This is a genomic window from Salinicola peritrichatus (assembly GCF_003206715.1).
Classification (GTDB): domain Bacteria; phylum Pseudomonadota; class Gammaproteobacteria; order Pseudomonadales; family Halomonadaceae; genus Salinicola; species Salinicola peritrichatus.
This window is the reverse complement of sequence record NZ_PZJU01000030.1, coordinates 1-51771: the sequence shown is the minus strand read 5'-3', so window position 1 is coordinate 51771 and position 51771 is coordinate 1. Positions and strand designations below refer to the sequence as shown.

48 protein-coding genes are annotated in these 51771 nt (G+C 61.6%); 22 read left to right on the top strand and 26 right to left on the bottom strand.

What is annotated here, in order from left to right; translation table 11 throughout:
* Positions 1-422 precede the first annotated feature (422 nt).
* On the top strand, positions 423-1070 hold the full coding sequence (locus DOM57_RS12550; RefSeq protein WP_110649540.1) for a HEPN domain-containing protein: 648 nt from the start codon (positions 423-425) through the stop codon (positions 1068-1070).
* Between the two features lie 13 nt (positions 1071-1083).
* Here the strand turns inward: DOM57_RS12550 and DOM57_RS12545 are convergent, their stop codons facing one another.
* From DOM57_RS12545 to DOM57_RS12505, 8 genes are all read right to left on the bottom strand, one after another.
* Complete coding sequence (locus DOM57_RS12545) at positions 1084-2232, bottom strand: hypothetical protein (RefSeq protein ID WP_110649539.1); 1149 nt, start codon at positions 2230-2232, stop codon at positions 1084-1086.
* An 18-nt stretch (positions 2233-2250) separates the two neighbouring features.
* A complete protein-coding gene (locus DOM57_RS12540; RefSeq protein WP_110649538.1) occupies positions 2251-2844 on the bottom strand; it encodes a hypothetical protein in 594 nt (197 codons plus the stop codon).
* On the bottom strand, positions 2841-3515 hold the full coding sequence (locus tag DOM57_RS12535; RefSeq protein ID WP_110649537.1) for a hypothetical protein: 675 nt from the start codon (positions 3513-3515) through the stop codon (positions 2841-2843). Before DOM57_RS12535 ends, DOM57_RS12540 begins: the two co-directional genes overlap by 4 nt.
* Before the next feature lie 354 nt (positions 3516-3869).
* On the bottom strand, positions 3870-4379 hold the full coding sequence (locus DOM57_RS12525; RefSeq protein ID WP_110649535.1) for an SMI1/KNR4 family protein: 510 nt from the start codon (positions 4377-4379) through the stop codon (positions 3870-3872).
* Between the two features lies 1 nt (position 4380).
* On the bottom strand, positions 4381-5418 hold the full coding sequence (locus tag DOM57_RS12520) for a helix-turn-helix transcriptional regulator (protein ID WP_110649545.1): 1038 nt from the start codon (positions 5416-5418) through the stop codon (positions 4381-4383).
* Positions 5419-5735: 317 nt separating this feature from the next.
* The gene (locus DOM57_RS12515) at positions 5736-6155 is read right to left on the bottom strand and encodes an OsmC family protein (RefSeq protein ID WP_110649534.1); all 420 of its coding nucleotides are present in this window, start codon (positions 6153-6155) and stop codon (positions 5736-5738) included.
* Positions 6156-6251: 96 nt separating this feature from the next.
* Positions 6252-6917 (bottom strand): N-acetylmuramate alpha-1-phosphate uridylyltransferase MurU, encoded by a 666-nt coding sequence (murU, locus tag DOM57_RS12510; protein WP_110649533.1) that lies wholly within the window; start codon positions 6915-6917, stop codon positions 6252-6254.
* A complete protein-coding gene (locus DOM57_RS12505; protein WP_110649532.1) occupies positions 6914-7945 on the bottom strand; it encodes an aminoglycoside phosphotransferase family protein in 1032 nt (343 codons plus the stop codon). Before DOM57_RS12505 ends, murU begins: the two co-directional genes overlap by 4 nt.
* A gap of 263 nt (positions 7946-8208) precedes the next feature.
* On the opposite strand from DOM57_RS12505, the gene DOM57_RS12500 reads away from it, so the two are divergent.
* The 8 genes from DOM57_RS12500 to DOM57_RS12465 all read left to right on the top strand — a co-directional run bounded on the left by DOM57_RS12500 (position 8209) and on the right by DOM57_RS12465 (position 16462).
* On the top strand, positions 8209-10671 hold the full coding sequence (locus tag DOM57_RS12500) for an LPS-assembly protein LptD (RefSeq protein WP_110649531.1): 2463 nt from the start codon (positions 8209-8211) through the stop codon (positions 10669-10671).
* Between the two features lie 125 nt (positions 10672-10796).
* The gene (locus DOM57_RS12495) at positions 10797-11747 is read left to right on the top strand and encodes a peptidylprolyl isomerase (RefSeq protein ID WP_239496211.1); all 951 of its coding nucleotides are present in this window, start codon (positions 10797-10799) and stop codon (positions 11745-11747) included.
* The gene (gene pdxA, locus DOM57_RS12490; RefSeq protein WP_110649529.1) at positions 11744-12751 is read left to right on the top strand and encodes a 4-hydroxythreonine-4-phosphate dehydrogenase PdxA; all 1008 of its coding nucleotides are present in this window, start codon (positions 11744-11746) and stop codon (positions 12749-12751) included. Before DOM57_RS12495 ends, pdxA begins: the two co-directional genes overlap by 4 nt.
* Before the next feature lie 15 nt (positions 12752-12766).
* On the top strand, positions 12767-13576 hold the full coding sequence (gene rsmA / locus DOM57_RS12485; protein WP_110649528.1) for a 16S rRNA (adenine(1518)-N(6)/adenine(1519)-N(6))-dimethyltransferase RsmA: 810 nt from the start codon (positions 12767-12769) through the stop codon (positions 13574-13576).
* A 30-nt stretch (positions 13577-13606) separates the two neighbouring features.
* Positions 13607-13990 (top strand): Co2+/Mg2+ efflux protein ApaG, encoded by a 384-nt coding sequence (gene apaG, locus DOM57_RS12480; RefSeq protein WP_110649527.1) that lies wholly within the window; start codon positions 13607-13609, stop codon positions 13988-13990.
* Positions 13991-14053: 63 nt separating this feature from the next.
* A complete protein-coding gene (locus DOM57_RS12475) occupies positions 14054-14875 on the top strand; it encodes a symmetrical bis(5'-nucleosyl)-tetraphosphatase (RefSeq protein WP_110649526.1) in 822 nt (273 codons plus the stop codon).
* An 86-nt stretch (positions 14876-14961) separates the two neighbouring features.
* Positions 14962-15288, top strand: coding sequence for a thiosulfate sulfurtransferase GlpE (glpE, locus tag DOM57_RS12470; protein WP_110649525.1), 327 nt, complete (start codon positions 14962-14964; stop codon positions 15286-15288).
* Between the two features lie 13 nt (positions 15289-15301).
* The gene (locus DOM57_RS12465) at positions 15302-16462 is read left to right on the top strand and encodes a tRNA nucleotidyltransferase/poly(A) polymerase-related protein (RefSeq protein WP_110649524.1); all 1161 of its coding nucleotides are present in this window, start codon (positions 15302-15304) and stop codon (positions 16460-16462) included.
* 105 nt (positions 16463-16567) lie between these two features.
* Here the strand turns inward: DOM57_RS12465 and DOM57_RS12460 are convergent, their stop codons facing one another.
* Positions 16568-17914 (bottom strand): GntT/GntP/DsdX family permease, encoded by a 1347-nt coding sequence (locus tag DOM57_RS12460; protein WP_110649523.1) that lies wholly within the window; start codon positions 17912-17914, stop codon positions 16568-16570.
* A gap of 204 nt (positions 17915-18118) precedes the next feature.
* On the opposite strand from DOM57_RS12460, the gene DOM57_RS12455 reads away from it, so the two are divergent.
* The gene (locus tag DOM57_RS12455; protein ID WP_239496210.1) at positions 18119-18664 is read left to right on the top strand and encodes a gluconokinase; all 546 of its coding nucleotides are present in this window, start codon (positions 18119-18121) and stop codon (positions 18662-18664) included.
* On the opposite strand, the gene DOM57_RS12450 is transcribed toward DOM57_RS12455, so the two are convergent.
* The 10 genes from DOM57_RS12450 to ehuR form a co-directional block, all read right to left on the bottom strand.
* The gene (locus DOM57_RS12450) at positions 18659-19666 is read right to left on the bottom strand and encodes a LacI family DNA-binding transcriptional regulator (RefSeq protein WP_110649521.1); all 1008 of its coding nucleotides are present in this window, start codon (positions 19664-19666) and stop codon (positions 18659-18661) included. The genes DOM57_RS12455 and DOM57_RS12450 overlap by 6 nt on opposite strands.
* A gap of 112 nt (positions 19667-19778) precedes the next feature.
* Complete coding sequence (locus tag DOM57_RS12445) at positions 19779-20708, bottom strand: LysO family transporter (RefSeq protein ID WP_110649520.1); 930 nt, start codon at positions 20706-20708, stop codon at positions 19779-19781.
* 120 nt (positions 20709-20828) lie between these two features.
* On the bottom strand, positions 20829-21515 hold the full coding sequence (locus tag DOM57_RS12440; RefSeq protein ID WP_110649519.1) for a hypothetical protein: 687 nt from the start codon (positions 21513-21515) through the stop codon (positions 20829-20831).
* Between the two features lie 80 nt (positions 21516-21595).
* Positions 21596-22714, bottom strand: coding sequence for a PDDEXK family nuclease (locus tag DOM57_RS12435; protein ID WP_110649518.1), 1119 nt, complete (start codon positions 22712-22714; stop codon positions 21596-21598).
* A 148-nt stretch (positions 22715-22862) separates the two neighbouring features.
* The gene (locus tag DOM57_RS12430) at positions 22863-23843 is read right to left on the bottom strand and encodes an Abi family protein (RefSeq protein ID WP_204352959.1); all 981 of its coding nucleotides are present in this window, start codon (positions 23841-23843) and stop codon (positions 22863-22865) included.
* A complete protein-coding gene (locus DOM57_RS12425) occupies positions 23843-25612 on the bottom strand; it encodes a restriction endonuclease subunit S (protein WP_110649517.1) in 1770 nt (589 codons plus the stop codon). The genes DOM57_RS12430 and DOM57_RS12425 overlap by 1 nt, the downstream gene beginning before the upstream one ends.
* Entirely contained in the window at positions 25609-27102 is a 1494-nt protein-coding gene (locus tag DOM57_RS12420; RefSeq protein ID WP_110649516.1) for a type I restriction-modification system subunit M, read from the bottom strand. The genes DOM57_RS12425 and DOM57_RS12420 overlap by 4 nt, the downstream gene beginning before the upstream one ends.
* 131 nt (positions 27103-27233) lie before the next feature.
* Positions 27234-29663, bottom strand: coding sequence for an EcoAI/FtnUII family type I restriction enzme subunit R (gene hsdR / locus DOM57_RS12415; RefSeq protein ID WP_110649515.1), 2430 nt, complete (start codon positions 29661-29663; stop codon positions 27234-27236).
* A gap of 90 nt (positions 29664-29753) precedes the next feature.
* On the bottom strand, positions 29754-30683 hold the full coding sequence (locus tag DOM57_RS12410; protein ID WP_110649514.1) for a 2-hydroxyacid dehydrogenase: 930 nt from the start codon (positions 30681-30683) through the stop codon (positions 29754-29756).
* Positions 30684-30809: 126 nt separating this feature from the next.
* On the bottom strand, positions 30810-32216 hold the full coding sequence (gene ehuR, locus DOM57_RS12405) for a MocR-like ectoine utilization transcription factor EhuR (protein ID WP_110649513.1): 1407 nt from the start codon (positions 32214-32216) through the stop codon (positions 30810-30812).
* A 196-nt stretch (positions 32217-32412) separates the two neighbouring features.
* Between ehuR and doeA the strand changes: the two genes are divergently transcribed.
* The 3 genes from doeA to DOM57_RS12390 all read left to right on the top strand — a co-directional run bounded on the left by doeA (position 32413) and on the right by DOM57_RS12390 (position 35263).
* Complete coding sequence (gene doeA, locus DOM57_RS12400; protein ID WP_110649512.1) at positions 32413-33612, top strand: ectoine hydrolase DoeA; 1200 nt, start codon at positions 32413-32415, stop codon at positions 33610-33612.
* 125 nt (positions 33613-33737) lie between these two features.
* Complete coding sequence (doeB, locus tag DOM57_RS12395; RefSeq protein ID WP_110649511.1) at positions 33738-34790, top strand: N(2)-acetyl-L-2,4-diaminobutanoate deacetylase DoeB; 1053 nt, start codon at positions 33738-33740, stop codon at positions 34788-34790.
* Positions 34787-35263: an Lrp/AsnC family transcriptional regulator gene (locus DOM57_RS12390; protein WP_110649510.1), complete on the top strand. Its 477-nt coding sequence runs from the start codon at positions 34787-34789 to the stop codon at positions 35261-35263. Before doeB ends, DOM57_RS12390 begins: the two co-directional genes overlap by 4 nt.
* A 21-nt stretch (positions 35264-35284) precedes the next feature.
* Here the strand turns inward: DOM57_RS12390 and DOM57_RS12385 are convergent, their stop codons facing one another.
* Positions 35285-37003, bottom strand: coding sequence for a thiamine pyrophosphate-binding protein (locus DOM57_RS12385; protein WP_110649509.1), 1719 nt, complete (start codon positions 37001-37003; stop codon positions 35285-35287).
* A 173-nt stretch (positions 37004-37176) separates the two neighbouring features.
* Positions 37177-38130, bottom strand: a complete 954-nt coding sequence (locus DOM57_RS12380) for an aldo/keto reductase (protein WP_110649508.1) — start codon at positions 38128-38130, stop codon at positions 37177-37179.
* Positions 38131-38399: 269 nt separating this feature from the next.
* On the opposite strand from DOM57_RS12380, the gene DOM57_RS12375 reads away from it, so the two are divergent.
* The 4 genes from DOM57_RS12375 (at position 38400) to DOM57_RS12355 (ending at position 43711) form a co-directional block, all read left to right on the top strand.
* The gene (locus DOM57_RS12375) at positions 38400-39863 is read left to right on the top strand and encodes an NAD-dependent succinate-semialdehyde dehydrogenase (RefSeq protein WP_110649507.1); all 1464 of its coding nucleotides are present in this window, start codon (positions 38400-38402) and stop codon (positions 39861-39863) included.
* A gap of 265 nt (positions 39864-40128) precedes the next feature.
* Positions 40129-41529 carry an aminotransferase gene (locus DOM57_RS12365; RefSeq protein WP_110649505.1) on the top strand — a complete coding sequence of 467 codons (1401 nt, stop codon included), beginning with the start codon at positions 40129-40131 and terminating at the stop codon, positions 41527-41529.
* 219 nt (positions 41530-41748) lie between these two features.
* Positions 41749-42735 carry a hydroxyectoine utilization dehydratase EutB gene (eutB, locus tag DOM57_RS12360; protein ID WP_110649504.1) on the top strand — a complete coding sequence of 329 codons (987 nt, stop codon included), beginning with the start codon at positions 41749-41751 and terminating at the stop codon, positions 42733-42735.
* A gap of 28 nt (positions 42736-42763) precedes the next feature.
* Positions 42764-43711: a cyclodeaminase gene (locus DOM57_RS12355; protein ID WP_110649503.1), complete on the top strand. Its 948-nt coding sequence runs from the start codon at positions 42764-42766 to the stop codon at positions 43709-43711.
* A gap of 34 nt (positions 43712-43745) precedes the next feature.
* On the opposite strand, the gene zwf is transcribed toward DOM57_RS12355, so the two are convergent.
* Positions 43746-45326, bottom strand: a complete 1581-nt coding sequence (gene zwf, locus DOM57_RS12350) for a glucose-6-phosphate dehydrogenase (protein ID WP_110649502.1) — start codon at positions 45324-45326, stop codon at positions 43746-43748.
* Between the two features lie 178 nt (positions 45327-45504).
* Between zwf and DOM57_RS12345 the strand changes: the two genes are divergently transcribed.
* Positions 45505-46920: an amidase gene (locus tag DOM57_RS12345; RefSeq protein ID WP_110649543.1), complete on the top strand. Its 1416-nt coding sequence runs from the start codon at positions 45505-45507 to the stop codon at positions 46918-46920.
* A 3-nt stretch (positions 46921-46923) separates the two neighbouring features.
* Here DOM57_RS12345 and DOM57_RS12340 read toward each other — a convergent pair whose 3' ends face one another.
* Positions 46924-47280: a DUF1428 domain-containing protein gene (locus DOM57_RS12340; RefSeq protein WP_110649501.1), complete on the bottom strand. Its 357-nt coding sequence runs from the start codon at positions 47278-47280 to the stop codon at positions 46924-46926.
* Positions 47281-47317: 37 nt separating this feature from the next.
* Positions 47318-47980 (bottom strand): glutathione S-transferase family protein, encoded by a 663-nt coding sequence (locus tag DOM57_RS12335; protein WP_204352958.1) that lies wholly within the window; start codon positions 47978-47980, stop codon positions 47318-47320.
* 59 nt (positions 47981-48039) lie between these two features.
* On the opposite strand from DOM57_RS12335, the gene DOM57_RS12330 reads away from it, so the two are divergent.
* From DOM57_RS12330 to DOM57_RS12315, 4 genes are all read left to right on the top strand, one after another.
* Complete coding sequence (locus tag DOM57_RS12330) at positions 48040-48504, top strand: MarR family winged helix-turn-helix transcriptional regulator (protein WP_110649499.1); 465 nt, start codon at positions 48040-48042, stop codon at positions 48502-48504.
* A gap of 68 nt (positions 48505-48572) precedes the next feature.
* Positions 48573-48746 carry a hypothetical protein gene (locus DOM57_RS22060; protein WP_204352957.1) on the top strand — a complete coding sequence of 58 codons (174 nt, stop codon included), beginning with the start codon at positions 48573-48575 and terminating at the stop codon, positions 48744-48746.
* Positions 48747-48981: 235 nt separating this feature from the next.
* Complete coding sequence (locus DOM57_RS12320; protein WP_110649498.1) at positions 48982-49782, top strand: MBL fold metallo-hydrolase; 801 nt, start codon at positions 48982-48984, stop codon at positions 49780-49782.
* An 86-nt stretch (positions 49783-49868) separates the two neighbouring features.
* Positions 49869-50765: an AraC family transcriptional regulator gene (locus DOM57_RS12315; RefSeq protein ID WP_204352956.1), complete on the top strand. Its 897-nt coding sequence runs from the start codon at positions 49869-49871 to the stop codon at positions 50763-50765.
* Here the strand turns inward: DOM57_RS12315 and DOM57_RS12310 are convergent.
* On the bottom strand, positions 50722-51345 hold the full coding sequence (locus tag DOM57_RS12310; RefSeq protein ID WP_239496208.1) for a LysE family translocator: 624 nt from the start codon (positions 51343-51345) through the stop codon (positions 50722-50724). The two genes, DOM57_RS12315 and DOM57_RS12310, sit on opposite strands and share 44 nt — an antisense overlap.
* Before the next feature lie 72 nt (positions 51346-51417).
* The coding region (locus DOM57_RS12305; protein ID WP_162619523.1) for an HlyD family secretion protein at positions 51418-51771 on the bottom strand (354 nt) is incomplete at its 5' end.

Here is a 51771-nt window from a genome sequence, read left to right as displayed (position 1 = left end):
CCAATCGCGGCGAGAATATTCCTGAGCATGAGTCTTTCCTCTGGAGGTGGTTTGTCCAGCATGGCCTAATGACGATTGGGAGAAGTCAATCGCTGCATCCTAGCCAAGCATCTCTCCATCAACGTTGCTTGTCTGGAGTTCAATTGATCGTACCCGCACCTAGGGCACTGGTAGAACCAATCATGGCCCGGNNGCTGGAAGGCCGGGTGGTTTTCTCCCACTCGCAGGCGGGGCAAGAGAAGTGGATTGGCTTGGCAGGGATAGGCATGATTTTCCGCTCTGGTTGCCGGTTCGACAGCCACTATGCCAACGCAGGGCGACAAACTGTGTCGCGTGAATCGGGGACATTCCGATCCTCGGAAAAACCGCCTGATCGTCTATTCTTTGATATCGTTGTGTGACTCTTCGTGAAGGAGCGTCACATGCAACACGCGACCCTGAAACAGCGCCACCGCCAGGAACGGGATAGCCAGCCCGTGAATCTCAGCCTGCGATTGCATCGTGCATTGAGCTGGCTCAACCGCGCCGAACAGGCCGAGGATGACGACGGGCGTTTCATTTTCTTGTGGATCGCCTTCAATGCCGCCTATGCCACGGAAATCGATGAGCGCTACCGCCTTTCCGAACAGGCGACTTTCAGGGAGTTCTTGAAAAAACTCTGCGATCTCGACACCAGCCAATGCTTGGGTGATCTGATCTGGCAGACATTTCCAGGAGCCATTCGCGTACTGCTGGATAACCCTTACGTCTTCCAGAGTTTCTGGGATTTCCACAGTGGCAAAATCGACGAAGCCGAATGGCAGAAGCGCTTCACGGAGGGCAAGCAGCGCGCCCACCAAGCACTTGCCAGCGGCAACACGCCTGAACTGCTCGGCGTCGTCTTCAACCGCATCTACACCTTGCGCAACCAACTGATTCATGGCGGCGCCACCTGGAATGGCGCCGTCAACCGGGATCAGCTACGCGATTGCGTCAAACTCATGAGCCTGCTCGTACCGCTGGTGATTACGGTGATGATGGATAACCCGCATGCCCTGTGGGGCGATGCGTGTTATCCGGTGGTGGATTGATAGGCGGGGAATATCAAATAAGTGCCCAATGTATGGCGGCTTGCAGGCCTAGAGAGCCCAGTGCCAAGAGAGCGGTGCCTGCGATAGCGAGGCGTTGCCTGCCGAGGCGCTTATTGTTATTGGTTGTCACGGTAGTCAGTTGCTGCTCAAGGCCAAGGCTGACATTCCCGACTTGCATATTGAGAGCTGTATGCAATGTGGTAGATAACTCTTCCATCTGTTGTTGAAGGCTCCTCTCATGAGTATCCAGCCGTTCCTGTGTCGCCTGGGTGTAGGCTTGGTGCTGCCGCTCCATTTCTATTTTGAATCCACCGCTTTCGGCGGCAAGTTTTGAAATTCGGTCATTCTGAAGAAATGTGCGCTCCTGTAGAGAATCGTTTTGCTGCTGCAATGTCTGCGTGATTTCTGTCTGGAAGGCGTCGTTACTAGCGGAAAATTGTGCTAATTGACTTTGATTATGTTTTGATTGGGTAGAGAAGGCATCAGTGAGAATCTTTTCGTTCTTCTTTTGTTGCTGATGCAACTCGTCGAAACCTGATGATAGACGTACCTGGAACTCCCTACTGGCCTCGATCAGATTTTGCTCAATATCATCGCGAAGTGCTTGATTGGCAGCGTCCATGCGTTCTTCGGCTTCGGTTACGCGCTTCACACATCCAACCAGTTGTAGAGCCTGCTCCTGTGTCAATCCTTTGGCTTCCATGAGCCCTTTGTTGGCTGCGTTGATAGCTTCTTGTTGTTGTCCCAATTGAATTTGTTGGTCAAGAATCTGCTGGTTTTGGCTTTCCAACTTATCCGCTTGTTGCTTCAACATAGCCTGCTGTTGTAGCAAGAGATTCTGTTGATCGCTAAGCACCTTGGAAATAGCAGTGTTGACCACGAGTAGCTGGGATGATTTTTGGGTCAATTTGCCGATAGTAGCACTAAGATCGAGCTGGGCTTCTTGGATTTTGTCGTCTTGTCCATTCCACCAATTGCTAACAAAGTTTCCATCTGACTTTTCCTTGCGAAGCCTTTTCAAACGCTGATTTTTACTTTGCGTATTTTTGCTTTCAGTATTAATGTCGTGAATAAGTTCTTTAACTTTGCTTTCACGAAAGATTCTGTTGGGTATGTTGATACTTGAGAATGCTTGGACGATCTGCTGTTCTTGAGTGCTCATGGAAGCCCTTAAGCCATATTATAGCTTGTTGAGAAAAGCGTCGATTTCTGCTTGGATTTCGTTTATGTAGTCGGTCATATTTTGGCTTTTTTCTACCTGATGTCGAGTTCTGGAGACGGTATTTTTTAGATGGTTAAGGGCCATGGATGATTTCCGGCCAGCGTTCCCTAGGGAGGCGCTAGTCTGGCGGTACGATTCTATAGATTGAGTGTAGCGTTCGACATTGCCGAGTGAAGACTCAGAAAGTGTCGCCAGTTCTGTGGCAAATGCTGCCCGCTGTTTGGCGCTGGAGGACAGTTCGTCCAGTAAGCGTTCCTTGCGTTGATTGCGGTCGAACCAGCAGTCGACCTGGTAGGCAAGAAAAGCCGACAGTAGGCCACTGATGATGCCGATCAAGACAGGAGTCAACAGGTCCGAGAAAGGCTTAAGAAACGGCACGGCGGCCATGAAGGCTGAGACGCTTTCTTCGAGTAGAATCCCAACCGAACTGATAATGACAGTGCCAAGTAGCTTAAGGCCTTCCTGCAGAGCTTGTTCCTTCGTCATATTTTTGGGAGGAAAGAGGAGCATCTTGGTCGCACGGAATAGGCCGAGAAGCCCCTCGCGGATCATGGTAACGAGCCGTTTCGCGGTGGACAGAAGTTATTGATTAGAAATGTGAGCAGATTGCTGACAAACCCACTGACACCACCCTGTATCATCTGTGAAAGGGCTTCCGGCGCCTTATGGGCAACTCGCTCTGCGACACGTTTCAGGCGCTGGCCAATTTCGTCGATCAGGTTCTTTCCGGCTTCGATACCGTGACGGATGAGCGCTTTCACTTCATTGAATAGAGCATTGACCAGCTCGGTTAGCAGTACGCCCATGGCCTGGCGGGCCCCCATGAGTGCAGCCTGCTTTCCGCCTGTGGCAAGCAATTCAGTCGCTTGTTTCTTGAACAGCTCCCGGTTTGCCGTACTGTCGATATGCTTACGGGTGGTTTCGTACTTTTCATCACTTCTTTCAGGGGCGAGGCCGTAATGCTCGGCGTTTGTGCTGCCATCACCTTTGGTACTTTCCCGATTCTGCCACTCTTTTAGATCATGCTCCCCTTTGGAAGCATTGATAGGTTTGTTGGTCAAAGAAAGATTTTTGTCATCATTAATGATATTTCTGATAGCCTCGACATCCACCTCTCCATTCTTGACTTTTCCAACACCTAGTTGAACTTTTTTATTACTGTGAATGGCTTTAATGGAGTCAATATGGTCAAGCTCTGCTGGCTTCAGGCTTCCATCCGGCATGTGAACCTTTCCGTCGCTATCGACTTTGTAGCCGGTGTATTCGTCGATACCTTGCGATTCGCTTGTCCCGCCTATCACTCCAATCGTCGACTACGTATTTATCTCTCACCTTTTTGCTATATTGCGTATGCGCATGCTGGTGGAGGATCCTGTCGTCCTCTGTTGCGATATAATTGTCATCCTCGTGGCTAAAATTGTGCAGCGTAGTGACATTTCCACCGTTTTTGTCCACGTCCTTGAACATGGCGGGTGACAAGCCGAAGGGCCCCATGATTTGAGAAATGACCTGCTGCTGGCAGTCGTCGAACAGTTTCTGAAGTCGCTGTTCCCTGAGAGTGGTAGTGGTTTTATCATTCATGCTTCGTTTCTCTTGATCGTCATTTCAAGCCACTCTGTAAGTCCTGTCGCCAATCGCTGCCGTGACTCGAAGTCGTGCAGGACTTCAATCACCTGTCCACGGGTGCCGGATGTTGATGGATCCATATCCAGGCACAAATGATCGCCTCGTCCATTCGATAGGAAAGGCATCCATCCCGGTCTCCACCAGCCTGCTTTTATTTCCGCACTAGGAGTGGAATGGTTTTCATCGAACTCCCCTGATTGCAGCAATTCATTCCAGGTTTGCCATTCGATGAGAATGTCGGTAGTACCGAGCAGACGTCCCTGCTCAAATAAGCTTGGTCCAGTACCAGGCTGTCCATTATGAATTTTCAGGAACTCCTTGAAGTCTTCTGGCAAAGACAGGCCAAGAGTCTGTTCAAGCTTGTCCAGTTCGGTATCGCTAGCAGGTTGCTTGAGATTGGTTAAGCGGAGGGGATCGTTGGCCGCCAACCAGGCTTCCAGTTTTTTCCATAGATCGTTCATGTCATCGCCTCGCTGAGTGATGATGGGTAGAGGTTGAAGATGAATAATGGCTGCTCAGCCATGCCAGCTTTGTGCGAATCTCCTCCACCCAACCCACCGGCTCATGCACCCGAATATTGCTGTTCAACCCAAACACCCACCACAGGGTTTCCTGATCGTCCGGCACCTTGGCGTGCAGCCGATACCAGTCGCTGTCTGGCAGGGCTTCCAGCCGTTGTTCAATGCTCAATGGGGTTTCTCTTAGCAGCCAAACTATCTGTGGAGAGATATCGGCAACCAAGTCGACTTCCTTTATCGGGGCGAGGGCGTTGAATCCACTGTCCAGAAATTCGTCGATATCGAAGGTGCCGTGCTCCTGCGCCGATGTATCGAGGCATTCAGCCCATTGGATGCGGTGCAGGGCGAATTGGCGCGGGTCGTCGTAGCCTTTGACGGTGCCGATCAGGTAGCTGATGGAGTGGCGGGAGACGAAGCCGTCGGGGTGGATGACCAGTTCCTTGAGCGCTTCCTTGCTGCGGCTGAGGTAGCTGACTTTCAGGCATTTGCGTTCCAGCAGTGCCGTCGATACGGCTTGCCAGACGGCGCTATCCACCTGTGCCGGTAACAGCGCCTTGCCGTTGGGCCTGGTGCGTACCCGGCGCGCCCAGTCGGCCAGGCCGTTCTTTTCAAGAGCATCGAGGTAGTCGCGCGCCCGGCGAAACTGCGGCGCCATCAGGTCGAGCACGCTTTGTGGTAGCAGCGATTTCAGGTGGCTTTCGGCGAGATAGAGCGCCAGCGCGGTGGGCGTCTCCATGTCGCGCAGATCCAGCGGGGCATCCTTGGTGAAGCTCCAGCGGTAAGGAGTAATGCTGTCGTCGCAGAGTAACGAGAACGGGCCGGAGAGCCGGTTGAGGTCGCGCTGCACGGTACGCATGTCGACTGAAAAGCCACGGTTGCGCAACTTTTCCAGCAAGGTGGTCGTGGCGATATAGCCGGGCGCACGCGGAATGTGGCGTAGCAACATCAGCAGACGGGCGACGGTATCTTTAGCTTGTGACACGCACAGACCTTTCGATTCGTAATTGAAAGTCATCTCACGCTAGCAAGAGGGGGCGACAAATCCTGTCGCGCTATGGCGAGAACAGCTCCTTTCGAACTATCGGCCGATGCAATTGTAAATGGAGGGTAACGGAAAAAATTGGGGAGAAATTAGTGGGCTAGAGGGGGCCGGGATGCGTATAACGCAAAATGCCAGCGATGATGTCGCTGGCATTTTTCGCTCAAGGTAGGAGTCTGCTTTTCGCGGCTCGCGGCTCGCGGCTCGCGGCTCGCGGCTCGCGGCTCGCGGCTCGCGGCTCGCGGCTCGCGGCTCGCGGCTTAAGCCACGACAATCTCGTAGGAGTGGGTGATCTCGACGCCGCCCTTGCTGAGCATCAGCGAGGCGCTGCAGTACTTCTCGGCGGAGAGGTCGACGGCGCGTTTGACCTGGGCGTCCTTCAGGTTCTTGCCGGTGACGGTGAAGTGGACGTGGATCTTGGTGAAGACGCTGGGCGTGCCGTCGAAGCGTTCGGCTTCGAGGGTGGCGACGCAGTCGGTGACCTCGGCGCGGGCCTTTTCGAGAATCTGGATCACGTCGAAGGAGGTGCAGCCGCCGAGACCCATCAGCACCATTTCCATCGGCCGCGGGCCGGTGTTGCGGCCGCCGTGGTCGGGGTTGCCGTCGATCACGACGCTGTGGCCGCTGCCGGATTCGGTGACGAACTGGCGGCCGTCGGTCCATTTGACTGTGGCTTTCATGAGCGGGGTTCCTTGCTGGGGATTCGTTACCGAATCACGTGTTGATCGATGCGGGCAGGATAACATTCCCGGTGCTCGCTGGTGATGCTCGCGCCGTCATGACCGGAGCCTGGCTTCCAGTTCGGCCAGACGTTCGGGGGTGCCGACATCGATCCAGTCACCACGATGGTGCCAGCCGCCGACGCGGCCTGCCCGCATGGCCTCGACCAGCAGCGGCGCCAGCTTGATCGGCTCACCATCCGGCAATTCGGCGATCAGTGCGGGGTGGACGACGCCAAGACCGGCATAGATCAGACGCGGCTCGCCTTCGGCGTGCAGCCGGCCGTTGGCATCGAGATGGAAATCGCCACGGCGATGGAAGTCGGTGGTATCGACCATGACCAGCGAAGCCAGATCGCCATCGGCGAGTCGAAGTCGCGTGAGCGGGAAGTCGCTCCAGACATCGCCATTGAGCAGCACGAAGGGCGCATCGCCCAGCAGTGGCAGGGCATGGCGCAGACCGCCGGCGGTTTCCAGCGGGGTCTCCTCGACGCTGAAGGCGAGCGAAACGCCGTAGCGGCTGCCGTCGCCCAGTGCCTCGACGATCTGCCCGGCGCGGTAGCTGACGTTGATCACCACTTCGCGGAAACCGGCCGCCGCCAGGCGTTCGAGATGGTGCACGATCAGCGGCTTGCCGGCGACCGGCAGCAGCGGCTTGGGGCAATGGTCGGTCAGCGGGCGCATGCGGGTGCCGAGCCCGGCGGCGAGGATCATGGCCTTCATCTCTTTCTCCCCGCGGCAGCTTCGGCGCGGTGCTCGGCCAGGCGCGCCTCCATGGCCGGGCGGTAGCGATCGCGCAGCCAGGCATGGAACTCGGCGAGTGCCGGCAGGGCGGAAAGGCCTTCGTCGAGGTGGGCGTAGAAATGCGGCAGCCAATCGAGGTAGCGTGGTTTGCCGTCGCGCAGGCAGAGCCGGCAGAACTGGCCGAGAATCTTGAGCTGGCGCTGGGCGCCGATCGCCTCGACGGCGGCACGGAAGGCGGCGGCGGCGTGTTCGCTAGCCAGTTTTCCGGCGGCGAGCGAGCGCCGGCGGAATCCTTCTATCCAGACGTCCATGTCGTCGCGGGACCAGCGATGATAGCGGCCGCGCAGCAGCGAGATCAGGTCGTAACCGAGCGGTCCGGCCAGGGCGCCCTGGAAGTCGATGATCCACAGCCGGTCGCCGTGGAGCATCAGGTTCATGGCGTCGAAGTCGCGATGAACCGCTACGGTCGGCAGCGTTTCGATGTGCGCGAGCAGATGACGTTTGACCTCGGGCCACGAGGGCGGCGTCTCGATCCCGAGCCAGCGGGTCAGGCCCCAGTCGGGAAAGCGATCCATCTCCTCTTCGAGAAAACCCGGATCGTAGCGTGGCAGCGAAGCGCTCGGCGCGCGCTGCTGAATCTCGTCCAGCAGCGCCAGGGCGCGGGCGGTGCCGTCCCGTGCGCCGGCTTCGGTGACGAAATGGTGATGCAGGCTGTCGTCGCCGAGATCGTCGAGCTCGATGAAGCCGCGCGCGAGGTCAACGGCATGAATCGCCGGGACCGGGAGACCGGCCTGGCGCCACTGATGTCCGATCTCCACGAAGGGGCGGCTGTCTTCCAGCTCGGGCGGCGCATCCATGACGATACGGGTCGAGGCATTGGGAAGGGTGACGCGGCAATAGCCACGGAAACTGGCATCGCCCGCGACGGTCTCGAGCCGGCAGGCGTCGGGCGGCAGGTCGTGCTGGCGTGCGATCCAGGTACGGAGATCGGCAAGGCGCAGAGTCATTCGGGTTTCCGTTGAGACGAGTCGTGGCATCGAGTTGACGGGCCGGGGATGGCGCCGCATGCTGGAACCGCTGTCGATCGGCCGTATCGGTTACCATGCCGGGGCGCGGCTCCACGGAACGGCGATAGTGTGCCGTGTTTGACCGGACTCGCCAAATCGGACCGATCGGATCGAGTCAAGGCGAACGCACAGGGAACGGCCTCACGGCAATGGACGTCGAGGTCTGTATAATACCGACTCCACTCGGCAAGGACACAGAGGACATGGGCAAGCGACTGGTCTGGACTGCCCTCACTGGCCTGATCTCTTCGACGGTTCAGGCGGCTCCCCCCGCACCCTTACCCGCGGATCAACTGGACTGGGCTCCCTGGGGCGATCAGGCGCCGGCCGGTGCACTGTGCGGCGGGCGCTATGTCGAACCGGGCTACCTGTTGCCCGAGGGCCAGACCCCCGAAGAAGTGTTGTCCGACTCGGCATCGGCCGAATACGGCGATAACGGCGAGACCATCCTGGGCGGCGAGGTCGTGCTGCGGCGCGGCGACAGCCAGCTCGAATCGCCACGGGTTCGCGTCAACGCGGCCCGCGATACCGCCTTTGCCGATGGCCCGCTGACGATCCGTTATCCAGGGCTGCTGGTACGCGGCGACGATGGCCAGGTATCGCTCGATAGCGATGCCGCGCGCATCGACAACGCTCACTACGTACTGCATGACCAGCGCGTGCGCGGCGACGCACAGGCAATGCAACGGCTCGCCGATGGCCGTTACCGCATGCGCGAGGCGAGCTTCACCACCTGCGCGCCGGACAGCCGGCTGTGGCGGGTGATCGGCGAGGACGTCCTCATCGATCGTGAACAAGGCTTCGGCACTGCAACCAATGCCCGTCTGGAAATGGGCGATGTACCGGTCTTCTACTGGCCGTGGATACGCTTTCCCATCGACGACCGTCGCCAGAGCGGTTTCCTGTGGCCGACCGTGGGCGTATCGAGCGATGGGCTGGATTACACCCAGCCTTATTACCTCAATCTGGCGCCCAACTACGACGCCACGATCGCTCCGCGAATCATTTCCGACCATGGCTTCATGCTGGGCGGCGAATTCCGTTATCTGTTCGGCAGCGACCAGGGCTCGATCGAGGGTGCCTATCTGCCCAACGACAATGGCAGCGACAGCGAGAATCCCAACGATCCCGACGACGCCTTCGACGGCGAGGATCGCTGGTATATCGACTATCGGCACCAAGGCTATTTCAGCGACCGCCTGGACTATGCGCTGCGCTATGGCGCGGCGAGCGACGGCCGCTACTTCGACGACTTCGGCCGCGATTTCGCCGAACAGGACACCGAGTACCTCGAACGGCTGGCGCGTCTGAGCTACGCCGGCACGACCTGGAATCTGGACGCCCGCGCCCAGGGCTATCAGCGCCTGGACTATCCGCTCGACGAAGACGACCGTCCCTATTACAAGCTGCCGAGCCTGACCGCCAATGCGCGCTGGGATCAGGACAGCGGCTTCTATCAGGAGTGGAACTCCAACGCCACCTACTTCTGGCGTGACCTGCATGGAGTCGATAGCGACGGCGAGTGGATCGACGAGGAGAGCGGCGACACCCGTCAGATCCGCCTGCGCGAGGCGGCCAACGGTTCGCGCGTCAACCTGACGCCGGCGATCGGCTGGCGGGGCCAACCCAGTTGGGGCTTTCTGGAGCCGCGTTTCCAGTTGTGGCAGACCAATTACGATCTCGACTACGGCAACCGCCAAACCGACCGCGACGAAAGCCTGTCGCGCACCGTACCGGTCTATTCGGTCGACTCCGGCCTGATCTTCGAGCGCAACGTGTCGCTGTTCGATCGTGGCTGGAAACAGACCTTCGAGCCGCGCCTCTATTACGCCTACGTGCCCGAGCGCGATCAGTCGGAATTCCCGGACTTCGATACCGACGAGCGGCCGCTCTCCTGGAGCCAGTTATGGTCGCCGTATCGTTTCACCGGCGCCGATCGCGTGGGTGACGTCAACAAGCTCTCCTACGGTGCCTCGACCCGTTTCCTCGAGGACGACAGCGGTCGCGAGCGGCTGGCGCTGTCGGTGGGGCAGAGTGCCTATTTCGACGACCGCCATGTCACGTTGATCGATGATCCCGGCGCGCTGACGGCGGAACAGCGGCGTTATTACGACTATCGCATGCACCGCGATCGCTCCCCGGTCGTCACCCAACTCGACTGGCGCATCAACGATCAGTGGCGCACCCGCTACGAGTGGTTCTACGATGCCGACCGTTCCCGGACCGAGAAGGCTTCCGCCTACGCGCAATACCTGAGTCCGGCGGGGCACGTATTGAACCTTGGCTATCGTTGGCAACTCCAAGGGTTCGATCCGTCCGGCGACGAGGAGGATCAGTTGGGATACAACCGCGAAGACTTCGATGTATCGTTCGCCTACAAGGCGACGCCGGCGCTGGATCTGATCGGCCGTTATCTGTACGACAACACCAACAAGCGCGATCTGGAAACCCTGGCCGGGGTGCAGTTCAACAGTTGCTGTAGCGCGGTGCAGGTGGTGTGGCGCGAGTGGGTCGACGACAACGACACCGCCTATACCACCGACGACGACTACACCGATCGCGGCCTGTTCCTGCGTTTCGTGTTCAAGGGGCTGGGCGGTGTCGGTCAGCAGGCCGATAGTTATTTTGCGAATGCCGTGCCCGGTTACCGAGCCACCGAATTCTGACCGGAAGCCGGGTTGAATCATGCCATTGTCGGGACACGTATCGCGCGTGCCGGCGGTGCGCTTAAAGCAAGACATCAAGTAAGGAAGAGGTAGGCATGCGTCTCAGGCTTTGTCCGAAAAATCGAATGTGGATCCCCCTGGCGCTGGTCGTGCTGCTGTCACCGCTGTCGGCAATGGCGGAAGTGGTGCCGCTGGATCGTATCGTCGCCGTGGTCAACGATGACGCCATCATGCACAGCCAGCTCGAACGCCGCGTGGCACAGGCGCGCAGCCAGCTGCAGGCCAACAATATTCCGATGCCGCCGGAGCAGGCGCTCGAGCGCCAGGTGCTGGATCGCATGATCACCGAGCAGATCGAGCTGCAGATGGCGGAAAACGCCAAGCTGAGCGTCGACGAGACCCAGCTCAACAGCACCATGCGCGGTATCGCCCAGAATAACGGCATGAGCCTGGACGAGTTCGCCAACACCCTGGAGCAGCAGGGCCAGACGTTGGCCGAGGTGCGCGAGCAGGTGCGCCGCGAGCTGCTGATCCGCCAGGTGCAACAGAGCCAGGTGGCGAGCAAGGTCACCGTCTCCGATCGCGAGGTCGACCGCTTCCTCGCGCAGGCCGGCCAGAACAGCGATGTCTCCTATCATCTGGCGCAGATTCTGATTGCCGTGCCGCAGTCACCGACGCCGGATCAGGTCAGCCAGGCCCAGGCCAAGGCACAGGATATCTACCGGCAATTGCAAGATGGCGCCGACTTCCAGCAGCTGGCCGTTGCCGAATCGGACGACGCCCAGGCACTGCAGGGCGGTGATCTCGGCTGGCGTCCGGCGGCGCAGATTCCTTCGATCTTCGCCGAGGTCATTCCCGAACTGTCCCGGGGCGAGGTCAGCGAACCAATCCGCAGCCCCAGCGGTTTCCACCTGGTCAAGCTGATCGATACCCGCGGTGGCTCCGGTGGCCAGATGAGCCGCGAGCAGGCCAGCCAGGCGATCTTCCAGCGCAAGGTCAACGACGAGCTCGAGGCCTGGACGCAGGAGATCCGTGCCAGCGCCTATATCGACAATCGTCTCGACGATAACGGATGACGCGGCCGCTACTGGCGCTGACTACCGGTGAGCCGGCCGGTATCGGTCCCGAACTGGTGCTGGCCGCTGCTCGGCGGTGGGACGGACTCGAAGCCGAGGTAGTCGCCGTCGGCGATCCCGATATGCTTGCCGAACGTGCCAGGGCGCTGGGATGGCCGGTCGAGGTAGTGGCTTGCCGGCCCGATGAACCGTTACCGCCGATACGGGACGATCATCTGCCGGTCTGGCCGGTCCCGCTCGCACGGCGCTCGATTCCCGGACGGCTGGATCCCGCCAATGCCGGCTACGTGCTGGCCACGCTCGATGTCGCCATCGACGCCTGTCGTCGTGGCGCCGCCGATGCCATGGTCACCGCGCCGCTGCACAAGGGCGCGATCATCGAGGGCGGGCATCCGGGCTTTACCGGCCACACCGAGTATCTGCGCGATGCCTGCGGGGTCGACGAGGTGGTGATGATGCTGGCCACCGACCGCACCGCGCGGCCCCTGCGGGTGGCGCTGGCGACCACGCATCTTCCCCTCGCCGAGGTCGCCGGCGCGATTACCACCGACGGGCTGATGCGCGTCACCATCATCCTGGCCGAGGAATTGACCCGATGCTTCGCCATACCCGCGCCGCGCATCGTGGTGTGCGGACTCAACCCGCATGCCGGCGAGGATGGCCACCTTGGCCGGGAAGAGCTGGACGTTATCAATCCTGCGCTGGAACGTCTGCGGGCGATGGGGATCGACGTCATCGGCCCGCTGCCGGCGGATACGCTGTTCACGCCGCGCCATCTCGCTCACGCCGATGCGGTGCTGGCGATGTATCACGACCAGGGCCTGCCGGTGCTCAAGTATGCCGGATTCGGGCAGGCCGCCAATATCACGCTGGGGCTGGGCATGGTACGGACCTCCGTCGATCACGGCACTGCGCTCGACCTTGCCGGCACCGGTCTGGCCGACGCGGGTAGCCTCCGGGTGGCATTGCAGGTGGCCCGCCAGATGACGGCCCGCGTTCACTGAAGGAATTCGCTTTTCATGTCTACACGCTCCTCCGACCGTTCTCCGATGCCGCGTGCCCGGAAGCGTTTTGGCCAGAATTTCCTCCGTGATGGTGGAGTGATCTCGCGCATCGTACATGCCATCGGCCCGCGTGGCGGCGATCGCCTGATCGAAATCGGCCCCGGCCAGGGCGCGTTGACCGGCCCGATCCTCGAAGCGGCCGGTGCGCTGGAAGTGATCGAGCTCGATCGCGACCTGATTCCCGGGCTGCGGGTACAGTTTTACGACTACCCTGATTTCAAGATTCACGAAGGCGACGCGCTCAAGTTCGATTTCCACGAGCTGTCGCAGCAGGATGGCAGACCGTTGCGGGTAGTGGGCAATCTGCCCTACAACATCTCCACGCCGCTGATCTTCCATCTGCTGGCCGCGCGCGGCGCCATCCTGGATATGCACTTCATGCTGCAGAAGGAGGTCGTCGAGCGCCTCGCCGCCGAACCCGGCGGGCCGGACTGGGGGCGACTGTCGGTGATGACCCAGTATCACTGCGCGGTCGAATCGCTGTTCATCGTGCCGCCCGGCGCCTTCGTGCCCCAGCCCAAGGTGGACTCGGCGATCGTGCGATTGACGCCCTATGCCGAGCTGCCGTCGCCCGCTCAGGACGAGGCCCATTTCGCCGACGTGGTGCGGGTGGCATTCGGCCAGCGTCGCAAGACGCTGCGCAACAATCTCAAGGGGGTGATCGACGCCGAGATGCTGGAGTCGCTGGGCATTGACCCCGGCCGACGCCCACAGACGCTTCGCGTCGAGGAGCTGGTCTCGATCAGCAACCATTTGACGGAGTGAGCCAGAGGGTTTTATGAGCGAGAAGGTTGTATGAGTGAAGAAGCTCCGGCCATGACGGTCGCCGTCGAGCCCGACTACCGCACGGACGAGTCGTCTCCGGGCGACAAGCGTTACGTGTTCAGCTACACGGTCACCGTGTACAACCATTCGGACAGCAATATCCAGCTGCTGTCACGCTATTGGAAGATCACTCAGGGGCACGGCAAGGTGCAGGAAGTGCGTGGCAACGGCGTCGTCGGCAAGCAGCCGACCATCGCCGCCGGGCACAGCTTCCGCTACACCAGCCGCGCCGTGCTCGAATGCCCGGTCGGCGTGATGCAGGGCAGCTATACCTGTGTCGACCTATCCACACGGCAGTCGTTCGACGTCGCCATCGCGCCGTTTCGCCTGGCGAGCCCCAATCAGGTTCACTGAACCGGCAGGTTCATGAGCGAGCGATGCCTTCGTGTCATCCGTTCGCCCGACAAGGTAAAGACAATGGCGACATACGCAATCGGCGATCTCCAAGGCTGCTACGCTGAATTCGAGGCGCTGCTGGCACGACTCGATTTTTCGCCGTCCCGCGATCGGCTGTGGTTGGCCGGCGATCTCGTCAACCGTGGCCCCCGGTCGTTGGCCTGTCTGCGCAAGAGCATCGAGCTGGATGGTGCGGTCAGCGTGGTACTGGGCAATCATGACCTGCATCTGCTCGCCGTGGCGCGTGGCCACGGCAAGCTCAAGCGCGCCGATACGCTGGAGGCGATCCTGGCCGCGCCCGACTGCGAGGCGATGATGGAGTGGTTGCGTCGACAACCGCTGCTGATCGCGGATCGACAGCGTAACTGCGTCATGACGCATGCCGGGATATTGCCGCAATGGTCCCTGGATCAGGCCGCGGCACTGGCCGGGGAGGCCGAGGCCGTATTGCGCGGCGACGGCGTGGATGATTTCCTGGCGGTGATGTACGGCAACCGGCCGGCACGCTGGGAGCCGGCGCTCACCGGGGAAGAGCGTATTCGGGCGATCGTCAACGTGTTCACGCGAATGCGCTTCATCGCTGCCGACGGTACCCTCGACTTCGCCGCCAAGGAGGGGCTCGACAGCGCCCCCGACGGCTTCGCGCCCTGGTTCACCTGGCCGCGTGATGACGACGCCACCTTGTTGTTCGGGCATTGGGCGGCGCTGGAAGGGCGCACGCCGGGCGCGCGGGTCCGCGCCGAGGCGCTCGATACCGGCTGTGTCTGGGGCGGCTCGCTGACCGCGCTGAATCTCGACAGCGGCGAGCGCATTGTCGAACCGTCGCGCCAGCCCCGACGCTGAACGCCAATCCCGACACTGAATGCCAGGGAAACGCTGAATGAATGCCTCGCGGGCATTTATGCGGTGTTTCCCCAAGGAGCGAGCCAATGTCTCAATCTTTCCAACACCTCGATCCGGTCACGCTGGCGCAGTGGCTGCGCGAGGGGCGCACGCTGCAACTGATCGACATTCGCGATCCGCTGAGTTTCTCCCAAGGACACATCCCCGGTAGCCGCCATCTCGACAACACCAACGTTGCCGAGCTGGTGGAGAAGACGCCGGGCGATACGCCGCTGGTGGTGGTCTGCTACCACGGTCACTCCAGTCAGCAGGCGGCGGCCTGGCTGGCCGGCCAGGGATTCGACGAGGTCTACAGCCTGGATGGCGGTTTCGTCGACTGGTCGCATCGGCACCCCGACCACGTCGCGCAGTGAGTGGACGCCGCTCATGAACTCGCGATCCGATTTCCGTTTTGATCCCCGGCTCGATGGCCTGCAGGTCTACCTCGTCGGCGGCGCCGTGCGCGACGCTCGGCTGGGGTGGCCCGTCGGCGATCGTGACTGGGTCGTCGTCGGCGCCACGCCCGAGGCGATGCGCCAGCGCGGGTTCAAGCCGGTGGGGCGGGACTTTCCGGTCTTCCTGCATCCCGACACGCACGAGGAGTACGCGCTGGCCCGCACCGAGCGCAAGCAGGGGCACGGCTACACCGGGTTCGAGATTCACGCCAGTCCCGACGTCACCCTCGAGGAGGACCTGGCGCGGCGCGACTTCACGATCAATGCCATGGCCGAGACGCCGGCGGGCGAGCTGATCGACCCGTACGGCGGGGCCGCGGATCTCGAGGCCAGACAGCTCAAGCATGTTTCGTCGGCGTTCATCGAAGATCCCTTGCGGGTGCTGCGTGCGGCCCGCTTCCTGGCCCGCTATCGTCACCTGGGGTTTGCCATCGCTCCCGAAACCCAAAGGCTGATGCGCCAACTGACCGAGGCTGGCGAGATCGGCTATCTGGTTGCCGAGCGTGTCTGGACGGAGACGCAAAAGGCCCTGGGCGAGATCGATCCCGCCGCTTATTTCGAAACGCTGAACGACTGCGGGGCCTTGGCCGTGCTGATGCCACCACTGGCGACGGAGGCGCTGCCGCAAGCGTTGGCGCGCCTCGATGCCCTGCCGGAGATGGATGAGCCGGCGCTGTGGCGCTGGGCGCGGCTGGGCGAGCATCTCGACGACGACGGGCAGGCCGCCCTCAACGGCCGGGTCAAGGCGCCCAACGCCTATCGCGATGCCATGCGTCTGGCGGCGCTGTCGCGCCAGCTGCGCCAGGTTCTTGGCGATGAGCGGCCCGACGTTGACATGGATCGCGCCAGCGCCATCATGGCCTGGCTCGACGCCATCGATGCCTGGCGTCGGCCCGAGCGGGTGGCGCCGTTATTGGCGCTGATCGCGCACGATGACGGCGGCCTGGCCGACGATCTGGCACTGGGTTGGCGGCTGGCCGCGCAGATCTTGCCTCAAGCGTTGCTGGATGAGGGATTTCGCGGCCCGCAGTTGGGACAAGAGCTGGCGCGGCGGCGGGAGGAGACCATCCGCGAGGCGCTGGAAACGCTATAAGGGAAACACTACTAAAAGGTACCGGGCGTGGCACGGATACTTGAACGACGACGCCCGCTGCGTGAGGCCACGCAGCGGGCGTTCTGGTATCGAGCGTGCCTTCGGTCAGACGAACAGCCCGATGATCATCGCCATGACCAGTCCGGTGACGCCGATGATCGTTTCCATCACCGTCCAGCTCTTCAGTGTCTGGGTCTCGGTCAGGCCGAAGTAGCGGTTGACCAGCCAGAAACCGGAGTCGTTGACGTGGCTCAGCACCGTGGCGCCGGAGGCGATGGCGATCACGATCAGTCCCAGTACCGGTCCATCCAGATCGAGTGTCGAAATGACCGGTGCCATCAGGCCGGCGGCGGTGATCATGGCGACGGTCGCCGAGCCCTGGATGATGCGCACCGCGGTCGAGATCAAGAACGCCAGCAGGATCGGCGGCAGGGCGCTGTTGGCCATGATGTCGCCCATGACGTCGCCCACGCCGGAGTCGATCAGCACCTGCTTGAATACACCGCCGGCACCGGTCACCAGAATGATGATGCCGGCCGGTTCCAGCGCCTTGGTAGCGACTTCCATCACCTGCTCGCGGCTCATGCCACGGCGGGTTCCCAGCAGGGTGAAGGCGAGCAGGGTCGCCAGCGTCAGCGCGACGAAGGGGTGGCCGAGGAAGGTCAGCGCGGCCAGTACCGGGCTGTCTTCCGGCAACAGCACGCCGGAGACGGTATTGAGCACGATCAGCGCCAGCGGCAGCAGGATGATCGACAGAATCAGCTTGAAGCTCGGCAGGCCCTGGCTGTCGCGTTTCTCACGCGGCAGTTCCATGTAGTCCGGTATCTGGGCGTCGATGCGCTTGCCGATCCAGCGCCCGAACAGCGGGCCGGCAATGATCATCGCCGGCAGGCCGCAGATGGCGCCGAACAGGATCACGTAGCCGAGATCGGCGCCGATCAGTTTGGCCACGGCGATCGGTCCCGGCGTCGGCGGAATGAACGAATGAGTTACCGCCAGACCCGCCAGCAGCGGAATACCGTAATAGAGCAGCGAGCGCCCGGTGCGCCGGGTCAGGGCGTAGATCAGCGGCACCAGAATGATGAAGGCGACATCCAAAAAGACCGGAATCGCGACCAGGAAACCGGTGATGCCCATGGCCCACTGCGACCGATTCTCGCCGAAACGGTCGAGCAAGGTGCTGGCCAGACGATCGACACCGCCGGAGACCTCGAGCATCTTGCCGAACATCGCGCCGAGGCCGACCACGGTGGCGACGAAGCCGAGCGTACCGCCCATGCCTTTCTCTATCGTGTCGAGCAAGTCGTCGACGCTCATGCCGGTTGCCAGGCCTACCAGGCCGCTGACCACGAGCAGTGCCACGAAGGCATGCAGGCGCAGCTTCATGACCAGATAGAGCAGGACGACGATGCTTCCCAGGGCGGCGAGTATCAATGACGTAGGACTGTCCATAGCGGCGAAATCCTTTGTGAAGGCACGGCACCAAAGAGAGCGATATACGTCTTTGGTGGCGTTGTGCGTCGGGGTAGAGTTGGAGAAAATGGATGTTACCGGTAACAAGGTGGAATCAACAATGCGCCGAAAGGCGTAGAGACATCGTCGAGAAATCGGTCTAGGCCGGTAACTCGAAGGGACATCGAGTCAAAAGGCAATGCTATGAATGCAACAGTAGGACGACGCATCGTCGTGATGGGCGTATCGAGCTGCGGCAAGACCGAGGTCGGGCAACGTCTCGCGGCTGTCCTGGGGGGACGGTTTCTGGATGGCGACGACTATCACTCGCCCGAAAGCGTCGCCAAGATGTCGCATGGAGAACCTCTCGACGACGAGGATCGTGCCGGCTGGCTGGCCCGCCTGGCGGAGTTCATCGCCGAGGCCAGGGAGAAAGGGGAAACGCTGGTGGTCGGCTGCTCCGCGCTCAAGCGGCGCTATCGCGATACCCTGCGTCGCGGTGACGGCACCTTGACGTTCGTCCATCTTTCCGGCAGCCGGGAATTGCTGTTGCAGCGCATCCAGGCGCGTCAGGATCACTTCTTCAAGGGCGAAGACATGCTCGACAGCCAGTTGGCGACGCTGGAGCCACCGGGCGAGGATGAGGCCGTGACAGTGGATATCGCAGGTACGTTGGAGCAGGTCGTGGCCGAAGCCCGGGCGGCGTTGGAGCATCGTTACCGGCGGCTGGACGCCGACGTCCCTTCATAGGCTCCCGCGACATTGCACTTCGAACCCCACGTCTTCGCGATAAGGTGACAGCGGCGCTCCTGCCAGTCTCTCTCTCAACTTGACTGCGATGAGATCTCCGATACGCCGGCGTGGCGTGACGACGGTCGCCAGCGGCGGCGTCGTTGCCTCGGTGATGTCCAATCCATTGAACCCCGCCAGCGCCATGCGTTCCGGTACCTCCAGGCGCTGGCGCTGACATTCGAACAGCGCTCCCGCGGCGAGGTCGTCGTTGCCGCAGAAGATCCCCTCCAGGTCTGGCCAGCGTTCCAGCATCGACGCCAGCATCTCGCCACCGAGCCGGTACGAAGAAGGATGTGGTGTGGTCAGGCAGCGTTCGGTCGACAGTCCTGCCTGTTTCATTCTGGTTTCCCACCCCGCCATGCGCAGTTGGGCACGATAATCCATGCGCGCCCCCAGGAAGCCGAGGCGACGATAGCCCCGGTCGAGGAATGCCTGGGTCATGGCGACGCCCGCCGCGTGCTGGTCGAGGCCGACGTTGATGTCCAGCGGCGTGTCGGTCAGCTCCAGCGTCTCGACGACGGGGACGCGCGCCCGTTCGAGCAGGCGCAGGGCATGTTCGGTATGGCGCGTGCCCGGCAGGATCAGGGCGTCGACACCGTAGCTCAGATAGGTGTCGATCAGCCTTTCCTCTTCCAGCATCGAGTAGCCGGTATGCCCGATCAGCACCCGGTAACCACCGGCACGCAGGCCCTCCTCGATGCCGCGCTGGATCTCCGAGAACACCGAATTGGAGAGCGAAGGGATCAGCAGCGCGACGCTATGGCTGCGGCCGCTGGCCAGCGCACCGGCCGAATGGTTGGGAATGTAGCCGAGTTCGTCGATTGCCTCTTCGATCCGCAGCCTGAGGGCGGCCGAGACCCTGTGCGGTTCGCGTAGCGCGCGCGAGACCGTGATCTTGGTGACGCCGACCCGATCGGCAATATCCTGCAGCGTGACACGCCCCGACGAACGACGCGGCATAACGATCCCCGAGACTGACTTTTATTCGCTTGTTACCGGTAACTTCAGCAAAGACTAGCATGCCCGAGGCTGCCCGCGCCCTTGGGCCATGGTCGTATGCCGTCGGCGCCATTCACAGCGACAGCAACAACAGCGTCAACGGCGGCGAGAGCAACGAGAGCAGGAAGCCGCTGACGATGGCGACGGGAACGCAGGTGATGCCGCCGTGCTGCTGGATTACCGGCAGGGTGAAGTCCATTGCCGTCGCGCCGCTGTAGCCGATCGCCAGGGGCACGGCGCGGCGGATGAACAGTGGTACCAGCAGAAAGGCGACGAGTTCGCGGGCCAGGTCGTTGAAGAAGGCCGCGCCGCCGAGTACCGGTCCCAGTTGGTCGCCGATCAGGATGCCGGATAGCGAGTACCAGCCGAACCCGGCCGCCAGCGCCATGCCCTGGTTCCAGGGCAGGTCGAGCAGTGGCGCGGCAATCAACCCTGCCAACATCGAGCTCAGGAAGACGGTGACGGCGATGGCGAGTCCCAGCCGATTGAGCAGAATCTGGCGCAGTCCGAGACCGGAGTTGCGCAACTGACAGCCGATCAGGCTGAGCAGGGCATAAAGTGTCCAAGCGGCCAGGGTTTCGGCCAGCGCGGCCGGATGCCAGCCGAGTCGCACGACGCCCGCGCCGATCAATACGCCGGCCAACACCACGCCGGCCAGTTGCAGCGAGCCGATCATCGCCTTCAATTTGCCCATCGGCGGGAGAGCGGTATCCTCGCCTTCGACACGCTCCAGGCGTGCCAGTCGTCGTTGCGACAGCCACCACAATGCCAGCAGATTGATCGGCGAGATCACCGCGAACAGGATCAATGCCGTCGTGCCGATGCGGGAGAGCTGGCCGAGCAGATCGTCCAGCCCGCCCAGGCTAAGGCCCATCAGCAATAGGATCACATAGACCGAAGCGTTGACGCCGCGATCGATGCCCCGCTGGATGGTCGCGTGCCGGATCGGGATCAGGTAGCCCAGGATCAATGGCAACAGAATCCACAGCAGTCCAAGCAGCATGGCATTCCCAACATGAGACGAACGACGGCACGAAAAAACGGACGCCGAGCATGTCGGCGTCCGTGAATGAGTGGAAGACTCTAGAGGATGTCTGCGGAAGAGGGAAGATCGACCGACGACTTATTGCTGGCTGGCGTTTTCCGTCAATTTCAGATCGATCAGGGTCAAATGACTTCGTTCCTCGCCATCGCGAACGTAGCGCGTCTTCAGCAGCAGCCCGGGAATTTCCCGATGAAAGGTGAAATAGAGATGGCGGTCGCGCTTTTCCGGATCCCAGGTATCCACCGTCACGCCCGGGAAGGTGCCGGCGGGCGTCTCGATGTCGCCGCGATCGGTGATGCGGTAATAGAGCGTCTCATCGCGTTCCTTGTGGTCCTGATACTTCAGTTCGCACGGCGAGACCTGGGGATTGGCGCAACGGGCCGTAGGTGCCTTCCGGGACAGCTCGAACAGCGCCGTCTGGCGGTCCGGCAGTTCGCTGAGCTGTTCCTGGTCGAGATGGTAATCGTCACCGATCCCCAGCAGCGAATAGGCACTGGTGTAATCGAGCGCCTGTAGCGAGTTGCCATCGAGCCGGAAACGCCCGCGCTCCTCGCCACTGGCGACCTTGATGCTGGCTTTCATGTCGCTCTCCCAGGTATCGCCCTGGTGGGACAGGCGGTGGGTGATCGTGGCATTCGGCCAGCCGCTGATATCGAGCCGATAGTGCGCGGTAAAGGGGGTCGGCGCAGCTACCGCCAGCGTGCTGACGCAGGTGAACAGCAGAGCGGCGGCGCTTTTGACGACAGCGCGGGACGTGAACGGCATGGCTCTCCTCGACGGTGAATCGGCAATCTACCGCCATCAGACGCCGATTCGTTGCATGTGTTCCTGACGGCAGTGACGGATCAGGTAACAGGCCAGACCTTGTCGAGCCGATCTATCGTGTGCTGCCACTTCGGTGCCGTCGGTTTGCAGACGGTGTTCTGGTTACCGAATAGCCCGACCTCGCTGAACGCCTCGCTTCGCGCCACCGTATGAATCCAGCGTACGGGCACGAGGTATTCCGCTTCTTCTTCATCCGCCAGGGTTTGAAAAAGATGCGGATACGATTCGCGCGAGAGGTCATCGTCTTGGGAAACGATCTCTGGCAAGGTTCTGTCGCCTTCATTCGCAAACCGGTATTCATCGGCCCGGCAGCGTTCACCGGTCACGACACCAACGCCGACATAGCCCGTTTTGGGAATATTGACCCACACCCGATCACCCTCGGAGAGCATGGATAACGTCTTCGAGTACCAGGCGGCGCCGCCGCCAGCGATAAAGCCCAGCCGCCTTGCCAATGACCATGGCCGATCGTCACCGAACGAGGCGTAGAATTCACCGTTCCAGGGCTCCTTGCGCCCTTTGGTAATGGCGCGTTCCTGGCTCTCGTCCGGGTCGATCATCCAGGCGCGACTCAGGTAGCGGTTGCCGCCATCCTCGAAAGCTGCGAAGAACAGAGCGTTGATGGAAATCTGCGCGTAGTCGTTGAGATAGGTAATGATGCGCTCGGTGCTGGCATCCAGTTTGGTCGCGACCACTACCATCTGATGCTGTTCGTTGACCGGGACGTCCGACAGCGCGACACCGAACTTGGCCTGAAATGCCTCGTCCAGCGTCGCGTGCGGGCATGAATAGCGTTTGGCGAAATCAAGATAGATATCGACGATGTCGCTGTCGCCCAGGCTCGCGATCCACGAGGCGTAGTCGATGGTCTGGGCGACGACCTCTCTGGGTGTCTTGTCCCGCTTGAGTTCGATGATGATCACCGTGCCGTTGGCATCGATCGCCAGCAGGTCGATCAGCTTGTCGAAGGCCGTGCGCACCTGCCGGCCGATCAGCAGCCAATCCCGGTTAAGGATCGAGACATCCTGCATGATTTGTGCTTCCAGCAGCCCTTCGTCGGCGAGCCCGGCTGGGCGTAGCCGCTGTGGCTGTTCGCTGGCGCCGTTGGCCAGCTTCCAGATGCCTTGTTCGATCGCCACGTGATCTCTCCCTTAGCCACAAGTAAGTCTTGTACCGATGAAGCCAGTGTCCTAATATTAAGGCCAACACGACCCCGGCCTCTTGGTTGCTTGCAACCTACGCTGGGGTTCTTGTTTTAACCAACGTGATTGGGTTGGTGATAGGCGGCTACCACCATTCCCGCCAATTTTCCGGGATCCCCATGCTTTTCACTTTCAGTTGTCTGGCTGAATGCTGAGCGGGGAAGGCGTCGAGATGTTCCTGCAAACGTTGGTGCCACTGCGTATTCGGGCAGATCGCCTTGATCAGCATACGAGTGATCGCGATCAGAACGAACGGTTTGGCACGCATGTCATCGCCGGTCAAAAACGCATCACACCAATCGATTTCTCCACGCTTAGGCAGTTTCGGCTTGGTTGTGATGTTGCGATTCCAGAGTCTGCTGTGGTGAGCTACCAGATTGCGCAGGTAACTCAGGCCAAAGAGCCAACTACCGAAGACCCGCCAGTCCGATACGCCATATCGCGTAGCGATGGTGGTCTGATCCGCTACGTGCATCATGCTGATCAACTGCGAAATGGCGCCAAAGTCGAATACTTCGACGGCAACCCAGATCGGCAGCTCATCGCCATGTCGATTGTGATAATGCCGAACGAAGTCCTCCTTGGACCGCGCGACCAAACCACGATATTTCTCCAGCCAGACATCGAAACGGGTTCTTGGGTCGCCGTTACGAAAAGAGCGGCTCGAGAAGCCGGGGTGGAAATCAGCCTTGGTGTTTTCAATATGCGCGAAGGCGCTGCGCTTCCCTAGCAGATAGGCTATATCCACCCGCAGCGAAATCTCGATACGTTCCAGCGCATCGATCAACAGCAGACGCAGCTTCTTGTCGAACAGGTAGAGTGAGACGGCATCCACAAATTGGGTATCGGGATGAAATTCGTCCATGGCCTGGCTGGACAGGCGCCCGGTGTCTGGATCTTGTGTGATCTCAAATCGGCGAAAGGGGTACCAGTAGGCGCTAAGACGGTAGTAGCCGATACGTTCCAGATAGCTGAGCGCAGCTGCATCGTCAGTAACCGTCATGCCGCGCGCCTTCAGGCGATCCAGTTGCTGCTCGAAGGACTGCCACGGACGATCATACGCCATCAATGAATCCCCTTTTCCACCACCGCCTCGGCCAGCCGAGTGCAGGTTTTGCCAGCCTCGGCCAGGCGAGCCTTGAGCCGGTCGCAGAGGGCCATCAGCTCGTCGACTTTGGCGACGATGCGGTGTTGTTCATTTGCTGGACATAAAGGGATTGGGGCTGCTTTTAGCTTGTCTTGTGAGATATTCATCTGGCTTTCAGCCATGCCTGACTTGGCATTTTCTAGGCATTGACTGGTCAGGCCGGCATTGAGGCAGAGGCAAATGAAAGGCTCGGACATCGCAGCATCAATGAGATGAAACCTGATAATTTTATCTGAGATCATCAGCCTTGGACGTGTTTTGTCTACCCAACATGAAATCCCGACTCGGTTCTTAGGGCCAGCGCGAGTGATCAGTATGTCACCGCTGTTAACCTCATATTGGCGCTTGGGTTTCTTACCTTCTGGTAGTCGCTTGTTCTCTTGTTGGAAGTAGCTCATTACTTGAACGGATGTTGTTTTCAGAACTCCCCATTCACTCTCTCCTGCAGGCTCTGGAGGGCAAGCAGGACTCCAGCCGGCATCCATGATGCTCACTAGCTCGCCAAGCGCTACCCACCTCCAAGTTTCTGGAAGTTGGGTAAGCCTATCTTTTGCCACTTCCCATGGTTTCTTCGACTTCTTAATCTTCCCTTCCTTGACCAGACGAGCCTTCTCATCAGCGATCTTTTCCAGCAACGCGCTAGCCGGCTCGTCGGTCGGGTCCTGCTCCACCAACTTCCCCATGACCGCGAGTTGCAGAATGGCCTGCTTGAGCTTGTCGATGCTGGCTTCAGTGGTGAAAAGAGTATCGAAATTCTCGGCAAGGCGGGCCCAATTCTCGGCCACTTCCGCGGCGTCGACGGATCGGGTGAGGGCATCGAGAAGGGTATCGACCAGCACTTCGTGAGCTTCCAACTGATCGCCAATCTGTTGTTCCAGCCGGTCGCAGAGGGTCAACAGTTCGTCGACTTTTTCGACGATGCGGTTCTGTTCCTCCGTTGGGGGCACAGGAATCAGGGCAAGTCTCGCTTTGTCAGTACCCAATCTGGGTAGATTCATGCCGTGAGTTGAATCATTCGCATAGATCTTGAAAGCAGGTGACTTCAATGAGAGCCTTAGATATGAAGAGGTTATTCCTGAGAAGCCTCGTACTGGTATGATTTCAGTTGTGCAAACGCCAGGCCTATCGGCAACAAGAACTTTGTCGAGATATGGACGCAGCTTTCCATATAGCACGTCATCCTGTTGGAACCTATTCTTTGAGCTTTTAAAAGGTCGTTCCTTGTATGTGACTCGCTGGATAAGTCGTGAGCTTTCCTTTTCGATATCTTCTAGCTCAAGCACCCATGAGGTGTCTTCAACTTCGCCAGGTTCAGCCTTGTCAGTTACACCATAGTTTGTGATTTCGCCAAGGCGAGCCCATGACCATATTGTTGGAAGCTCCGTTATGACCTCCTCCTCATCAATTCCTGGCAGCTTCTTTGATTTCTTGATCTTCCCTTCCTTGACCAGCCGGGCCTTCTCCTCGGCGATCTTCTCCAGTAACACGCTGGCGGGTTCATCGGTCGGGTCCTGCTCGACCAGCTTGCCGCGCACGGCCAGCTCCAGAATCAGTTCGCGCAGTTTCTTGATACCAGTCAGTTCCACTTTTCCGCTCTTTCCCGATAAGCCTCTTCCAGCGCTGCGCTTGTGGGTGACGGCGCCGGTCCAGAGATCAAGATGGTCGGTGATTAATTCCTGAACACTCATGCCTGGCTCTCCGGGTTTTCCGAGCCGTTCCGGTTCAGCGCTTCGCCGAGAATTCCCTTGAGCTGGTCGCGGATTTTTTGAATCTCGATCTGCTGCTGAGCGTACTGTGCCAGCAGTTCGTCCGGGTCATGGTTGACCCGTTCGGCCTGGTGCGGGTTCTTGATGTCCAGGTTGTACTGGCGCGCCTTGATCTCGTCGATGCCGACCTTCCACGCCTGTTCGGTCTCGACGCGGCTGGCAAAGCCGTCACGTTCGTCTCCCCACCACGCGACCTCGGTGGCGAACTCGGCAAACTTCATCGGTTTGGTCTTGCTATAGCTCTTGTAGCCTTCGGGGTAGGGGTGTTCGTAGTACCAGACGTTTTCGGTCGGTTGGCCCTTGGTGAAGAACAGCAGGTTGGTCTTGATGCCGGTGTAAGGGTTGAACACGCCGTTGGGCAGGCGAACGATGGTGTGCAGGTTGCACTCGCTCAGCAGCCGTTCCTTGAGCCGCGTCTTCATGCCCTCGCCGAACAGAAAGCCGTCCGGCAGCACCACGGCGGCGCGGCCGCCATCCTTCAGCAGACGAATGAACAGCGCCATGAACAGATCCGCCGTTTCGCGCGTGCGAAGCTCGGCGGGGAAGTTGTTCTCGATGCCGTCTTCCTCGGTGCCGCCGAAGGGTGGGTTGGCAACGATCACGTCGACCCTTTCGCTGCGGCCCCAGTCGCGATACGGGCGATTCAGAGTATTGTCGTGGCGGATCTGGCTGGGCACCTCAATTCCGTGAAGGATCATGTTGGTCGTTGCCAGCAGGTGCGGCAGAGGCTTTTTCTCCCAGCCGAAGATGCTGCGCTGGAGTGTCTGCTCGTCATCCGGCGTGGAGACGTAGTGGGTGCGCTTATGCTCGATGGCGCAGGTGAGGAAGCCGCCGGTGCCGCAGGCCGGGTCCAGCACGGTCTCGATGAGCTTCGGGTCGGCGCGATTGACCATGAATTCGGTCACGGCGCGGGGCGTGTAAAACTCACCGGCGTTACCTGCGCTCTGCAGGTCCTTGAGAACCTGCTCGTACATGTCGCCGAGCTGGTGACGGTCGGCCTGGGTGTTGAAGTCGATGCCATCCTGCAGCTTGTTGATCACCTGCCGTAGCAACTGGCCGGATTTCATGTAGTTGTAGGCGTCTTCGAACACGTTGCGGATGACCACGGCACGGGCATCGTCGCCCGTGGGTTGCAACTGCTGCAGGCCGGGGAAGAGTTCGTTGTCGATGAACGATTTGAGCTCGTCGCCGGTCGGGCCTTCGGCATCTGCTGCCCAATGGCGCCAGCGCAACCGCTCGGGGATAGGGGAGCGGTAAGCGTCGTTGAACATCTCCCATTCCCGCTCGCGGTCGTCGAAGATCTTCAGAAACAGCATCCAGACCAACTGGCCGATGCGCTGGGCATCGCCGTCGACGCCCACGTCCTTGCGCATGATGTCCTGGATGGATTTGATCGTGGTGGAAATTGCCATAGAATTCTTTGTCCAAAAAATCGACCCAGCGCGATTCGCGACGGGTCGGATGACTATGTGAATAAAAAGCTGTCGTGACTGAAAAGCGATCGTGATCGAGTCATGAAAAGGGCGGCAGGATAGCAGCCTCGTCAGGCAATGGGGCGATAGAGCGCCTCTTCCAGTTCGTTGAGTGCTTGCTGGTAGCCCGGCTTGCCGCCAAAGGCGTTGACCAACTCCATCGGCGCGCCGTACTCGCGGAAGGGGGAAAGCGTCAGAACCTTGAGGTTTTCGATGGGCTCGATACCGGCGTCGGCATATTTGTCGACGAGAGAGTCCAGCACCCGCCGGGCCTGGCCCTCATACCGCGTGAAGATATCGCGCTTTCTGACCTGCTCCGCCCGCTCGCGGCGCGTCAGTGGCGGGCGGTCGAAGGCGATGTGGCAGATCACGTCGAAGGGGTCGGGCGTGTCGCCCCAATCCTTGCCCAGCTCTTCCTCGAGCGCTTCCCAGAAGATGCCTTGCTCCGCCAACTCGTCGAGAATGACCTGCTTGCGGTCGGCGTTATTCCATTGGCGCAGGAAGTCGTCCAGCGAGGCAAACTGGGCCTGGAGCTGCTTTCGGGTGTAGTCGCGCAGGCTTTCGGTGATCAGTTTGCCGTCCGGCCCTAGGAACTGGATGCGCTCGGCAACGATGCTGACTTCGATGTCGTCCACGACATATTTGCGTCGCGGTTCCGGTGGCGGTTCGGGCATGCCGGTATCGTCGGATTCCCACGTGGCGCCGTCCTCGACTTCATAACCGCCGTGGGGTTCTGCCACGTCTTCGGCGCTTGTCGTATCAAAGCTGTCAGCCGGATCGCTGTTGTCGTCCGTTTCATCGTCGGGCGCGATGGGGTCATCGCCGCTCGGCTCGTAGACCTGAACCGGGTCGCCGTCGAAGTCCGGGTCGGCGAACAGCTCAGTGGCCTTCTTGAAATCGATGATGGTGAACCAGTGCTTGTGGTACTCCTCGTTGATGCGCGTGCCGCGGCCGATGATCTGCTTGAATTCGGTCATCGACTGGATGCGTTGATCCAGCACGATCAGCTTGCAGGTCTGGGCATCGACGCCAGTGGTCATCAACTTGCTGGTGGTGGCGATCACCGGATAGCGTGATTCCGGGTCGATGAAGTTGTCCAGCTCGGCCTTGCCTTCGTTCTCGTCGCCGGTGACGCGCATCACGTATTTGCGGTTTTCGGCGACCCGCTGGGGATTGAGATTGACCAGCGTCTGACGCATGCGCTCGGCGTGGTCGATATTCTCGCAGAAGACAATGGTCTTCTGGTATGGGTCGGTACTTTCCAGAAACTCGGTGGCCTTGCGCGCTACCAGCTCGGTGCGCCGATTGAGTACCAACTGCTTGTCGAAGTCGCGCTGGTTGTAGATGCGGTCCTCGATTTCCTGGCCCAGGACGTCGACCTGCCCCTGGCTCGGGCGCCACCCCTGAAGGTCCCTGTCGATATCGACCCGGACCACCTTGTAAGGCGCCAGAAAGCCATCCTCGATGCCTTGCTTGAGCGAGTAGGTGTAAACCGGCTCGCCAAAATAATCGATGTTGGAAACCTCCCTGGTCTCCTTGGGCGTGGCGGTCAGGCCGATATGCGTGGCGCTGCTGAAGTAGTCTAGTATCCGGCGCCAGGCAGAATCCTCGGCGGCGCTACCGCGATGGCACTCATCGATGACGACGAGATCGAAGAATTCCGGCGAGAACTGCTTGTAGATGTTTTGCTCTTCCTCGTGGCCGGTAACGGCCTGATAGAGCGACAGATAGATTTCGTAAGACGGGTCGGCCGTGCGGTTGGTGACCTTGGTCATCGCCTGCCCGAAGGGTTTGAAGTCGTTGTTCTTAGTCTGGTCGACCAGGATATTGCGATCGGCGAGGAACAGAATTCGCTGCTTCCGTTTCGATTTCCACAGCCGCCAGATGATCTGAAAGGCCGTGAAGGTCTTGCCGGTGCCTGTCGCCATGACCAGTAGAATGCGGTCCTGCCCTCGCGCAACCGCTTCGACCGTACGATTGATCGCGACGGTCTGGTAGTAGCGGGGCGTGCGGCCGCTGCCGTCGTCGTAATAGGGCTGTTCGACCACCGCGCGGGTGTCGTTGGGGATGCCTTTGTACTGGCAGTAGCGCTCCCACAAGGTCGCCGGAGAAGGAAACTCGTCGAGTGTCAGCGCGGTTTCGGTCTGATCGCTTAGTCCGGTTCGGTCGTGGAACAGAAAGCCGTCGCCATTGCTGGAGAACACGAACGGAACGTCCAGTGCATCGCCATAGGCCAGGCCCTGCTGCATGCCGTCGCCAAGACTGTGCTTGTTGTCCTTGGCCTCGATAACCGCGATGGGTTGGTTTTTTTGATAGCTGAGCACATAGTCGGCTCGGCGTCTTTTACCGCGAGTGTGCATCCGCCCGCGCACGATGATGCGACCGTTGGTGAACGAGACTTCCTCGCGTACCTGGGTCTGAATGTCCCATCCGGCCTGCTCGAGGGCCGGTGTGATGAACTTGGTACAGATATCGCGTTCGGTAAGCGTCTTCTTGTTCACCGCATTCCCCGCAGACGAATGACCCAGCCAGTTTTCCAATTCCGACTTTACATTTTGATACAGAGGTTATCATCCCAGCCCTCGAATTTCTCAATACCCCGCTTCGGGATCGATGGTCTCGACCGGTTCGCCTTTTGCCATCGCGCCCAGCACTTCGGCGACCTGATCGGCGGCGGCGCCGATCGGGGTGGGGCCGGCCATGTGGGGGGTGATGAGGATACGTGGGTGGCGCCACAGCGGGCTGTCCGCCGCCAGCGGTTCTTCGGGGAAGGCGTCCAGCAGCGCGCCGCGCAGGTGGCCTTCGCTGTCTTCGTCGCCGAGCGCTTCGAGCAGTGCGGCTTCGTCGATCAGGGTGCCGCGTCCCGGATTGATCAGGCTGGCACCCGCCGGCAGTCTGGCGAGCGTCTCGCGATTGATGATGTGGCGCGTGGCCGGGGTGTCCGGCAGTAGCGTCACCAAGGTCATCACCTGACCGAGCAGCGCATCCAGGCCGTCGTCGCCGTGATGGCAGGTGATGCCGTCGATCGTCTTGGGCGAGCGGCTCCAGCCGTGTACCGGATAACCGTCGGTGGCGAGCATCTGCGCGACACGGGTGCCGATGGCACCGAGACCGAGCACGCCGACACCCCAGTCGGGCTTGTCGACGACCGCAATTTCCCGCCACTCATGCCGACTCTGCTGGCGCCGGTAGCGGTCGAAATCGCGCTGGAAGTGCAGCACGCCGTAACGCGCGTAGTCACCGATCAGCTCGCCCATGCCGGCGTCGCGCAGCTTGACGATGGGAATATCGCGGGGCAGTGAAGGATTCTTCAACAACGAATCGACGCCGGCGCCCAGGTTGACGATGCCCTTCAGCGCGGTCTGCTCATCGAACAGCGAGGCGGGCGGCTTCCAGGCGACCAGATAATCCGCCTGCGGATTGCCCGAATCGGCGGCGATGACATGGTCGGCATCCGGCAGACGCCGTTGGAGGATGTTGCGCCATTGTTCGGCAGCGTTGTGGTAGATCAAGACACGCATCGTGGTTCCGTCGTCGTTGTATTGTTGGAGCTCGTTATCATCGCAGGTTATGCGCGGCGAAAGAAATCGCCGCGTACCGCCCGGCATATTCTGACCGTCAATACTGATGCTTGCAGCCTGCAGCGTTCAGTACACGATCTGCAGCATTGGCGGCGGCGATTCCCCCAGCAGTTGGGCCAGAATCTCCAGGCCGCTTTCGAGTCGCTCGAGATCGCTTTCCGCACCCAGGCTGACACGAATACGCCGCGGTGGAGCCGACTGCTCGACCAGAAACGGCTGCGCGGTGGTGATCGCGACCCCTTCCTGGCGCGCCTGCTGCTGGAGTTCCTCCGCGCGCCAGGGTTCCGGCAGTGCCAGCCACAGGTGCAGGCTGCTCGGGCGTGCGCCGATGGCATGGCCGGCCAGACGCCTGGCGGCGATGGACTGGCGCTCGGCCAGCAGTTGGCGCTGCTCGTGGGCCAGGGTGTCGATCATGCCGCTGGCGAGCCAGTAGTCGGCGAGTTCGAAGATCAGCGGTGTCGCCATCCAGCTAGTGGCACGCAGGCGCGGCAGAGTGTGATGCATCTGCCCTCGGGGCACGCTCAGATAGCCGGCGCGCAACCCGGGCACGGTGGCCTTGGTCAGGCTGGTGACATGAAAGCTCTGCTGTGGCAATCGCGCCGTCAGCGGGATCAGCCCCGGTGGCTCGAGCAGGGCATGCACGTCGTCCTCGATCAGCCACACGTCGTGGCGCTGAAGAATCTCGGCCACGACGTCGCGGCGCGCGTTCTCCATCGTCGCGCCGGTGGGGTTGAGCTGGGTCGGCGTCAGGCAGACCGCGCGGGGCTGAAAGCGCACGAGGGCGGCCTCCAGCGCTTCGGGGATCACGCCCTGCTCGTCGATCGCCACGCCGCGAAGTTGAAAGCCCAGCGTGCGCGACAACGAGATCAGGCCGTGATCGGTCAGGCTCTCCGTCAGCACGATGTCGCCGTGCTGGACCACCGTGGCGATCGCCAGCATCAGGCCGTGGGCGGCACCGTTGCAGAGCAGGCGATCGTCGACCTCGCCCGGCACCTTGAGGCGCTCGTTCAGCCAGGCATTGGCGCGTTCACGCTGATGCACCAGCCCGGCAATCGGGCGACACGCCCCGATCACGTCGGCATGCGCGACATCGGCCAGTTCCGCCAGCGCCTGGCGGAAGCGCAGATGGTGCGATGGCGGGCACACCGGATGGGCAATCGAGAGATCGATCAGACTGTCATCGGTCAGGGCCGCCGGGGCGCGAAGGTACTCATTCTCCGAGTCGCCGTCGGCATCGCGAATCCAGGTACCGCTGCCGACACGCGCCTGCACCAGGCCGCTTTTTTCGGCTTGGTCGTAAGCGCGTGAGACCGTCTGCACGCTGACGCCGAGCGTTTCGGCCAGCTCGCGATGGGTGGGTAGGCGAGTGCCGGGGGGCAGCGCGCCGTGCCGCATCGCTTCGGCCAGGGCGCGGGCGATCGACAGGTATTTGGGGCCGTGGGACGAGAGATAGGGAGTCAGATCGATTGTCATGATGCAATAAAGCCTTTGACGGCGGGACGCGCGACGATGCTACTATCGACCTCGATGCATTGACCGATAATTGTCATGAGTTTAGTGAGAGTGCATCATGACAATTTCACACCCGGTCGGCAAGCGGCAGGACATCCGGCTCGACCCCCTCGAATGCCGATGTCTCAATAATTAGGTCCCGTTAGTCGAGTGGCTCATGTTCCAGGTTTCCTTGCCTTTCCCGCGCGAAGAGTACGCCAGTCGTTTACACAAAGTGCGTCTCTCCATGGCGAGCCGCGGTATCGATGTGCTGGTGGTCAGCGACCCGTCCAACATGGCGTGGCTGACCGGTTACGATGGCTGGTCGTTCTACGTTCACCAGTGCGTGCTGCTGGGGCTGGAAGGGGAGCCGGTGTGGTATGGCCGCCGACAGGACGCCAACGGTGCCTGGCGGACCTGCTGGATGGATGCCGAACGGGTGCGCTACTACCCGGATTACTACGTCCAGAACCCGGACATGCATCCGATGGAGTACCTGGCGCAGTCGGTATTGCCGGAGTATGGCTGGCACACCGGCAACGTCGGTCTGGAGATGGACAACTACTACTTCTCGGCCAAGGCCTACACCAGCCTGGCCAAGGAGTTGCCGCACGCCCAACTCGTCGATGCCACGGCGCTGGTGAACTGGTGCCGGGCGATCAAGTCGCCGCAGGAGATCGCCTACATGCGTACCGCGGCGCGGATCGTCGAGTGCATGCATACGCGCATCCTCGAGATGATCGAGCCGGGCCTGGCCAAGAGCAAGCTGGTTTCCGAGATCTACCGTGTCGGCACCGAGGGCTGGACCGACGGGCATGGCGTGGTTCACGGCGGCGACTATCCGGCGATCGTGCCGCTGCTGCCCACCGGCAGCGATGCCGCAGCGCCGCACCTGACCTGGGACGACACGCCATTCCGCGAAGGCGAGGGGACGTTTTTCGAGATCGCCGGCTGCTACAAGCGCTATCATGCGCCGCTGTCGCGCACCGTGTTCCTGGGCAAACCGCCGAAGGACTTCATCCGCGGCGAATCGGCGCTGCTTGAAGGGATCGAGAACGGGCTGGCGGTGGCCAAGCCGGGCAACCGCTGCGCCGACATCGCCCTGGCGCTGGGCGCGGCGATGGACAAGTACGGCTTCGACCGCGGCGGCGCCCGCTGCGGCTATCCGATCGGGATCAGCTATCCGCCGGACTGGGGCGAGCGCACCATGAGCCTGCGCCCCTCCGACGAGACGATTCTCGAACCCGGCATGACCTTCCACTTCATGCCCGGCATGTGGATGGACGACTGGGGGCTCGAGATCACCGAAAGCATCCTGATTACCGAGAACGGCGCCGAGCCGCTGTGCCAGTTCCCGCGCCAACTGTTCGTCAAATAACCCACGATTCAGCCCGTCGGCATCACGGCCCGTGAGCCGACGAGGCACCTCCGGCCTGCCTTGCAGGAAGATCTGTAGGACCAGAAGGGTTTGTAAGGCCGGAAATTGATAAGGAGAGCAACACCATGTCCGCCAACCTGCGTCCCAGCCCGATCAGTGCCACCGTCGACTTCGATGCCCAGGGCGTACAGCATGGCTTTCTCAAGTTGCCGATCTCGGTCGACGAGTCGGCCTGGGGCGCGGTGATGATTCCGATCACCGTCATCGCCAACGGCGAGGGGCCGACCGCATTGCTGACCGGCGGCAACCACGGCGACGAATACGAAGGCATCACCGCGCTGCTCAAGCTGGCGAACACGCTCCAGGCGGAAGAGGTGCGTGGCCGGGTGATCGTCGTGCCGATGATGAACACGGCGGCGGCGATGGCCGGCAAGCGTACTTCGCCGCTGGATGGCGGCAACCTCAATCGAAGCTTTCCCGGCGACCCTAACGGCGGCGTGACCGCGCAGATCGCCGATTACTTCAATCGCGTGCTGGTGCCGATGTGCGACGTGGCGCTGGATCTGCACTCCGGTGGCCGCACGCTGGATATCGTGCCGTTCGCCGCCGCGCATCGCCTCGACGATCTCGCCCAGGAGAACGCGAGCCTTTCCGGCGCGGTGGCTTTCGGCGCGCCCTACGCGATGATGATGTTCGAACTCGACGCCACCAAGCTCTACGACACCGCCGTCGAATCCCAGGGCAAGACCTTCGTCACCACCGAACTCGGCGGCGGCGGCACCTCCACCCCGCAGAGCCTGGCAATCACCGAGCGCGGTGTGCGCAACTTCCTGATTCACTATGGCCTGCTGGAAGGCGAAGTCGAGACACCCGACGAGCCGATGATCTATGTCGACATGCCTGACGCCAGTTGCTACATCCAGAGCGAACATTCCGGTCTGCTGGAACTGACCGTGGCGCTGGGCGAGAGGGTCGAGGAAGGCGACGTGATTGCGCGGGTCTTCGACATGACCCGCACCGGTGCCGAACCGGTCGCCTATCATGCTCAGCGAGATGGTGTGCTGATCGCCCGGCGCTTCCCGGCCAAGGTCGGCATGGGCGACACCATCGCGGTGGTGGCGGAAGTGGTCGAGTCGCTGGAGCGTGGCGCTTTATCGGCCCCGGAGCCGGCCGAATGAGATTAGATCGCTACGATCTCAAGATACTGGAAATACTGAGTCGCGACGGCCGCATCACCAAATCGCGGCTGGCGGAGGCGATCAACCTCTCCGTCAGCCCGTGCTGGGAGCGGGTCAAGCGGCTCGAGAAGGCAGGTGTCATCGAGGGTTACAGCGCCCGGATCAACCCCGACGCCATCGTCAAGCGCACGCCGGTGTGGGTGCAGATCGAACTCAAGCAGCACAATGCCGAAAGCTTCATCCGCTTCGAACGCATGGCCGCCGAGACCGAAGCGGTGGCGGAGTGCTTCGCCATCGGTGGCGGCATGGATTACCTGGTCAAGATCGAGACCGACGACATCGATGCCTACCAGCGCCTGATCGACGCCTGGCTGGTCTCCGATCTCGGTATCGAGCGCTACTTCACCTACATCGTCACCAAGACGGTGAAACGCCGGGGAATGCCGCCAATACTCTCCTCAATGGAGAGCTAAAGAGAACCACCCACCGCCGATTTATTCCCCGATCACTTCGATCAGCCAGGGCCGGTTGCTGGCCTTGGCCTTTTCCAGGCAAACGCCGAGTTCGTTCGCGGTCGTTACCCGCTCCGCCTCGAGTCCGAGGCTTCGCGCGAAGCCGGTGTAGTCGATAGGGGCGCTTCCCCAGGTCCAGGCCATGGCCTCACTTGCGGATGTCTCTGTGCGGGTGTCATAGGTCGCGTCAATCCCGTCGGGAATACAGGCCCAACCTTGATTGTTGTTGACCACGAACACCACCGGCAGATCCTGCTGCACGGCCCCCCAGATGCAGGTGGCGCTGAACATCAGGTTTCCGTCGCCAAGCAAGGCCACCACACGGCGACCCGGCGCACCCATCTGGACTCCCATGGCCGCCGGCGCGCCCCAGCCCTGTGCGCTGGCCTTGCCGGAAACGGCATGGAAATTCAGCGGATCGTCGAATTCGTACATTGTATCGACATGCCAACCGAGCGTGCTGCCCGCCTGGATGACGATCCAGTCCTTGCCGTAATGGCTGTAAACCTCCCGCAGGAGCTTTTTCTGCGGCACGGGAGACTGATCGCCGGGGATCGCGTCAGCCTCTGCAATTGCCGCCACCCGTATTTTGCGCTGAGCCGAGCAACGTTCGAGATGTTGTGTCTTCGTTGCCGCTGCGACTGGTTGTTTCTCCAGCAGCTCCGCCAGACGCCGCAAACTCGGTTGCGGATGCCCGTGCAGCGCGAGATCGGGCCAAAGCTGCTTGGCAAGCAGCATTGGGTCCGACGATAAGGTTGCGAGGCGAGCCGACCGAGGCAAGATAGAGGTTTCGCCGAAATCCCCTTTTTCGGTGAATTCGAAACCGACGGCGAGCACGACGTCGGCTTCTTGCAGAAGCGCTTTGTTTGCCGACGGTGTTCCGACATATTGCGCGTGGCTGGTCGGGAAACCGAGACAGGAGGGGTCCTGCTCCGAGATCACCGGCGTGCCAAGCGCCTCTGCCAGAGTGATCATTTCGTCCACGGCGCGCAGCCGACCCACTTCGCTTCCACAGAGCAGAACCGGACGCCGCGCGTTGCGCAGGAGCGCGGCAGCTTCGGAAAGCCCGGTCTCATCCGCGCAGGGATTGGAATAGCGGTATAGCCGTGCAAAGCCTTCTCGCGGTAACGGCCCGCTAAGTTCGGTCTCATAGAGATCCGAGGGGATCGAGATATGCACCGGCCCCATCGGGGGCGTCGAAGCGATTTCCCAAGCTCGCGCCAGAATTTCAGGGATGCGCTCCGGTGTGGTGATGTCGTAATTCCACTTGGTATATTGCGTGCTTATCTCGGTCAATGAACGTGGCGTCGCGGCATACTGGTCGCGACCGCTCGTCATGCGCGCACCGGTGGTCGACAAAAGCACCATCGGTACGTTGTCGGCCCAGGCCGTCGTGAGCGACATCATGGCCAGCGCCGTACCCGAGGAGTGATACACGATGCAGAAAGTCGGCTTCCCGGTCTGCCGCGCATAACCCTGCGCCATCAGGCTCAGGTTGGTTTCGTTGAGATGGCCGACATAGCCGATCTCATTGCGCCGATTCAGGAAGGCTCGGCCAAGTCCGAGCATCCCGAGGCCGACGATATTGAAGACCTTCTCCGCGCCCAATCCGACCAACGTGTCGATCACGAGATCGGCACCGGTATGGACCCTGTCCGTGCCGTGAACTGACGACAGATCGGTTTTCTGAACGTTTTGCATTGGACAATCTTCTCCCGAACAAGCCGATGGTGCTGATTCCCAATCCGCAGGTCTGGCGACACAAGCCCTCAGGGGCGGGAGAGCTCAGCATCATGTGCCTCGTTCACTCTCGGCTGTAATGAAAGAAGTATAGCCATTATCCACAATTCGGATTTGCCATCATCACGAGCCGTTCAGGCGGCGCGACTCGCTTCGTCCAGTGTCCTCAGTGCCTCTTCATCGAGTTCGAGTTCGCAGGCGGCTTTCAGCGCGTCGAGGTGATGCGGCTTGCTGGCGCTGGCGATCGGGGCGGTGATCGTCGGCTGGGCCATCAGCCAGGCAAGCGCCACGGCGGCGGGTTGGGTATCGTAGCGTTTCGAGACGCTATCCAGAGCATCGAGAATGCGTATGCCTTTGGCATCGAAATACTTGCCGATGAAGTCGGCGCGAGCCTGACCCCTGGCGTCCTCGCGGGAGCGATACTTGCCGGTCAGAAAGCCACTGGCAAGCGAGAAGTAGGGCACCACGGCGATATCGTGATCGCGGCAGACCGGGGCCAGGTCACGCTCGAAATCCTCGCGGTCGTACAGGTTGTAGAACGGCTGCAGGCAGCGGTAGGCGGGTAGCCCTTTCTGCTGGCTGACCTCGAGCGCTTCCGTCAGCCGGGCGCCGCTGTAGTTGGAGGCGGCGATCATGCGCACCTTGCCCTGCTCGATCAGACGGTCGTAGGCCTCGAGCGTCTCTTCCAGCGGCGTGTCGGGATCGTCCTGATGCGAGAAGTAGACATCGAGATAATCGGTCTGCAGCCGACGCAGCGAGTCCTCCACTGCCTGCGGGATGTAGACTTTCGATAGCCCTTTCTTGCCGTCGCCGAGATCCGAACCGACCTTGCTGGCCAGCACGACCTCGTCGCGGCGTCCGCTTTGCTTGAACCATTTGCCCAATATCGTTTCGGATTCGCCGCCGACGTTGCCTGCCACCCAGCGCGAGTAGACGTCGGCGGTATCGATGGCATTGAAGCCGGCATCCAGCCAGGCATCGATCATGGCGAAGGATTGCTTCTCGTCGAGAGTCCAGCCGAAGACGTTGCCGCCGAAGACGATCGGGGCGGTCTCGATGTCGGGATGACCGAGAGAGCGCATTTTCATGGTGATCTCCTTTTCCTTGCAGGTGGGCGCTGAGTGATAGTCTCTGGAAACCGTATAAGCACAGCATAAAGCCGTTAGCTGTCAAACGAATTCGTGCTCTTATGATGCCGAAAAAATGCCCACTCTCACGACCGCTTTCGAAAAAAATCGCAACCCGGGCGAGCGTGAGACGAAAAGTATCGACGGGCCAATGCCCCTAAGCTGAAGGTCCTCGGCAGGGCCTCGCGGTGCTGCCTACGATTTCCGCCGACAGCACTGCAGGAGGCGACATGAAACTCGACGATCCGCGTCTGTTCCGCCAGTACGCCTATATCGATGGAAAGTGGACCCACGGCAGCGAGGGCCGCGAGGAAGCGGTGATCGATCCCGCCACCGACGAGACGATCGGCCACTGCGCGCTGCTCGAGGCGGCCCAGGTCAGCGAATCCGTGGCCGCCGCCGAACGCGCCTTAGCCGGTTGGCGCGCACTCAACGTCAACGAGCGGGCCGAGAAGCTTCACGCCTGGTATCGCTTGCTGCACGAGCACAAGGAAGATCTCGCCTATCTGATGACCCGCGAGCAGGGCAAGCCGCTCAAGGATGCCCGTGGCGAGATCGATTACGGCGCGAGCTTCATCCAGTGGTTTGCCGAGGAGGCCAAGCGTGCCTACGGCATGACCATCCCGAGCCATATCCCCGACGCGGCGCTGGGCACGATCAAGGAGCCGGTCGGCGTGGCGGCGATGTTCACGCCGTGGAATTTCCCGCTGGCGATGATCACCCGCAAGGCCGGCGCGGCGCTGGCCGCCGGTTGCCCGGTGATCGTCAAGCCGGCCAACGAGACTCCCTATTCTGCGTTGGCGCTGGCCGAACTGGCCGAGCGCGCCGGTATTCCGGCCGGCGTGTTCAACGTCGTCACCGGCGATCCGGCGACCGTCTCCGAGGTGCTGTGCAACGACAACCGCATTCGCAATATCTCGTTCACCGGCTCGACCCGCGTCGGCAAGCTGCTGATGCGCCAGAGTGCCTCCAGCGTCAAGCGAATGTCGCTGGAGTTGGGCGGTAACGCACCGTTCATCGTCTGCGACGACATGGACCCGGACGTCGCCGCCCAGGAAGCCGTCGCGGCCAAGTTTCAAACCGCTGGCCAGGACTGTCTCGCCGCCAACCGAATCTTCGTCCAGCGCGGTATCTACGACGCCTTCGTCGAGCGTTTCATCGTCCATATGCAGGCGCTGACGGTGGGCAACGGCCTGGAAGACAACGACATCGGCCCGCTGATTCACCAGCGGGCGGTGGAGATGGCCAAGGGCATCGTCGAAGACGGCGTCAGCAAGGGCGCGCGCCAACTGGGCGGCGAGGGCCAGGCACCCGGCGCCAACTTCTTCCTGCCGACGCTGCTGGCGGATATCACGCCGGAGATGCGCGTGTTCCGCGAGGAGACCTTCTCGCCGGTGGCGGGTGTGTGTGCGTTCGATGACGACGAGGAAGTCATCCGGCTCGCCAACGATACCGAATACGGCCTGGCCGCCTACGTCTATACCCATGACGTACGCCGGATCTGGAAGCTGATGCGCGGGCTCGAGTACGGCATGGTCAGCGTCAACAGCGTCAAGATGACCGGCGCGCCGATTCCCTTCGGTGGCGTCAAGCAATCCGGGCTGGGCCGTGAAGGCGGCGCCCAGGGGCTCGAAGAGTATCTCGATACGAAGTATTACTGCCTCGGCAATATGCCGTCCGCGAGTTCTTCCTGATTGAACCGAATGCGTAGTTTTTAGAATTTAAATGATGGAGGAACGTCGCGAGCGATGGTCAGACCAGGCGGAAATTGGCGAAAGAGCGGAGTTTACTGTCGTAAATGAGTAGCTTGAGCCAATTTTCAACGCCGTATGACCGAGCGCAGCAGTTTGTACGGTTTCTCCAGGTGGGTATTTATCAAGGGTCAACGTGACCGCTGCGCCCGCCACGGATCGCCGCTGGACCGAAAGCGGCGATCCTCCATCCGGTAAGGAAAATGCCATGACCGATACTCGTAGCCTGATCGACAACGACCGTCGCCACGTCTTTCACGCGTCCACCCATCTGCGCGACTACGCCCATGGCGATGCGCCGGGGCGTGTCATCACCGGTGGCAAGGGCATTTCGATCGTCGATCGTGATGGCTGCGAGCTGATCGATGCGTTCGCCGGACTCTACTGCGTCAACATCGGCTACGGACGCAGCGAGATCGCCGAGGCGATCTATGCCCAGGCCAAGGAGCTGGCGTATTACCACACCTACGTCGGTCACTCCAACGAGCCGCTGATCGCACTCTCCGAGCGTATCGCCAAGCTCGCCGGCAACGGCTTGAACAAGGTCTACTACGGCCTTTCCGGCAGTGACGCCAACGAGACCCAGATCAAGCTGGTGCGTTACTACCACAACGTCACCGGTCAGCCGAAGAAGAAAAAGATCATTGCACGCCAGCGTGGCTATCACGGTTCCAGCATCGCCGCCGGTTCGTTGACCGGATTGCCATCCTTCCACCAGAACTTCGATCTGCCGATCGAGGGCGTGCTGCACACGAAAGCGCCATACTACTACCGGCGCGAGCGTGGCGACATGAACGAGCGCGAGTTCTCCGCTTACTGCGCCGAACAGCTCGAGGCGCTGATCCAGCGTGAAGGACCGGAAACGATCGGCGCCTTCATCGGCGAGCCGGTGCTCGGTACGGGGGGCATCATTCCACCGCCCGAAGGTTACTGGGAAGCGATCCAGGCGGTGCTCAAGCGCCACGACATCCTGCTGATCTGCGATGAAGTGGTGACCGGCTTCGGCCGACTGGGCAGCGAATTCGGCTTCCAGCACTACGGAATCGAGCCCGACCTGGTGACTATCGCCAAGGGTCTGACCAGTGCCTACCAGCCGCTCTCCGGGGTGATCGTCGGCGAACGCGTGTGGAAAGCGCTGGAGGATGGTACCGGCGAATATGGCCCGATCGGCCACGGCTGGACCTACTCCGGTCATCCGTTGGGTGCCGCCGCCGCCATGGCCAACCTCGACATCATCGAGCGCGAAGGTCTGGTCGGCAACGCGGCGGAGACCGGCGCCTACTTCAACGCTCGACTGAAGCAGGTCTTCGGCGAACATCCGCTGGTCGGCGACGTGCGCGGCCAGGGCCTGATGGCGGCGCTGGAGTTCGCCCCGAGCAAGGGGGAGTACGCACCGTTCGATCCCGCGCTGAAGGTCGGTGCGCGCGTTGCCGCCGCGGCGCTGGAGGAAAACCTGATCGCCCGCGCCATGCCCAACGGCGACATTCTCGGCTTCGCGCCGCCTCTGGTGATCGATCGCGGCCAGGTCGACGAAGTGATTGCCCGCGCCAAGCGAGCCGTCGACAAGGTGACCGATGAGTTGACGCGTAGCGGTGACCTGAAAGGCTAAGGAAACACTGTCTAATCTAAATGGCTGCGCAGGCGAATCGCTGCGTTGCGCGGTGCTGGAGCGCCAGCCCGGTCGGAATCCTCACCTATACCNNTCGCCGATTTATTCAGCATTTCCCTAAGTGACAGCCATCGCCATATCGTCTTGATGACACCGTAAGCCTGCGGCAGGGTGGATGAGTCCACTCTGCCGTTTTCTTTCGCTGAATGGGAAGAGCCTATGTCCGACCCCGTTACGCTTCACGACATCTATCTGGCCCGTAGCCGTATCGCCGGGCAGGCGGCACGCACGCCGTTGATCCTGTCCCAGAGCCTGTCGGCGCGCTTCGATGCCGAGGTCTATTTGAAGCTCGAAACGCTGCAACCGAGCGGCGCGTTCAAGCTTAGAGGCGCGCTCAACAAGATCGCGTCGCTCGCGCCCGCGCAGCTCGAGCGTGGCGTGACCACGGCCTCCACCGGCAATCATGGCCGCGCGGTGGCGTGGGCCGCCAAGCGCCTCGGCGCCCGCGCGATCGTCTGCGTATCCGAGCTGGTGCCGGCCAACAAGACCGCCGCGATCGAGGCGCTGGGTGCCGAGGCTCGCGTGATCGGGCGCTCCCAGGACGATGCCTTCGTCGAGGCGCGGCGGCTGGTGAGCGAGGAAGGGATGACGTTGATCGAACCCTTCGACGATCCGTTGATCGTCGCCGGGCAAGGCACCATCGGGCTCGAACTGATGGAGGATCTGCCCGCTCTCGATCACGTTCTGATCGGTCTCTCCGGCGGCGGTCTGCTGGGGGGGATCGGCCGGGCGATCAAGGGCATCAATCCCGACGTTCGCGTCACCGGTGTCAGCATGCAGCAGGGCGCGGCGATGATCGAGAGCCTGGCCGCCGGCAAGCCGGTCGAGGTCGCGGAGGAAGCGTCGCTGGCCGATTCGCTGGGCGGTGGGATCGGACTGGATAACCGCTGCACCTTCGAGCTGGTGCGTGAGGTGATGGACGATCACTACCAGGTATCGGAGCCCGCGATTGCCCGTGCCATGCTGCACTTCTTCGAACACGAGAAGATGCTGGTGGAAGGCGCGGCGGCGGTCGGGCTGGCGGCAATCGAGGAGCACTCCATCGACATCCGTGACAAGCGGATCGCGCTGATCGTCTCCGGCAACGGGGTCGATGGGGAAACGCTGATGCGGGCCAGAACGCTGATTGACTATCCCGAACGCTGAGACGGACTGGAATCCGAAAGGAGGCAACGTGGAACTCTATAACCGGCAACAGATTCAAGACGTGGTCACCCTCGATCGGGCGGCGCTGGAAGCCGTCGAGGCGGGCTTCCGCGCGCTCGGCGAGGGCAACGTGGTGCAGCCGCCGATCCTGTCGATGGCGATCGAGGAGTCCAACGGCGAGGTCGACGTCAAGACTGCGCATATCAAGGGCAACTCGCGCTTCGCGATCAAGGTCAGCCCCGGCTTCTTCGACAATCCCAAGCTGGGGCTGCCAAGTCTCAACGGGTTGATGATCGTGTTCTCGGCCAGGACCGGGCTGGTCGAAGCGGTGCTGTTCGACGAAGGCTACCTCACCGATATTCGCACCGCGCTGGCCGGCGCGATTGCCGCCAAGCATCTGTCGCGGGCCGACAGTCGGCGCGTGGCGGTGATCGGCGCCGGGCTGCAGGCGGAACTGCAGGTCGCCGCGCTCAAGCTGGTACGCGATATCGACACGCTCGACGTGTGGGCTCGCGACGTCGACAAGGCTCGTGCCTACGCCATGCGCATGCACCAGACCTACGGCCTGGAAACGATAGTGCACGAAACCGTGGCCGACGCCTGCCGCGAGGCGGACATCATCGTTACCACCACGGCGTCGCGTCAGCCACTGCTGAGTGGCGAGCACCTGCCCGACGGCGTGCACGTCACCGCCATGGGTTCCGACAGCCCCGAGAAGCGCGAACTGGACACCTCGGTGATGGAGCGTGCCGACCACTTCGTCGCCGACACCCGCCCCCAGAGCGAGAACAACGGCGAGCTCAAGGCCTACGCCGGCCACCAGCCACCGTTCGAGGTGCTCGAACTGGGCCAGGTGGTCGCCAGCGGCAAGAGCCCGCGCACGACGGATGCCGAAATCACCGTCTGCGACCTGACCGGTACCGGCGTGCAGGACACCGCCATCGCCGGCTTCGCGCTGGGGCGGCTGGCGTCGTGAACTCGCAGCGTTGTTGCGGGCCGCGCGCGGCGCCTCATGGACGCCGCGCACGTCTCGGCACCGGTGCGACACCGGGGCCGGTGGGCTCGCCGACCTTGTGCCACCGGCGGCCGTCGCGCTGGATCAGTTCATGGGCGGCGGCCGGTCCGTCGTCTCCGGCCGCATAGCCCTCGAGTCGGTCGTCTTGTGCCCAGGCCTCGAGGAAGGGTTGCACCGCGCGCCAGCCGTTTTCGATGGTGTCGGCGCGCTGGAACAGCATCTGATCGCCGGTGAGACAGTCGTAGAGCAGGGTCTCGTAGCCGGTCACCGCGGGCAGGTCGAAGAAGTCCTTGTAGGCGAAGCCCATCTTGACCGTATCCATCTTGAGCTCCGGTCCCGGACGTTTGGTCTGGAAGTCGAACCACATGCCTTCGTTGGGCTGAATCTGGATGATCAGCCAGTTGGAGGTCATGCGCTCGACCTCGGTATCGCGAAACTGGGCGTACGGGGCGGGCTTGAAACAGATCGCGATCTCGGTGTCGCGGGCGCTCATGCGCTTGCCGGTGCGCAGGTAGAAAGGCACCCCGACCCAGCGCCAGTTGTCGACCATGACCTTCATCGCGACGAAGGTCTCGGTGGTGCTGCCGGCCTCGACGCCCTCTTCTTCGAGGTAACCCGGGACCCGCCGGCCATCGAGCGTGCCGGCTTCGTAGCGGCCACGGGCCGAGTTGTGGGCGGCTTCTTCGAGCGTCCATGGGCGGATCGCTTCCAGCACCTTGGATTTCTCGTTGCGCAGGGCGTCGGCACCGAACGCCGCGGGCGGTTCGATGGCCACCATCGCCAATAGCTGGAAGAGATGATTGGGTACCATGTCGCGCATGGCACCGGCCTTGTCGTAGAAGGCGGCGCGCTTCTCGACGCCGATGGTTTCCGCGGCGGTGATCTGGATATGATCGATGTAATGGTTGTTCCAGAACGGCTCGAACAGCACGTTGGCGAAGCGGGCGACCAGAATGTTCTGTACGGTTTCCTTGCCGAGAAAATGATCGATCCGATAGATCTGGTTCTCGTTCATGACTTCCAGCAACTGGGCGTTGAGCGCCCGCGCCGACTCGAGGTCATGGCCGAAGGGCTTTTCCACCACCAACCGGCGATAGTTCCCCTCACTCTCCTCCAGGAGCCGGGCCTTGCCGAGTCGCTTGGCTATTTCACCGAAGAAGTTCGATGAGGTCGCGCAATAAAACAGCGCATTGCCGGTATTGGCTTGCGCTATGTAGCGGCTTATCTGCGTGAAAATCTCGTCCTTGGTGAAGTCTCCCTGCAGATAATGGAGCCGCTGTTCGAAGCGTTGCCAGTGCGCTTTGGTGACCTCGCTGTCGCGGCTTTCCACATGGCTGGCGGCGGCCTTGTCGGCGATGAAGTCCTTGAGATGCTGGCGAAAGGTGACGTCGTCGTTGGCGGCGAGATCGATGCCGACGATTTGCATGCGCTCGTCGAGCAATCCATCGCGATCGAGGTGATAAAGCGAGGGAATCAGGAGTCTTTTGACCAGATCACCACTGGCCCCGAAGATGAACATGGTGGTGTCTTCCGCGGCGGGCGTGCTCTGATACTGCGCGTTCTCGGGGCGTGCCATAGGCTTCACCTCTCCAGGCAATGAAATAGACCAGGTGGCGTTTTCGAACCGCCATTTTCAGCATAATACGACTGAGGATAGATCAAGGCGTTCCTGGATCGATTCGGTATGTCATTGTCGGGTCGTGCATATCTTGACTAGCCTGAGCGATACCGACGACACGCAGGAGGAGGCGGAATTGAGCGACACCGATCTCGGCAACCTGGATGCCGGTCGCCTCGAGCAACTGTTTCAGCGCGGCGAGGCCTCGCCGCTGGAAGCGACACGGGCAGCGCTCGATCGCATCGAACGCTTCAACGACGCCGTCAATGCTTATGTCTTCGTCGATCGCGAGGGCGCCGAGAGCGCAGCCAGGGCCTCGACACGGCGCTGGGGGCAGGGCGAGCCACTGAGCCCGATCGACGGCATTCCCGTTTCGATGAAGGATCTGGCCGAGGTCGCCGGCATGCCGGTGCGCAGCGGCTCGCTGACGACCTCGAACGCCCGCTGTGAGCACGACTGCCCGCCGGCGCGGATGTTGCGCGAGGCTGGCGCCATTCTGCTGGGCAAGACCAACACCCCGGAGTTCGGCTGGAAAGCCGTCACCGACAACAAGGTCTTCGGCGCCACCTGCAATCCCTGGGATACGCGCCTGACGCCGGGCGGCTCGTCGGGTGGGGCGGCAGCGGCGGCGGCGTTGAACATGGGGGTACTGCACCAAGGCGGCGACTCCGGCGGTTCGGTCCGCATTCCCGCCGCCTTCACCGGCGTGTTCGGCTTCAAACCCACCTACGGCTGGACGCCGCAGTGGCCGCCGGCGACCGAACCGACGCTCTCCCATCTCGGGCCGATCACCCGCAGCGTCGAAGACGCCGTGCGGATGCTCAACGTGATCGGCCGCTACGATTACCGCGATCCCTATGCCGTTCGCGGACAACCCGAGGACTGGGGCGCCGATCTGGACCAGGGGCTACACGGGTTGCGCATCGCCTATTCGCCGACCCTGGGCTACGCCGAGGTCGATGAACAGATCGCCGCCCGCGTGCGGGAGGCGGCGCGCGACCTCGAGCGCCTGGGAGCCGAAGTCGTCGAAGTCCACCCGGGATTCGAGTCGCCGCTGGAGATTTTCCAGAAGCTGTGGTTTACCGCCTCGCTCGATTTATGCCAGCAAACCAGCGACGAGCAGCGCGAGTTGCTCGATCCAGGGCTACTGGCCAATGCGCGCACCGCGGAACGCTGGAGTGCGCTCGATCTCTTCCGGGCGTTGACGCGGCGCGCCGAACTGACCGGACGGCTGGAGCATTTCAATCAGGATTATCATCTGCTGATGACGCCAAGCGTGGCGATCGAGCCGTTCGAGGTGGGGCATGAGGTACCGCCGGGCAGCGGCATGCGCGACTGGGAAGAGTGGGCGCCGTTTTCCTACCCCTTCAACCTGAGCCAGCAGCCCGCGGCCTCGGTACCTTGCGGTTTCACCGAGCGCGGCCTGCCGGTCGGTTTCCAGCTCGCCGGCGGCAAGCACGACGATGTGCGCGTGCTGCGCGCCTGTCATGCCTACATGCAGGCCCATCCGCCACGTTTCCCGAGCGCGCCGGATCCGGTGGAAATGGCATGAAAGCTACTGGCCGATATCGAGAAAGGGCGTGAAGCCGGCCCAGATCATGCGCTTGCCGTCGAACGGCATCTCGGTCGGCATCTTGAAGCGCTCGTCCGATTCCATGCGCTTGGCGGCCGCCTCGCAGGTCGCCTTGTCCGGCCACTCGATCCAGGCGAAGACGACCACCTCATCGTCCTGCGCCTGAACCGAACGCTTGAAGTCGGTCACCTTGCCGTCCGGAATCTCGTCGCCCCAGGCCTCGACGAGGCGAATGGCGCCATATTCGATGAAGAACGCGGCAGCCTGTTCCGCCATGCTGCGGTAGGCGTCGCGCTGCTGCTCGGGTACCGGAACCACGAATCCTTGTACATAGTGCATGTCACTACCCTCTCGTTCGGATGCGCCAGGGTCGGGATCAATCGCCGGGTGCGTGGGCGTCGAAAGTCTGCAGTTGAGCCTTCAGCGCTCGCTGGAAGGCGGGGCGGGCGGTACAACGCTCGACATAGGCCGAGAGTTGCGGATGATTCGCGAGAATGTCGGTGTAAGCGAGGATTCTGAGCACCGAAGTCATCATTAGATCGGCGATAGTGAAGTTCTCGACCAGATAATCGTCGTCTCCCAGCGCGCTTTCGAGATGATCGAGCCGACGTTCCGTCGCCTTGACCACGCTGGGGCGATGACGCGACCTGACCGTCTCGTCCTCGACGAAGAAATCGAGTTCGGCAAGCTGCATGACCGATGGCTCCACGCTGTTGAGGCTGGCGAACAGCCAGCTCAGCGTCTTGTCGCGACGTCGTTCGTCTCGCGGCAACAGCGCCTCATGATTTTCGCCGATCTTGAGCACGATGGCGCCGGATTCGAACATCGAGTGGTCGTCGTCCAGCAGCATCATCGGCACCTGCCCGAATGGCTGGTGCCGCAGGTAGGCATCGCTGTCTTTCTCGCGATGGTCGATCAGATAGGTTTCGTAGGGCAGGACCGCTTCCTCCAGGGCCCATCTCACTCGTAGATCCCGCACCTGGCCGCGGGCGAACTCCGGAACCCAGGGGAAGGCGCTGACGCGAATGCGCTCTGTCATCATCTCACACCCCGTTTGATTAGCTTGCCAACTATAGGTTGATGTCAACATAATAGGCCATGAGCGAAAAAAACATCGATTCGACTTTGGTGCCGTATACCACCACGCTGGCAGTGCGCGATCGCTGCCTCTGCCTGCACGCACAGCGTGCCGCTCGCGCCTTGTCGCGGCGTTTCGACGAGGCCTTCCGCCATCTCGATCTCAAGAGCGGACAGTTCTCGCTGTTGATGTCGCTCAATCGTCCGCAACCGCCCACCCTGGGAGCGGTCGCGGAACTGCTGGCGATGGATCGCACCACATTGACGGCCAATCTCAAGCCGCTGGAGCGTCGTGGACTGATTCGGGTCGAAAAGGATGCCGATGATCGTCGGTTGCGGCGGCTGAGTCTGACTTCAGCGGGGAAGGAGCTACTGGCGCAGGCGACCCCGATCTGGACCCGGCTGCACGCCGAGATCGAGGCGCAACTCATGGACCCGGATGCCGAAACGCTGCGTACCGGGCTGAACGCGCTACTTAAGTCATGAATCTCTAATATAAATGCGCCAAGCTGTCGCACGACCCCAGGGCAACGCAACGACAAGGAGGCATCGCCATGGCCAGTCAAGTCGGTCATCGTCCCGCGCTCTGGCTCGGACTGGAAGACTACCTGCTGGAGCATGCGCGGGCCGACCGCCAGCGAATCTCCATTTTCACCGGCCCGGTATTCCGCGACAGCGGCACGCGCATCGAAGCCGAAATCCGCGGTCCCTCCGATATTCGCGTCTAGGGGCTGGCCGCTGGGGTGAGGCGCGATAATGAATATCCCGCCCGTTGAGCGAAGAGGTGCGTGCCATGGCTGCCATACGTCTCTCTCGAGACACTGACACTGGAGCCACTGCAGGCCGTCGGCGGCGGTAAACGCGATTGATATCCGGATGGAGGGCGATGGCAACGATAAATCTCGGTTCCCAAGCTAACTTGAGGATGGAAGATGCCGCCATTGCCAACTCAAGGAGGCCGAGATGCGTACCAACGGTTTCATCTGTGCGACTTGCGGCGTGCAGTATCCCCCCAGCGATGCGCCGCCGGCACATTGCCCGGTCTGCGAGGACGAGCGCCAGTACGTGCCCATCGAGGGGCAGCAGTGGACGACGCCGGGCGAACTGGGTGCCGGTCACAGCAACCTGTTCCGTCATATGGCGCCGGGCTTGATCGCCATCGGCACGGTTCCCCATTTCGCCATCGGCCAGCGCGCCTTTCTGCTGCGCACGCCGGCCGGCAACGTGCTCTGGGACTGCTTGACGCTGCTCGACGAAGCCACCATCGAGCTGGTGGAGGGGCTGGGTGGCATCGATGCCATCGTGCTGTCGCATCCGCACTACTTCAGCACCATGGCGGACTGGGGGCATGTCTTCGATTGCCCCGTCTACGTTCATGCCGCGGATCGCGAGTGGGCAATGCTGCCGGACGAACGCATCGAATTCTGGGAAGGGGAGCGGCTCACGCCGCTGCGGGGAGTCGACGTGTACTGCCTCGGCGGCCATTTCCCGGGGGCCAGCGTGCTGCACTGGCCGGAGCACGGCGTGTTGCTGACGGGAGATACGCTGCTGATCACCCCGGACCGCATGGCCTCGTTCATGTGGTCCTACCCCAACAACATTCCACTCCCCGTGCGCGACGTCGAACACATCGGCCAACGACTGCGACGGCTCGACTTCGATAGCGCCTATTCCGCCTTCTGGGGCCGCGAGATCCTGCTCGATGCCAAGCGGGTCGTCGAAGAGTCGGTGCAGCGATACTGCCGCGCGGTTCGTGGCGATTAGGAACGGAAAGTCTGCCCGGAGTATGGCGCGAACGCCGGGCGGTATGGAAAGATTGGGGCTCCTTCCTTGCGTCCATGAGGCTATCGATGGGCGATCGGCGCCATATCACACCCGGTCATGAGTCGTTCGGCCTCGCGCGGCGGCGGGAGACGATGCGCTTCTGGCGTCATCCCGAGCTGACCTTCCTGGAGGCGCGGGAGACCCGGGATGGGCGCGAGGTCTGCTACGCCCGGCATAGTCACGACAGCTTCTCGCTGGGGGCGGTGACCGGTGGCCGCAGCCTCTATGAGTACCAGGTGCCCGGCGGCGAGGCGGTGGCGGTGCCGGTTTCCCGTGGCGCGGTGGTGGCGATGAATCCACGCGAGGTGCACGCCTGCAACCCGGTGGACGATGTCCCCTGGTCCTATGTCATGTTCTATCTCGACCCCGAGTGGCTGGCCGGGTTACAGCGTCGCCAGGGCACCGACCTCGACGGCGGCTTCCGGCCGCTGACATCGCATCACCTGCGCGAGCCGGCACTCTATCGCGCTCTGGTGGCGCTGGGCCGGGCGCTGTTCGAGGATGGCGAGACGCCCGCCGAGCTGGCACGGCGCTGTACGGCCCTGTGCACTGCGCTGTTCGCGCGGGTCGAACTCTATGCCGAACCCACGGGTGATGAGTCCACACGGCTGGCGCGACTGGTCGAGTTCATTCGCGGCCACTGTACCGAGCCGCTGACGCTGGAGCGGATGGCGGCCGAGGCGGAACTCACGCCGAGCCATCTGGTGCGGGTGTTCAAGCGGCATTACGGTATCACCCCGCACGCCTTCCTGACCGACTGCCGCATCCGTTACGGTCAGGCGGCACTCAAGCTCGGAAAACCCATTTCCGAGGTGGCGCTGGCTTGCCAGTTTGCCGACCAGGCGCACTTCCAGCGCACCTTCAAGCGCTTCACCGCGATCACCCCATACCGCTATCGCCAAACGTCATCCGGCCGAGAGTGACGGCACTGGCGAGCAGCAATAGCGCCATGCCGCGATTGAGCCAGCGAACCCGTTTCCGATCGGGCAGATGCCGGTGCAGCACGGTGCCCATGACCGCCCAACTGGCTACGCTGAGATAGCACACCACGAAGAAGATCGCTGCGAAGTGTCCCACCAGGGCGAGATCGCCGGCGGTGTAGGCGCCCATGCCCGCTGCCGAGGCCACCCAGGCCTTGGGATTGAGCCATTGCATCAAGGCGCCGGTGGCGAAGGAGCCCCGGCTGCCCCGTGTCTCGCACTGCAGGCGGCCGTCGTCCCGCGCCAGTCGCCATGCCAGGTAGAGCAGGAAGGCGACCCCGCCCCAGCGGATTGCCGTCATCAGCGGTGTCCACTGCGTCAGCGGACGCAGCCCCAGCCCGATTAGCAGCAGTAGCAGGGTAAAGCCGCAGGTGGCGCCGGTGACGTGATGAAGGGCGGGGCGCAGGCCCCACTTCAAGCCGATATTCAACGCCATCAGGTTCACCGGCCCGGGAGACAGCGACGCGGCCAGCGCGAAAGCCGCCATCGAGGCGGATAGGGAAAACGGCATGTGGTGGAACATGGGGAAAGCTCCTCTCGATCACCGAGAGGAGGCTAGGAGGACAGCGGCTCGAAATATTGAAGAATCTTGCGCTCAATCGCTGACGTCGATATCCACCTCGACCATCATGCCGGGGCCGATCAGGTCGATGGGGCCATCGTCGAAGCGGATGCGCACGGGGATTCGCTGGGTGATCTTGGTGAAGTTGCCGGAAGGGTTGGGGTCCGGCAGCAGCGCGAACTGGCTGGTGGCGGCGCGCCCGATCACAGCGACATGGCCGGAGAACGACTGGTCGGGAAAAGCGTCGACGGTGATCGCCACCGGCTGGCCGACACGCAGTTCGCCGATTTCGGCTTCCTTGATGCTGGCCTCAGCGAGACCTGTGCACCTTTGAAAACAGGGTTTAGCACTGAGAATGTTGATGATCTGCTTTCCGCTACGCTTACG

Coding starts and splice junctions, on each gene's coding strand:
- DOM57_RS12495 (WP_239496211.1), top strand. CDS start 10,797: ATGTGGATCCCCCTGGCGCTGGTCGTGCTGCTGTCACCGCTGTCGGCA.
- DOM57_RS12420 (WP_110649516.1), bottom strand. CDS start 27,102: ATGGCAATTTCCACCACGATCAAATCCATCCAGGACATCATGCGCAAG.
- DOM57_RS22060 (WP_204352957.1), top strand. CDS start 48,573: ATGGCCAGTCAAGTCGGTCATCGTCCCGCGCTCTGGCTCGGACTGGAA.
- DOM57_RS12450 (WP_110649521.1), bottom strand. CDS start 19,666: ATGCCGCGTCGTTCGTCGGGGCGTGTCACGCTGCAGGATATTGCCGAT.
- glpE (WP_110649525.1), top strand. CDS start 14,962: ATGTCTCAATCTTTCCAACACCTCGATCCGGTCACGCTGGCGCAGTGG.
- DOM57_RS12390 (WP_110649510.1), top strand. CDS start 34,787: ATGAGATTAGATCGCTACGATCTCAAGATACTGGAAATACTGAGTCGC.
- DOM57_RS12505 (WP_110649532.1), bottom strand. CDS start 7,945: ATGACTCTGCGCCTTGCCGATCTCCGTACCTGGATCGCACGCCAGCAC.
- DOM57_RS12310 (WP_239496208.1), bottom strand. CDS start 51,345: ATGTTCCACCACATGCCGTTTTCCCTATCCGCCTCGATGGCGGCTTTC.
- DOM57_RS12535 (WP_110649537.1), bottom strand. CDS start 3,515: ATGCCGGATGGAAGCCTGAAGCCAGCAGAGCTTGACCATATTGACTCC.
- DOM57_RS12550 (WP_110649540.1), top strand. CDS start 423: ATGCAACACGCGACCCTGAAACAGCGCCACCGCCAGGAACGGGATAGC.
- DOM57_RS12315 (WP_204352956.1), top strand. CDS start 49,869: ATGGGCGATCGGCGCCATATCACACCCGGTCATGAGTCGTTCGGCCTC.
- DOM57_RS12515 (WP_110649534.1), bottom strand. CDS start 6,155: ATGAAAGCCACAGTCAAATGGACCGACGGCCGCCAGTTCGTCACCGAA.
- ehuR (WP_110649513.1), bottom strand. CDS start 32,216: ATGACAATCGATCTGACTCCCTATCTCTCGTCCCACGGCCCCAAATAC.
- DOM57_RS12465 (WP_110649524.1), top strand. CDS start 15,302: ATGAACTCGCGATCCGATTTCCGTTTTGATCCCCGGCTCGATGGCCTG.
- DOM57_RS12460 (WP_110649523.1), bottom strand. CDS start 17,914: ATGGACAGTCCTACGTCATTGATACTCGCCGCCCTGGGAAGCATCGTC.
- zwf (WP_110649502.1), bottom strand. CDS start 45,326: ATGGCACGCCCCGAGAACGCGCAGTATCAGAGCACGCCCGCCGCGGAA.
- DOM57_RS12340 (WP_110649501.1), bottom strand. CDS start 47,280: ATGCACTATGTACAAGGATTCGTGGTTCCGGTACCCGAGCAGCAGCGC.
- DOM57_RS12380 (WP_110649508.1), bottom strand. CDS start 38,130: ATGAAAATGCGCTCTCTCGGTCATCCCGACATCGAGACCGCCCCGATC.
- doeB (WP_110649511.1), top strand. CDS start 33,738: ATGTCCGCCAACCTGCGTCCCAGCCCGATCAGTGCCACCGTCGACTTC.
- DOM57_RS12445 (WP_110649520.1), bottom strand. CDS start 20,708: ATGCTGCTTGGACTGCTGTGGATTCTGTTGCCATTGATCCTGGGCTAC.
- DOM57_RS12375 (WP_110649507.1), top strand. CDS start 38,400: ATGAAACTCGACGATCCGCGTCTGTTCCGCCAGTACGCCTATATCGAT.
- DOM57_RS12455 (WP_239496210.1), top strand. CDS start 18,119: ATGAATGCAACAGTAGGACGACGCATCGTCGTGATGGGCGTATCGAGC.
- DOM57_RS12365 (WP_110649505.1), top strand. CDS start 40,129: ATGACCGATACTCGTAGCCTGATCGACAACGACCGTCGCCACGTCTTT.
- DOM57_RS12430 (WP_204352959.1), bottom strand. CDS start 23,843: ATGGCGTATGATCGTCCGTGGCAGTCCTTCGAGCAGCAACTGGATCGC.
- DOM57_RS12335 (WP_204352958.1), bottom strand. CDS start 47,980: ATGACAGAGCGCATTCGCGTCAGCGCCTTCCCCTGGGTTCCGGAGTTC.
- DOM57_RS12545 (WP_110649539.1), bottom strand. CDS start 2,232: ATGAGCACTCAAGAACAGCAGATCGTCCAAGCATTCTCAAGTATCAAC.
- DOM57_RS12320 (WP_110649498.1), top strand. CDS start 48,982: ATGCGTACCAACGGTTTCATCTGTGCGACTTGCGGCGTGCAGTATCCC.
- murU (WP_110649533.1), bottom strand. CDS start 6,917: ATGAAGGCCATGATCCTCGCCGCCGGGCTCGGCACCCGCATGCGCCCG.
- doeA (WP_110649512.1), top strand. CDS start 32,413: ATGTTCCAGGTTTCCTTGCCTTTCCCGCGCGAAGAGTACGCCAGTCGT.
- DOM57_RS12425 (WP_110649517.1), bottom strand. CDS start 25,612: ATGAGTGTTCAGGAATTAATCACCGACCATCTTGATCTCTGGACCGGC.
- DOM57_RS12500 (WP_110649531.1), top strand. CDS start 8,209: ATGGGCAAGCGACTGGTCTGGACTGCCCTCACTGGCCTGATCTCTTCG.
- DOM57_RS12475 (WP_110649526.1), top strand. CDS start 14,054: ATGGCGACATACGCAATCGGCGATCTCCAAGGCTGCTACGCTGAATTC.
- pdxA (WP_110649529.1), top strand. CDS start 11,744: ATGACGCGGCCGCTACTGGCGCTGACTACCGGTGAGCCGGCCGGTATC.
- DOM57_RS12440 (WP_110649519.1), bottom strand. CDS start 21,515: ATGCCGTTCACGTCCCGCGCTGTCGTCAAAAGCGCCGCCGCTCTGCTG.
- eutB (WP_110649504.1), top strand. CDS start 41,749: ATGTCCGACCCCGTTACGCTTCACGACATCTATCTGGCCCGTAGCCGT.
- apaG (WP_110649527.1), top strand. CDS start 13,607: ATGAGTGAAGAAGCTCCGGCCATGACGGTCGCCGTCGAGCCCGACTAC.
- DOM57_RS12540 (WP_110649538.1), bottom strand. CDS start 2,844: ATGATCCGCGAGGGGCTTCTCGGCCTATTCCGTGCGACCAAGATGCTC.
- DOM57_RS12385 (WP_110649509.1), bottom strand. CDS start 37,003: ATGCAAAACGTTCAGAAAACCGATCTGTCGTCAGTTCACGGCACGGAC.
- DOM57_RS12410 (WP_110649514.1), bottom strand. CDS start 30,683: ATGCGTGTCTTGATCTACCACAACGCTGCCGAACAATGGCGCAACATC.
- DOM57_RS12330 (WP_110649499.1), top strand. CDS start 48,040: ATGAGCGAAAAAAACATCGATTCGACTTTGGTGCCGTATACCACCACG.
- DOM57_RS12525 (WP_110649535.1), bottom strand. CDS start 4,379: ATGAACGATCTATGGAAAAAACTGGAAGCCTGGTTGGCGGCCAACGAT.
- rsmA (WP_110649528.1), top strand. CDS start 12,767: ATGTCTACACGCTCCTCCGACCGTTCTCCGATGCCGCGTGCCCGGAAG.